The organism is Klebsiella sp. CN_Kp097 (genome assembly GCF_040064495.1).
Classification (GTDB): Bacteria; Pseudomonadota; Gammaproteobacteria; order Enterobacterales; family Enterobacteriaceae; genus Klebsiella; species Klebsiella aerogenes.
On sequence record NZ_JBEAIL010000002.1, the window covers coordinates 1 to 57671 of the forward strand.

Below are 57671 nucleotides of genomic sequence, written 5' to 3' on the forward strand. Positions count from 1 at the left end.
TGAAACGCCGTAGCGCCGATGGTAGTGTGGGGTCTCCCCATGTGAGAGTAGGGAATTGCCAGGCATCAAATAAAACAAAAGGCTCAGTCGAAAGACTGGGCCTTTTGTTTTTGTGTTTTGCGGCCAGACGCGCCGCCATCTTCCCTGGTGGCGCTGCGCTTACCGGGGCTACAGACCCGTAGCCCGGGAAAGGCGCATCGCGCCGCCCCCGGGAAAATGACCATATCAATATAAATGAAAGGCCCAGTCGTGAGACTGGGCCTTTTGTCTTTCTGGCGGCTAAGCCAAAGGGAACGCATCCCGGCTGTAGCGTTTGTGGAGAGGTATCACTAACGCGTAAGCGCCACGATTCCTAACGTGAGACCGGCAACCGCTGCGGCCCCACCGGCGATTGCGCCAGCGGTTTCCCAGTTATCCTGAGTTGTGCCTTTTACACAGGTATTGGTATGCACCAGTCGGCCCTGCGAGTCATAGACCGGCACGCACGGGGAATCATGGGCACAGCCAGCAAGCAACGTTGCTAACAATGTCACTAATATTAATTTTTTCATGGTATTACCTCTAAATAACCGTTTGCAGTCAACGATGTCAACACATAACGGAATAGCTTATTTTACCACCGCAATGACCCAGGTCCGGAAGGGGAAATAATCTCAAATTATGAGCAGAGTAAATATCGTGAAGAGAAATGAGAAATAATGAAGAAAATATGTAGAAAGGGATATTTCAATGCGTCAGGCGGGGATGGGAATTAATATTTCTACTAACTTGTTGTTCTGATAGAAATAAAAAAAAGGCGCCGGTTGGCGCCTTGATAATGGCAGTCGATTATTCTACGTGGCGGGTAAAGCGACGCCTTACAACCACAAAGAACACCGGCACGAAGAAGATGGCCAGCAGCGTTGCGGTAAGCATACCGCCCATCACGCCGGTACCGACAGCGTTTTGCGCGCCGCTACCAGCGCCATGGCTAATTACTAACGGCATGACCCCGAGAATAAAGGCTAATGAAGTCATTAATATAGGGCGCAGACGCATACGGGATGCTTCCAGGGTCGCCTCGATAATACCTTTGCCTTCTTTATCCATAAGGTCTTTGGCGAACTCAACAATAAGAATGGCGTTCTTCGCAGATAAACCAATAGTTGTTAACAGGCCAACCTGGAAATAAACGTCATTATTCAATCCTCTAACTGAGGCTGCTAATAATGCGCCGATAACTCCTAATGGCACAACCAGCATAACGGAGAATGGAATAGACCAGCTTTCATAGAGTGCTGCCAGACAGAGGAAGACGACTATCAGCGAAATAGCATATAGCGCTGGCGCCTGGTTACCTGATAAACGTTCCTGATAAGACAAGCCCGTCCAGTCATAACCGATACCTGCTGGCAGTTTACTGGCCAGTTGCTCCATCAAGGCCATGGCTTCCCCGGTACTCTTACCCGGAGCCGCTTCGCCGAGGATTTCCATCGAAGGCAGGCCGTTGTAACGTTCGAGACGCGGAGAACCATATACCCAACGTGAAGTAACAAATGCCGAGAACGGCACCATTTCACCGTTAGAGCTGCGGACATACATGTTATTGATATCACCGGGTAGCATACGGAAACTGGCATCGGCCTGAACATAGACTTTCTTCACGCGGCCGCGGTCAATAAAGTCATTCACATAATAGCCGCCCAGTGCAGCTGATATCGTTTCGTTAATGTCGGATAACGAGACGCCCAGCGCCTGCGCTTTCTCTTGATCGACGTCGAGTTTAAACTGCGGTGTATCTTCAAGGCCATTAGGGCGAACGCGTACCAGCTGTTCCGGATGCTGTTTTACCATCCCCAGAAGCTGGTTTCGTGCCTGAGTTAGCTGTGTGTGTCCTAAGCCACCCTGGTCAATCAGCTCAAAGTCGAAACCGGTCGCGGTACCTAACTCGATGATGGCCGGCATGTTGAACGGGAAGACCATTGCATCTTTAATCTGGCTAAATGCGGCGGTGGCACGCTTAATAATGGCTTCAACGCCGTTTTCCGAACCGCTGCGCTCTTCCCATGGTTTCAGACTGACAAACGCCATACCGGAGTTTTGTCCTTGTCCGCTGAAGCTAAAGCCGTTAACGGTGAACACGCTCTCAACATTAGCTTTCTCTTTCTGTAGATAGTAGTCGCTGACGGAGTCGAGCACCTTTTGCGTACGCTCTTGCGTAGCGCCAGCAGGTAACTGAACCATGGTCAGGAACACGCCCTGGTCTTCATCAGGCAGGAAGGATGTAGGCAAGCGGACAAACAGCATTGCCATGCCGATAACGATCAGCAGATAGATAACCAGGTAGCGCCCGGTGCCGCGCAGGATCCCGCTTACGCTGTTGGTGTAGTGGTTAACGCTTTGGTCGAACCTGGCATTAAACCAGCCGAAGAACCCCTTTTTGCCATGATGGTCTGCGGATGCTGGCTTTAACATGGTTGCGCATAGCGCCGGGGTCAGTACCAGCGCGACCAGTACAGACAGCGCCATCGCGGAAACGATAGTGATGGAGAACTGACGATAAATCGCCCCGGTCGAGCCGCCAAAGAAGGCCATCGGGACGAATACCGCCGAGAGCACCATGGCGATACCAACCAGCGCCCCCTGAATCTGCTCCATTGATTTCTCTGTGGCTTCAACGGGGGAAAGCTTGTCCTCGACCATGACGCGCTCAACGTTCTCTACCACCACGATGGCATCGTCGACCAGTAGCCCTATCGCCAGCACCATGCCAAACATGGTTAGCGTGTTGATGGAGTAGCCGAACATCGCCAGCACCGCAAAGGTACCCAGCAAGACGACCGGCACAGCGATCGTCGGGATAAGCGTTGCGCGAATGTTCTGCAGGAACAGATACATCACGAGGAAGACGAGGATAATGGCTTCAAACAGCGTTTTGACCACTTCGTGAATGGAGATTTTAACGAACGGCGTGGTGTCGTAGGGATAAACAACTTTCATCCCTTGCGGGAAGAAGGGCTGCAGCTCGGCAAGTTTCGCTTTGATCGCCGTAGCGGTATCTAACGCATTGGCGCCGGTCGCCAGCTTGATCCCCAAACCAGAGGCGGGTTTGCCATTAATGCGCGCGACAACGTTATAGTTCTCGCCGCCCAGTTCAATGCGCGCGACATCCTTCAGGCGAACCACGGAACCATCGGCGTTAACCCGCAGCGTGACTTTACCGAATTCCTCAGGATCTTTCAGGCGAGTCTGAGCAATGATCGAGGCATTAAGCTGTTGACCTTTAACCGATGGTGTACCGCCAAGCTGTCCGGCGGCGATCTGATCGTTTTGCACCTTCAACTGGTTGATAACATCAACCGGCGTGAGGTTATATTTATTCAGTAGGTTGCCGTCGAGCCAGATACGCATGGCATATTGCGCACCGAACAACTGTACATCGCCCACGCCGTTAAGGCGGCTGATAGGGTCTTTGATGTTGGAGGCAACGTAGTCGGAAATATCATCCTGGGTAGTGCTTGGATTATCAGAGATAAATCCGGCAACCAGCAGGAAGCTGCTACTGGATTTCTCAACGCTAATACCTTGCTGCTGTACTTCCTGTGGCAGCAGCGGCGTCGCCAGTTGCAGTTTGTTCTGCACCTGCACCTGGGCGATATCCGGATCGGTGCCGGATTGAAAAGTGAGCGTGATGGTGACGCTACCGGATGAATCACTGGTAGAGGACATGTACATCAGATTATCGATACCATTCATGTTCTGTTCGATAACCTGAGTGACGGTGTCCTGCACGGTTTGCGCATCTGCACCCGGGTAGGTTGCCGAGATGGCTACCGCGGGCGGCGCAATCGTGGGATATTGCGCGATAGGAAGCTGCATGATGGCGAGGCCGCCGGCAATCATCATGATGATCGCCAGCACCCATGCAAACACCGGTCGATGAATGAAGAACTTAGACATAGCGATTCATACCTTATTGTGCGGCGGAGGCAGCGGTATCTTCCGTCGCCTTCACGGTGACGCCTGGGCGAACCTTCTGTAACCCACTAACGATGACTTTGTCGCCGTTTTGCAGGCCGCTGGTGATTAACCATTTATCGCCTATCGCCTGGGCGGCGGTGACTTCACGGTTTTCCACCTGGTTCTGCGCATTAACGATTAACACAGTGGCATCGCCGCGCGGCGTGCGGGTAACCCCCTGCTGCGGTACCAGAATCGCCTGCGGATTGACGCCTTCATCGATACGGGCGCGGACAAACATGCCCGGCAGAAGAGTGTGTTGCGGATTAGGGAATACCGCGCGCAGCGTAATGGATCCGGTGCTTTCATCGACGGTCACGTCAGAAAATTGCAGCGATCCCTTCAGGGAATAGGGTTGGCCATTTTCCATAATCAGCTGCACGCTTTTACTGTCATCACCGCGCTGCAGGCTTTCCTGTTTCAGGCGCATAAAATCGTTGCTGGATTCGGTTACGTCGACATAGATCGGATCGAGTTGCTGCACCGTCGCCATGGCGTCCGCCTGGCCGTTGGTCACCAGTGCGCCTTCGGTCACGCTGGATTTACCAATCCGCCCGTCGATGGGTGAAGTCACCTTGGTGTAAGCCAGATTGATACGGGCGTTTTCGACCGCGGCCTTAGCCGCCACGACATCGGCATCGGCCTGACGCGCGGTAGCGACGGCCTGATCGTATTCCTGCTGACTGATGTACTGAGTTCCAAGCAGAGGAACATAACGTTTCACCGTCAGATGGGCGATAGCCGCTGCGGCTTCGGCTTTTGCCTCGTCGCCTTTGGCGCTGTTCCAGGCCGCCTGGTAAGTGGCGGGGTCGATTTGATAGAGCGATTCACCGGCCTTGATATCGCTGCCCTCGACAAAGTTGCGTTTCAGGATAATACCGCTGACCTGAGGGCGAACTTCAGCGACACGGAAGGCCGACGTTCGCCCTGGGAGTTCAGTGGTGACGGAAAGCGGTTCGCTGTGCACTACATGTACGCTAACCTGTGGCGCCTGCGGTTGTGCCTGCTGGTTGCCTGAATTATCGCAACCGGTAAGCAATACGGCGGAGATAATTAGGCTGGATAAAAGAGAAACTCTGGCATGACTCGTCATTGCTGTTCCTTATAGATTACGGGCCGGATAGGGCGGCGAATCTGCGAAGAAATAATGAATTTTAAAGCGGTTCGTTATCCTACAAATAAACACCGGTGGATGTAAGGAATAGTTATTTTTGGGCAATGAACAAGGCACGCAAAAACAAAAAACAGGCGATTGATTTAGCTCCTCTTCCTTTAATATTTATTTTGTGAATGTATTCTTATTTTATATTTATCGCATGTATTAAATTCTCGTGTAATTAAATGTCAGTATCTGCATTTTTGCTAAATAATATTTTTTATGGAATGCTAAATTGGCTGGTGTATCAGTCAATTCTGTATTCACCGTTAGGTAGCGAGTGGGAAAAGGTTATGGCCAGAAAAACCAAAGAGGACGCCTTAAGAACGCGTCAACTCCTGATTGAGTCCGCCATTCAGCAGTTCGCGCAGCGCGGCGTTACCAATACCACGCTGACCGATATCGCTGACGCCGCGGGCGTCACGCGTGGAGCGGTGTACTGGCATTTTTCCAGCAAGGCGGAGTTATTTAATGAGATGTGGCAGCAGCAGCCGCCGCTCAGAGAGCTACTGCCCCATCAACAGTGGGAGCTGGATAACCAAAATCCGTTAACAGGGTTACGTAAAAAATTTATTACCGGATTACAATATATCGCTGAGAATTCCCGACAGCAGGCACTGCTACAAATTCTTTATCATAAATGCGAGTTTACCAGTGACATGCTGCCGGAAAGCGAAATCCGCAAACGAATTGGCTTCAATTACGCCATAATCCGTGACGTCCTGCAGTGTTGCGTAAGAAATAGATTATTGCCGGCGGAAACAAATATCGAAATTACGTTGATAATATTACACGGCGCTTTTACAGGAATTATCAAAAACTGGTTAATGGATCCTGAACAATTCAATCTCTATCAGCAGGCGCCCGTGCTGGTAGACAATATTATGTCGGCGTTATCGCTGCAACAACCTGACCATAGCGTGTGGTCAATGGCTGCCGTGGGGCAGTAGTTCAGTATAAAAATCAGGTATAAAAAAAGGCGCTTCCCCATGCCGAAGAGCGCCTTTTTAATTCAGCAATTTACTGATTAATATCAGTTCATGCCGTATTTTTTCAGTTTCTTACGCAGAGTACCGCGGTTGATACCCATCATCAGGGCAGCGCGGGTCTGGTTACCACGGGTGTATTGCATCACCATGTCCAACAGTGGCTGTTCAACTTCAGCCAATACCAGCTCATACAGATCATTAACATCCTGACCATTCAGTTGAGCAAAATAGTTCTTCAGTGCCTGTTTAACCGAGTCACGCAGGGGCTTTTGAGTTACCTGATCCTGAGAGTTAACGGTAGAAACGGTCAGTACGTCAGAATTTACGCGTTGTTCGAACATAGTTCTGTCAGCTCTTTATTTCTATTACGCAAAATTTTCGAAGTATGCCTCCAACGCCTCCAGCTGTTCGCTGGCATCCTCAATGGCGTTGAATGTGCGCCGAAACTGGTCATTTGGAGCATGCTCCTGGAGATACCAGGAGACGTGTTTACGCGCGATTCGGTACCCTTTTGCCTGACCGTAAAAGTCATGCAGTTCCCGAACGTGCGCGCAAAGCAAGCGCTTAACCTCTGCCAACGGCAGGGGGGGCAGCAACTCCCCAGTGTCCAGATAATGCTGGATTTCCCGAAAGATCCAGGGTCTTCCCTGAGCCGCACGGCCTATCATGAGAGCGTCAGCCCCCGTGTAGTCGAGCACGGCTCTGGCTTTAAGCGGGTCAGTAATGTCGCCATTCGCGATAATCGGAATGGAAACTTTCTGCTTAACTGCCCGAATACTGTCGTATTCAGCTTCTCCGTTAAACAAGCAGGCGCGAGTGCGTCCGTGAATAGTCAGAGCCTGAATGCCACATTCTTCAGCCAGTTGGGCAATCTCTACACAGTTACGGTGTTCCGGTTCCCAACCGGTGCGAATCTTGAGAGTCACCGGAACGTCCACTGCCTTGACGACCGCGGTCAGGATTGATTTCACCTGATCGGGATACTGCAAGAGGGCTGAACCAGCGAGCTTACGATTCACCTTTTTAGCCGGGCACCCCATATTGATATCAATAATCTGGGCGCCGCTTTCCACGTTAATACGGGCGGCCGCGGCCATCTCTTCCGGTACGCTACCGGCGATTTGCACGGTACGAATACCGGGCTCATCAATGTGCACCATCCGTAACCGGGACTTGTCACTCTCCCATACCTGCGGGTTGGAGGACATCATCTCGGAGACGGTTAAACCTGCTCCCATCTCGTAACACAGCGTCCTGAATGGTCTGTCAGTGATGCCAGCCATAGGTGCTGCGATCAGGCGATTTCTGAGCTGGTGGTGTCCGATGCGCATGAGTTAAGAAATGACCATACTGTGACTGCAAGGCGGCGTATATTACGCATTTTTTGCGCGAGATGAAAGGCCAAACTTTGACCAATCCTCTGTTACAGATCAATGAATCCAGGAGTAACGTAATAGCCATGAATAAATTATCATATTAATCATTGTGTTATTAGCAATGGGATAATTTGTGTCCAATTATAAAATCACAAAACTTCTCGATTTTTCTGAGACGAAGGCGATACGAGACGGGATAAAACGCTGTTTTTGTAGCCAAAAAAGGGCATCGTAATGCGATCCGGCTCTCATTTCCTGGCAATATTCGGCGGTTACTGGAAACAAAAATGCGGCCCGTAGGCCGCAGCTTACTTAGTTCTTCTGTCCGGTAATTCGGCACCACTCCTCTTTCTCCACCACCGGGTCGAGGGTGAAGAGCGGGGCGTAGGCTTCGCAGACGCTTTCCGCCTGGCTTGCCAGGATTCCGGAAAGGCCAAGCAGGCCGCCTGTAACCGGCAGGACGCTGATTAAAGGGGCCAGCTCACGCAACGGGCCTGCCAGGATGTTTGCGACCACCACATCGGCTTTCATGGCTTCTGGCTGATCCTGCGGCAAATACAGTTCAAGGCGTTCGGAGACGCCGTTACGCTGGGCGTTATCACGGCTGGCCTGAATGGCCTGCGGATCGATATCAATACCGATAGCTTTGGCGGCGCCCAGCTTCAGCGCGGCGATCGCCAGGATGCCGGAACCGCAGCCAAAATCGATAACCGTTTTGCCCTGCAGGTCAAGGCCGTCGAGCCATTGCAGACACATCGCGGTCGTTGGGTGAGTGCCGGTACCAAAGGCCAGTCCTGGATCAAGCATCACATTGACTGCATTCTCATCAGGAACATCGCGCCAGCTCGGGCAAATCCACAGGCGTTCGCCGAAACGCATCGGGTGGAAGTTATCCATCCACTCGCGTTCCCAGTCTTTATCTTCCAGTTGTTCAATTTTATGCGCGAAGCCGGCGCCGAGCAGCGGATGCTGCTCAAGGATAGCAACCGCTTCGTTCATGTCGCTTTCTGCGTCGAACAGACCGATAACGTCGGTATCGCCCCACAAACGGGTTTCACCCGGCAGCGGTTCGAACACCGGCGTGTCGTGGGTGTCCTGGAAGGTAATCGAGACCGCGCCGGCCTCCATCAGCGCGTCGCTCAGTTCTTCCGCGTGAGCGCCGGTCGTATTCAGTTTTAGTTGGATCCAAGGCATGGCAAAACTCTTTATTTATCAGTAGTCATAATAGGGGCTGGTGGTACGGGTTGACCGAAGCGGTTCCCGACGACAAAAGCCAACAAACTTAGCAGCAGCGAGGGCACGATAGGGTGGAAGCCCAGGTACTGAATGTTAAACGTCGCGAGCACGGCATACAGTATGCCGCCCACTAACATCGCGCTGAGCGCGCCGGCAGCGTTTGCCCGCTCCCAGTAAAGGCCCAATACCAGCGGCCATAAGAACACGGCTTCCAGGCCGCCAAAGGCCAGCAGATTAAGCCAGATAATCATTTCCGGCGGCCGCCAGGCGGCCAGCATCATAAGTATGCCGAGCACTAAGGTGGCGATCGTTGAGATCCGCTTCAGCTTCTGCTCGTTACGCTTTTTCGTCGGCTGAGCGCTGAGCCACAGATCTTTAATGATCGTAGCCGATGCCTGCAGTAAATGGGCGTTAACGTTAGACATAATCGCGGCCATCGGCGCCGCTAAAAACAGCCCTGCGGCCCACGGCGGCAGCACCTGAACCATCAACGTCGGGATCACCTGATCGGGCACGGTGAGGCCCGGCAGGACGGCGCGGCCAAGAGCGCCGGCGAGATGCATACCGAACATCAGAATCGCCACGACGATGGTGCCAATAACGATCCCGCGGTGTACGGCCTTGCTGTCTTTATAGGAGATACAGCGTACGGCGGTATGCGGCAAGCCGATGACGCCGAAACAGACCAGCACCCAGAACGAGGTCATAAAGGTTGGCGTGAGGATATCATCGGCGCCGTGGGGCGACACCAGCTGCGGGTCGATTTGCTGCAGTGTTTCTACCGCCTGATGCAGGCCGCCGGCTGCATGCACTACACCAACCAGCAGGACGATCGTTCCGATCAACATCACCATCCCTTGCATGGTATCGTTGAGTACGCTGGCGCGGAAACCGCCAAAAGCGGTGTAGAGCGCAATTGTGATACCAAATATCAATAGTCCTGTTTCGTACTTGATCCCGGCGGCGGTTTCCAGCAGGCGCGCGCCGCCGATAAACTGCACCGCGATGGCCCCAACAAAGGCCACCAGCAAGCTGACGCTGGCAATCCATACTACCGCGCGGCTTTGGTAGCGCGCCTGCAGCATATCGTTAAGGGTAATGGCATTGTAGCGGCGCGCCAGGATCGCGAACTTCTTGCCGAGGATCCCGAGAGAGAGCCAGATCGTCGGTACCTGGATCATCGCCAGCAGAACCCAGCCCAGCCCATATTTGTAGGCGGCGCCAGGGCCGCCGATAAACGAGCTGGCGCTAATATAGGTGGCGGTGAGGGTCATGGCTAATACAAAGCCGCCCATCGATCGGCTGCCGAGGAAATACTCGCTCAGAAAGTTCCCGGTACTGCGTTTACGCATCGCGTAAAGAGACAGCCCGAAAACGACAAACAGATAAGCGATCAGCACCACGATAATCTCAAGCTGCATCGTTATCCTCCAGAGAGATATCGCGGAAGATAAAGCGCACCATCGCCCAGCACAGCAGGACGAACAGCAGCGGCACCAGCAGGCAGGCCAGTTCGAACCAGTGCGGCAGGCCGGTAAAGCCGATACCGACGCCAGGTAGATACGCCGCAGCCAGCCAGGCGGCAAGATAGAGAAGGGTCAGCCACAGCGCCCAGCGCGCTTCTTTATGGGCCTGAACAAATCTTTTGTCCATTTTTTGTCCCTTGAGGATGAAGAAAGCGGGGATTGTACCGCATGGAAAAGTCGAGGGGAGAGAAAAAGAAAAAAGGCCGGATTATCCGGCCTTTTGCAGCGAGTACAGGATTATTTTTCCTGCAGTCCGAGTTTTTTCTCCAGATAGTGGATATTGGTGCCACCATGCTGGAAGTTCTCGTCGCTCATAATGCGCATCTGCAGCTCAACGTTGGTTTTGATGCCATCGATGATCAATTCCTGCAGCGCGTTCTTCATGCGGGCAATCGCCACATCACGGCTTTCGCCGTAGCAGATCAGTTTACCGATCATTGAGTCATAGTACGGCGGTACGGTGTAACCGGCGTAGATATGAGACTCCCAGCGCACGCCAAAACCGCCCGGCGCGTGGAAGCGGGTAATTTTACCCGGGCTCGGCAGGAAGGTATTCGGGTCTTCAGCGTTGATACGGCATTCCACCGCATGACCGCGAACCTGCACTTCTTCTTGCTTGATAGACAGCGGCTGACCCGCCGCGATGCGCAGCTGTTCTTTGATCAGGTCAACGCCGGTGATCATTTCGGTAACCGGATGTTCTACCTGAATACGGGTGTTCATCTCAATGAAGTAGAACTCGCCGTTTTCAAACAGGAACTCAAAGGTACCCGCTCCGCGATAGCCGATATCCACACAGGCTTTCGCGCAACGTTCGCCGATGTAGCGACGCAGTTCCGGGGTAATGCCTGGCGCCGGCGCTTCTTCGACGACTTTCTGGTGACGACGCTGCATGGAGCAGTCGCGTTCCGCCAGATAGATAGCGTTGCCCTGGCCGTCCGCCAGCACCTGAATCTCGATGTGACGAGGATTTTCCAGGTACTTCTCCATATAGACCATGTCGTTGTTGAAAGCCGCTTTCGCTTCCGCTTTGGTCATGGAGATGGATTGCGCCAGTTCAGCGTCGCTGCGCACGACGCGCATGCCGCGACCGCCGCCGCCGCCGGAGGCTTTGATGATAACCGGGTAGCCGATGCGTTTGGCATGCGCGCGGTTAGCGTCCATGTCGTCGCCCAGCGGGCCATCAGAACCTGGAACGGTCGGAACGCCAGCTTTCTTCATTGCGGTGATGGCGGACACTTTGTCGCCCATCAGGCGGATAGTGTCGGCTTTCGGGCCGATGAAGATGAAACCGGAGCGCTCAACCTGCTCGGCAAAGTTAGCGTTCTCGGAAAGGAAACCGTAACCCGGGTGAATCGCTACCGCGCCGGTGATTTCCGCCGCGCTGATGATAGCCGGGATGTTCAGATAGCTTTTTACGGACGGAGCCGGGCCGATGCAGACCGTCTCATCCGCTAATAATACGTGTTTTAAATCGCGATCCGCGGTGGAGTGCACAGCAACGGTCTTGATGCCCAGTTCTTTACAGGCACGCAGGATGCGCAGTGCGATCTCGCCACGGTTAGCGATGACAATTTTATCCAGCATGTTCGCCTCGTTACTCGATGACAACCAGCGGCTCGTCGAATTCTACAGGTTGGCCGCTTTCGATCAGAATGGCTTTAACCACGCCGGCTTTGTCGGCTTCGATCTGGTTCATCATTTTCATCGCTTCTACGATGCACAGGGTGTCGCCCACGTTAACTTTCTGACCGACTTCCACAAAGGCTTTCGCGTCCGGGCTCGGGGTGCGGTAGAAAGTACCGACCATCGGGGAACGTACGATGTGACCACTGATTTCCGCTTTCGCTTCAGCGGCAGGTGCTGCTGCCGGCGCTGCGGCGGCTGGCGCCTGAGGCTGGGCGATTGGCGCAGCATAGGCTTGCTGCATTACCGGATAGCTAGCAGCCGGCGCTGCACGGCTGATGCGTACAGACTCTTCGCCTTCAGAAATTTCCAGTTCGGAGATGCCTGATTCTTCAACCAGCTCGATCAGTTTTTTAATCTTACGAATATCCATGAGTGGGTTCCGTACTCTTTGTTTAGTGTGTTTGTGACAGGCGTTTTACCGCCGTCTGTAAAGCGTATGAATAGCCGTCCGCACCTAATCCGCAGATCACGCCCGAGGCGACATCAGACAGATACGAGTGGTGACGGAACGGCTCGCGCGCATGCACGTTGCTCAGGTGGATCTCGATAAACGGGATACTCACGGCAAGCAGCGCGTCGCGGATGGCCACGCTGGTATGCGTAAACGCGGCCGGATTGATCAGGATATAGTCCACAGAGTCTTTAGCCTGATGAATTCGGTCGATGAGCGCGAACTCCGCATTGGATTGCAGGTGGTCGAGCGTCACGTTTAGCGCTTCCGCTTCTGCGGTTAAACGGTTAACAATTTCTGCCAGCGTTAGCGAACCATACTTCTCGGGTTCACGGCTGCCGAGCATATTAAGGTTTGGTCCGTTCAAAAGCAAAATGCGAAACTTGTCAGCCATTGTGCAGCTATCTCCTGCTAACCTCGGGTAAAAAACAAAATATACCTTCGATACGCGCTTGTCACCTTTTCAGGGTTCGAAAACCCCTTCAGGAAAACCAAAGTCGCACATTATAACGATTTCGTAGCAATTGGCAGCTAAATACTGGTCTTATCAGGGAAGATTATCAACCGCTATCGTAAAAAGAGTCGCGGTTGATAAACGTTATGCGGGGAACTGCACATATCCGGAGATTAGCGCCACCACTGGCGAAACTTCTTGTAGCGGCTGGCTAAAAGTACCGTTGCCAGCCCGGCATAAATCAGCGGCTGCGGCGATATAATCTTCACCGACCACAGATAATGTATAGGGGCGAGGATCGCCACCAGATAGACGAAGTTGTGCAATGTTTGCCAACGACGGCCTAATTTTCGTTGCATGTACTGGGTTGACGTCGCCGCCAGCGCCAGTAAAACCAACCAACTGATTAAACCAAGCGTGAGATACGGACGGTTGATTATCTCGGAACCGAGTAGCGCCAGATTGTTAATGCCGAGCTCCAGCAGCGTATAGCTGGTGAGGTGCAACGTGGCCCAGGCAAAGCACCATAACCCTAATAACCGGCGGGTGCGTATCAATAATGGCTGTTTAGCGTAGCGCGCCAGCGGCGTAATAAGCAAGGTGGCGAGCAAAAACTTCAGCGCCATCCGTCCGGTAAAATGCTGGATATCCTTTGCCGGATCGGCGCTGAAATAGCCCTGATGTCCGGCCCAGAACAGCCAGACAAGCGGTAAAAAACCGGCTAAATGCAGCGCAACTTTCAGCCAACCTATCTGTTTAACGCTCAGACGCACTAGAAATTCTCCCGTAAGTTAAGCCCGCGATACAGCGAGGCGACTTCCTCGGCATAGCCATTAAACAGCAACGTTGGCTGGCGTTTTACGTCAAGTACGCCGCCGGCGCCGATAAACCGCTCGCTGGCCTGCGACCAGCGCGGATGATCGACGTGCGGGTTCACATTGGCATAGAAACCGTATTCATCCGGCGCCGCCAGATTCCAGGTGGTCGGCGGCCGCTCGCGGGTTAATTCGATGCTCACGATAGATTTAATCCCTTTAAAGCCGTACTTCCACGGCACGGTCAGGCGGATGGGGGCGCCGTTTTGCGGCGGCAACGCTTTCCCATAGACGCCAACGCTCATCAGCGTGAGCGGGTGCATCGCTTCATCAAGGCGCAACCCTTCGACATAGGGATAGGCCAGGCCGCCGCCGATGAAGCGATCTTTTTGTCCCGGCATCTGTTCCGGCGCATACAGCGTTTTGAAAGCGACGTAGCGGGCGTTGCTGGTGGGCTCCACCAGCGCGAGTAGTTTATGCAGCGGGAAGCCGACCCACGGCACGACCATCGACCAGGCCTCCACGCAGCGCATCCGATAAATACGCTCTTCCAGCGGGAAACGACGGGTCAGGTCGTCGTGATCGAGCGTCAGGGGTTTGGCGACTTCGCCGCCGATGGTAAGCGTCCAGGGGTCAGTGCGCAGGCTGCCTGCGTTAGCGGCCGGATCGGCTTTATCGAGGCCGAATTCATAAAAGTTGTTGTAGCCGGCGACTTTATCTTCCGGGGTGAGGGCGAGCTTACTTTGCCATGCTGCGGGTTTATCAAAGGTCAGCGCCTTTCCGGCAGGCGCCGGCGGGCGATCGTGGCCTTTAAACCAATCGAGCAGGTCGGCATGGGCCTTCGTTGAGAGCGACATCGCCGTCGCGCCGATACCGAGCATTTTCAGCACCTGGCGGCGCTGTAGGTTAAATACCGATTCCGCCGTTACGTCGGCTTCCGTCAGTTTTCTGGTTTTCATGGCGTCCTCCGTCATACTTTTTCCTAAGCATGACGGAGGCGCAGCGCGATCGCGAATATGTCACGAAAAATTGCAGATTAGCCGATTTTGACCAGCGTACGCCCCTGGATCTGGTTGTTCATGATTTTGTCGGCGAAGGCCGGGGCATCGGCCAGGGTGATTTCGGTCGCGCTTTGCGCGTAAAAAGACTCCGGCAGATCGCGCACCAGCCGACGCCAGGCTTCTGCGCGGCGCGCGGGCGGGGTCATTACCGAATCGACGCCCTGCAGGCGTACGTTGCGCAGGATAAACGGCATCACGGTGGTCGGCAGCGCGAAACCGCCCGCCAGGCCGCAGGCCGCGACGCAGCCGCCGTAGTTCATTTGTGCCAGTACTTTAGCCAGCACTTTATCGCCGACGGTATCGATAGCACCCGCCCAGATTTGTTTTTCCAGCGGACGGCTCTCAGCGAACTCGTCGCGGCCCAAAATACGCTGCGCGCCGAGGCTTTTCAGATAGTCATGGGTACTTTCGCGCCCGGAAACCGCCGCCACCTGATAACCCAGATGATGCAGCAGAGCGACTGCCGTGCTGCCGACGCCGCCGCTGGCGCCTGTTACGACGATCTCGCCATCCTGCGGACGCACGCCGGCGTCTTCCAGCGCCATCACGCATAGCATGGCGGTAAAACCTGCGGTACCGATCGCCATCGCTTTGCGTCCGTCGAGACCTTCAGGCATGGCCACCAGCCATTCGCCTTTGACGCGGGCGCGCTCGGCCAGGCCGCCCCAGTGATTTTCTCCCACGCCCCAACCGGTGAGTAATACCTGCTGGCCAACGTGAAAACGCGGATCTTCGCTGGCGTGGACGGTACCGGCAAAATCGATACCAGGAATCATCGGAAAGTTGCGGATAATTTTTCCTTTGCCGGTAATGGCCAACGCATCTTTATAATTGAGGCTCGACCAGTGAATATCGACAGTCACATCGCCTGGCGGCAACAGGTTGGCATCGATGTTTTGCACCGAGGAAAGGGTTTTGCCATCCTGCTGTTCTAAAATTAATGCCTGCATATGTGGTTCCTCGCGGTTTGAAGATTGGAAAAATAATTCTGCAGACTATACTCGCTAACGGCATTATTACGTGGATGTAACGCAATAAATTGCCAGATACGCCAGCTTTGGTAGTATGCGTCGCTTCAGAAAGTTAGTACTTACTTAAGAAAAAGTCTCAAAAGGGGCCCGAATGCCCATCGGGTAGTTATTCACACGCGGAGTTAACACAGGGATGCGATTAACGACGAAATTCTCAGCATTTGTTACGCTGCTCACCAGCCTGACGATTTTTGTCACGCTGATCGGCGCGTCGCTGAGCTTTTACAACGGCATTCAGATTAAGGTTGAGAATCGCGTACAGGCGGTGGCGACGATGCTGGATAGCCGCCTGGTGACCACCTCTTTTGAGAAGCTCGAACCGCAAATGGATGAGCTGCTCACGCCGGTAGAAGTCGAACATATTGATTTTCTGCTCAACGGCAAATCGCTTTACAGCCATACCCGCGGTGATAGTTACCGTCCGCTGGGCAGTAACAATCAGTATCGTGAAATGACGGTACCCTCGCTCAAACATCCCGGAATCTCGATTCGTCTGGTCTACATGGACCCGATGGTCAATTACTTCCGCTCGCTTCACGTCACCGCGCCGCTCTCTTTCGCCATCGGCTTCATGGTGCTGATTATCTTCTTTTCGATTCGCTGGATCCGCCGCCAGCTGGCGGGGCAAGAACTACTGGAGCTGCGCGCGCGGCGCATTCTCAGCGGCGAGCGCGGGCCGCAGGTGCGCGGTTCGGTTCATGAATGGCCGGCCAGTACCAGCAGCGCGCTGGATATGCTGCTCTCGGAGCTGCAGTTCGCCAGCGATCAGCGCAGCCGCATGGATACCCTGATTCGCTCCTACGCCGCCCAGGATTCCAAAACCGGTCTTAACAACCGCCTGTTCTTTGATAATCAACTGGCGACGCTGCTGGACGATCAGGAAAAGGTGGGGGCGCACGGTATTGTGATGATGATTCGCCTGCCGGAGTTTGATCTGCTGCGCGACAACTGGGGACGGGCGGCGGCGGAAGAGCATTACTTCACGCTAATTAATCTGCTGTCTACTTTTATTATGCGTTATCCCGGCTCGCTACTGGCGCGCTATCACCGTAGCGATTTCGCCGTCTTATTGCCGCATCGCACTCTTAAAGAGGCCGATAGTATCGCCGGGCAGTTACTGAAGGCGATGGATGCGCTGCCGTCAACGCGGGTGCTGGATAAAGACGACACGATGCATATCGGCATCTGCGCCTTCCGCAGCGGCCAGTCCACTTCTCAAGTGATGGAACACGCCGAAGCCGCCACCCGCAACGCCGTGCTGCAGGGGAGTAATAGCTGGGCGGTTTACGATGATTCGCTGCCGGAAAAGGGGCGCGGCAACGTGCGCTGGCGGACGCTTATCGAGCAGATGCTCAGCCGCGGCGGCCCGCGCTTGTATCAGAAACCGGCGGTCATGCGCGATGGGCGGGTACATCACCGCGAGCTAATGTGCCGCATCTATGACGGTAAAGAAGAGGTGATTGCCGCCGAGTATATGCCAATGGTGCAGCAGTTTGGTTTAGCGGAAGAGTACGATCGCCTACAGATTACGCGTTTGCTGCCGTTATTAAGTTATTGGCCTGATCAAACGCTGGCCCTGCAGGTGACCGTGGAGTCGCTGATTCGCCCGCGTTTCCAGCGCTGGCTGCGCGATACCATGATGCAGTGCGAAAAATCACAACGTCGGCGGATTATTTTTGAACTTGCAGAGGCGGATGTTTGTCAATATATCGGCCGTTTACACCCCGTTATGCGGTTGATAAACGCGCTGGGCATTCGCGTCGCCGTGGTTCAGGCCGGGTTGACGCTGGTTGGCACCAGTTGGATCAAGCAGCTGGACGTAGAAGTGATCAAGCTGCATCAAGGGCTATCGCGCAATATTGAAAAACGCAGCGAGAACCAGTTACTGGTTCAAAGTCTGGTGGAAGCCTGTAAAGGGATGCCGGTACAGGTTTTTGCGACGGGAGTACGCAGTCGCAGCGAGTGGCAGGTGCTGTCGCAATGCGGCGTGACCGGCGGTCAGGGGGAATTTTTTGCCGCCTCACAGCCACTTGACACAAATGTGAAAAAATATTCGCAAAGATACTCGGTTTGATCTGCCGTTTGGCGTGATTTCACGTAGAATAACGCGCGCCATAGTAAAGGGGGTGTGCTTGTCTACCCGCCGGAATGTCGCAACTTACGCAAGACTGACCTTTGACAGGTACAAACAGAGCACGGAGCGCAGCTGATTTATTCAGCGCCGAAGGGACTTCGTAAATGTTTGTAACAAAGGAAATGAACTGCACTAATTTTCACCGTAGCAGATGATTTTTGCGCCTTGTCGCTGCTGCGTGTGGTTGGTAAAGTAAGCGGATTTTGTTTTCCGCCCCAGCTTTCAGGATTATCCCTTAGTATGTTAAAAAAATTTCGTGGCATGTTTTCCAATGACCTGTCCATTGACCTGGGTACCGCGAATACCCTTATTTATGTAAAAGGACAAGGCATCGTATTGAATGAGCCTTCCGTTGTGGCCATTCGTCAGGATCGTGCCGGTTCGCCGAAAAGCGTTGCCGCTGTAGGTCATGAAGCGAAGCAGATGCTGGGCCGTACGCCGGGCAATATCGCGGCGATTCGCCCGATGAAAGACGGCGTTATCGCCGACTTCTTCGTGACTGAAAAGATGCTGCAACACTTTATTAAACAGGTGCATAGCAACAGCTTTATGCGTCCGAGCCCACGCGTGCTGGTGTGCGTGCCGGTTGGCGCGACCCAGGTTGAGCGTCGTGCTATCCGCGAATCCGCGCAGGGCGCTGGCGCTCGTGAAGTCTTCCTGATCGAAGAGCCGATGGCGGCCGCGATCGGCGCAGGCTTGCCGGTTTCTGAAGCGACCGGTTCTATGGTTGTTGATATCGGCGGCGGTACTACCGAAGTCGCAGTTATCTCCCTGAACGGCGTGGTCTACTCTTCTTCCGTACGTATCGGCGGCGACCGTTTCGACGAAGCCGTGATCAATTACGTGCGCCGTAACTACGGTTCCCTGATCGGCGAAGCAACCGCTGAGCGTATCAAACACGAAATCGGTTCCGCTTACCCGGGTGATGAAGTACGCGAAATCGAAGTGCGCGGCCGTAACCTGGCTGAAGGCGTTCCACGCGGCTTCACCCTCAATTCCAACGAAATCCTCGAAGCGCTGCAGGAGCCGCTGACCGGCATCGTCAGCGCCGTTATGGTCGCGCTGGAACAGTGCCCGCCGGAGCTGGCATCCGATATCTCCGAGCGCGGTATGGTCCTGACCGGCGGCGGCGCGCTGCTGCGTAACCTTGACCGTCTGTTAATGGAAGAGACAGGGATCCCTGTCGTAGTTGCAGAAGATCCACTGACCTGCGTCGCTCGTGGCGGCGGTAAGGCGCTGGAAATGATCGATATGCACGGCGGCGACTTGTTCAGCGAAGAGTAGTCAGCCTGAAGGTCTGGGGCAGCTTAAGGGCTGCCTCTGGTCTTTACTGACACGAGAATACGCATAGCCTATGAAGCCAATTTTTAGCCGTGGCCCGTCGCTACAGATTCGCCTTATTCTGGCGGTTTTGGTGGCGCTTGGCGTCATTATCGCCGACAGCCGCTTGGGTACGTTCAGCCAGATTCGAACGTACATGGATACAGCCGTCAGTCCTTTCTACTTTATCTCAAATGGTCCCCGGGAACTGCTCGACAGCGTATCGCAATCGCTGGCGACCCGCGATCAGCTCGAACTGGAAAACCGCGCGCTGCGTCAGGAACTGCTGTTGAAAAACAGCGATCTGCTGATGCTGGGTCAATACAAACAAGAAAACGCCCGTCTACGTGAGCTGTTAGGCTCGCCGCTGCGTCAGGATGAGCAGAAGATGGTGACCCAGGTTATCTCGACGGTTAACGATCCCTACAGCGATCAGGTCGTTATCGACAAGGGCAGCGTCAATGGCGTTTATGAAGGCCAACCGGTCATTAGCGACAAGGGCGTTGTCGGCCAGGTGGTGGCGGTAGCGAAAATGACCAGCCGCGTGCTGCTCATTTGCGATGCGACCCATGCCTTGCCGATCCAGGTGCTGCGTAATGATATCCGCGTCATTGCTGCCGGTAACGGTTGTACTGATGATTTACAGCTTGAACATCTGCCGGCGAATACCGATATTCGCGTCGGCGATGTGCTGGTGACCTCCGGGCTCGGCGGACGCTTCCCGGAAGGGTATCCGGTTGGGGTAGTCTCCTCGGTACGTCTGGATACTCAGCGTGCATACACGGTGATCCAGGCCCGTCCAACCGCCGGACTGCAGCGTTTGCGTTATCTGCTGCTGCTGTGGGGCGCCGATCGCAACGGCGCTAACCCGATGACTCCGGAAGAGGTGCACCGCGTTGCCAATGAGCGCCTGATGCAAATGATGCCGCAGGTGCTGCCTGCGCCTGATGCGATGGGGCCGCAGATGCCGGCGCCGGCGACAGGCCTGACGCCGCCGCCGTCTGCGCAACCTCTGCCAGCAGGGGGGCAATAGTGGCAAGTTATCGTAGCCAGGGACGCTGGGTTATCTGGCTCTCGTTTCTTATTGCGCTATTGCTGCAGATTATGCCCTGGCCGCAGGACATCACCGTCTTCCGGCCAAACTGGGTGTTGTTGATTCTGTTGTACTGGATCCTCGCGCTGCCGCACCGGGTTAACGTCGGTACCGGATTTGTGATGGGGGCGATTCTCGACCTCATCAGCGGTTCGACCCTCGGCGTACGCGCGCTGTCGTTAAGTATTGTTGCCTATCTGGTCGCTTTAAAATATCAGCTGTTCCGTAATCTGGCGCTCTGGCAACAGGCGCTGGTGGTCATGCTGTTGTCTCTTGCCGTTGATATCATTGTTTTCTGGGCAGAGTTTTTAGTGATCAACGTCTCTTTCCGTCCGGAAGTGTTCTGGAGTAGTGTAGTAAACGGTGTGCTCTGGCCGTGGCTATTCCTGCTAATGCGTAAAGTGCGTCAGCAATTTGCGGTTCAATAAAGGTTGATATGACAACTCTGTATCTGGCTTCTGGTTCCCCGCGTCGGCAGGAACTGTTAACTCAGCTTGGTCTCTCTTTCGAACGTCTGGTTCCGGGTATTGAGGAACGACGCGGCCCGCAGGAGAGCGCTGCGCATTACGTTGCGCGTCTGGCGCGCGAAAAAGCGCTGGCGGGCGTGGCGATGGCGCCGCGCGATCTGCCGGTGTTGGGCGCGGATACGATTGTCATTCTTAACGGCGAAGTGCTGGAAAAGCCGCGCGACGCCGGGCACGCCGCAGAAATGCTTCGCATGCTTTCCGGAAAAACCCACCAGGTGATGACCGCGGTGGCGTTGGCGGATAAGCAGCAAACGCTGGATTGCCTGGTGGTGACGGAAGTGACCTTCCGTCTGCTCTCCGAGCGGGATATCGCTACCTACGTAGCCAGTAGCGAACCTTTAGATAAAGCAGGCGCATACGGTATTCAAGGGTTGGGTGGTTGTTTTGTCAGGAAGATAAATGGCAGCTATCACGCCGTAGTCGGCTTACCGCTGGTGGAAACGTATGAGTTGCTGAGTAACTTTAACTCACTGCGTGAAGAAAAGGGATAAAGATGACGGCTGAATTATTAGTTAACGTAACGCCATCCGAGACGCGCGTCGCGTATATCGATGGCGGGATCCTGCAGGAAATTCATATTGAGAGAGAAGCGCGGCGCGGAATCGTAGGCAATATCTACAAAGGTCGTGTCAGTCGTGTGTTGCCTGGAATGCAGGCGGCTTTTGTAGATATTGGCCTGGATAAGGCCGCCTTTCTGCATGCTTCCGATATCATGCCGCACACCGAGTGCGTGGCGGGTGAAGAGCAGAAGCAGTTTACCGTTCGCGATATTTCCGAGCTGGTGCGCCAGGGCCAGGACCTGATGGTGCAGGTGGTGAAAGACCCGCTGGGTACCAAAGGCGCGCGTCTGACCACCGACATTACCATACCTTCCCGCTATCTGGTCTTTATGCCGGGCGCTTCGCACGTCGGCGTATCGCAGCGTATTGAAAGCGAGGCCGAGCGCGAACGTCTGAAAAGCGTGGTTACCGAATATTGCGACGAGCAGGGCGGGTTTATTATCCGCACCGCGGCGGAAGGCGTGCATGAGCAAGAGATGGCGGCGGATGCGGCCTACCTTAAGCGCGTCTGGACCAAAGTCATGGAGCGCAAAAAGCGCAACCAGACCCGCTATCAGATGTACGGCGAGCTGGCGCTGGCCCAGCGCGTGCTGCGCGATTTCGCCGACGCTCAGCTTGACCGCATTCGCGTGGATTCGCGCCTGACCTACGAGGCGCTGCTGGAGTTCACCGCGGAATACATCCCGGAAATGACCAGCAAGCTGGAACATTACAGCGGCCGCCAGCCGATTTTCGATCTCTTTGACGTTGAGAACGAAATCCAACGCGCGCTGGAGCGCAAAGTCGAGCTGAAGTCAGGCGGCTATCTGATCATCGATCAGACCGAAGCGATGACCACCATCGATATCAATACCGGGGCGTTTGTCGGCCACCGTAATCTCGACGACACCATCTTCAATACCAATATTGAAGCCACGCAGGCAATCGCGCGCCAGCTGCGTCTGCGTAACCTGGGCGGCATTATCATCATTGATTTTATCGATATGAATAATGAAGATCATCGTCGTCGGGTACTGCATTCCCTGGAGCAGGCGCTGAGTAAAGACCGGGTGAAAACCAGCATTAACGGCTTCTCGCAACTGGGGCTGGTCGAGATGACCCGTAAACGCACCCGCGAAAGCGTGGAACATGTGCTGTGTAACGAGTGTCCTACCTGTCATGGGCGCGGCACGGTAAAGTCGGTCGAAACGGTCTGCTATGAGATCATGCGCGAAATAGTTCGCGTGCATCATGCGTATGACTCAGACCGCTTCCTGGTCTATGCTTCACCTGCCGTCGCGGAAGCGCTGAAAGGGGAAGAGTCCCACGCGCTGGCGGAAGTCGAAATCTTTGTCGGCAAGCAGGTCAAAGTGCAAATTGAGCCGCTCTATAATCAAGAGCAGTTCGATGTGGTAATGATGTAATCATTCAGCCTGTCGCTCCCGATGGCGTCGGGGGCGGTAAACAGGCGGGCTGAAGGATAAAGCGTAACAGGCTGACAAGGAGAGATGCGTTGAGGCGATGGCCCGGGATATTACTGCTCACCGTGGCAACCGTGGTGGTGATTGTTGCGCTACTGGTGAGTGGCCTGCGTCTGGCATTGCCGCAGCTAAATAACTGGCGTCCCCAACTGCTGGAGAAAATTACCGCGGTATCCGGGGTCGCGGTTGATGCCTCACAGATCAACGCCAACTGGGAAAACTTCGGCCCGACGCTGGACGTTCGCGATATTAAAGCTACCTTGAAAGACGGTGGCGAAATGACGATCAAACGGGTTACCCTTGCCCTCGACGTCTGGCAAAGCCTTTTACATATGCGCTGGCAGTTCCGCGACCTGACCTTCTGGCAACTGCAAATTCACACCAATACCCCCATCCAGACTAACGACGACGGCGCCAGCCTGAAGACCGATCGCATCAGCGATCTGTTCCTGCGCCAGTTTGACCACTTTATTCTCCGTGATAGCCATTTGAGCTTCCTGACGATTTCCGGCCAGCGTGCTGAACTGGCGATCCCACAGCTGACCTGGCTTAACGGTAAAAATCGCCACCGCGCCGAGGGGCAGCTGAGCCTTTCGAGCCTCACCGGCCAGCACGGCGTCATGCAGGTGCGGATGGATTTACGTGATGAGAACGGCCTGCTCAACAAGGGGCGCCTCTGGTTACAGGCCGACGACATCGACGTTAAACCCTGGCTCGGGCGCTGGATGCAGGACAACATCGCCCTGCAGAGCGCGCGCTTTAGTCTCGAAGGCTGGATGACCATCGATAAAGGCGATGTCGCCAGCGGCGATGTGTGGCTGAAAAAAGGCGGCGCCAGCTGGCAGGGCGATAAGCATCTGCATCAGCTGTCGGTGGATAACCTGACGGGGCATATCACGCGTGAAAATCAAAGCTGGGCATTTCACATCCCCGATACGCGGATCTCGATAGACGGCAAAGCCTGGCCGCGCGGCGAGCTGGCGATGGCGTGGATTCCGGCGCAGGAAGTGGGTGGCAATAACAATCAGCGCAGCGATGAGCTACGCATCCGCGCCAGCAATCTCGAGCTTGGCGGGCTAACTGGTCTGCAACCGATGGCCGATAAGCTGGCGCCGAGCTTTGGCGAAGTGTGGCGAACCACCCAGCCGAGCGGCAAAATCAACCTGTTGGCATTGGATATCCCGCTGCAGGCAACGGAAAAGACCCGTTTCCAGGCCGACTGGAGCGATCTGGCGTGGAAGCAGTGGAAGCTGTTGCCGGGAGCCGAGCACTTCTCCGGCAGCCTGAGCGGCAGCGTGGAAAACGGCGAACTGCGCGCGCATATGACCCAGGCGAAAATGCCTTATGAAACGGTATTTCGCGCACCGCTGGAGATAGCCCAGGGCGATGCAACTCTAAGCTGGGAGAAGAACAGCAAGGGCTTTATGCTGGATGGCCGCGATATCGACGTGCAGGCGACCGGCGTTCGCGCGCGCGGCGGCTTCCGCTATCTGCAGCCAGCAGGCGATGAGCCGTGGTTAGGCATCCTGGCGGGTATCAGTACCAACGATGGTGGCCAGGCGTGGCGCTATTTCCCGGAAAATCTGATGGGCAAAGCGCTGGTGGATTACCTGAGCGGCGCAATTAAGGGCGGCCAGGCAAGCAATGCCACCCTGGTTTACGGCGGCAACCCACATCAGTTCCCCTATGAGCATAACGAAGGCCAATTCCAGGTCTCGGTACCGCTGAAGAACGCGACTTTCGCCTTCCAGCCGGACTGGCCGGCGCTGACCGGACTGGATATCAACCTTAACTTCGTCAATAACGGCCTGTGGATGAAGGCGGATAAAGCGATGCTGGGCAACGTTACTGCCAGCAACCTTGACGCGGTGATCCCCAACTATTCCCATGAAAAACTGTTTATCGATGCCGATGTTAACGGCCCTGGTAAAGAGGTCGGCCCTTATTTCAAACAGACCCCGCTGAAGGATACGCTCGGCTCAGCGCTGGATGAACTGCAGCTTGATGGTAATGTGAGCGCTCGCTTACATCTTGCTATCCCGCTTGATGGCGAGATGACCACCGCCAAAGGCGATGTACGGCTGAAAAATAACGATCTGTTTATCAAGCCGATTGACGCGACGCTGAAGAATCTCAATGGTCAGTTCAGCTTTGAGAACGGAGATTTAAAAAGCGGGCCGCTAAGCGCGACCTGGTTTAATCAACCGCTGAACCTCAATTTCACCACCACTGAAGGGGCGAAAGCCTTCCTTGTTGACGTCGGCATGAACGCTAACTGGCAGCCGACGCGTACCGGCCTGCTGCCGAAAGCGGTCAACGATGAACTCAGCGGCAGCGTCCCCTGGGATGGCAAAGTGGCCATTGAGTTACCCTATCGCGGTAGCGCGAGCTACAAAGTCGATATCAACGGCGATCTGAAAAATGTGAGTAGTCACTTACCTGCGCCGGTGAATAAATCGGCGGGTGAGCCGTTGCCGGTGAAAATCAACGTGACCGGCGGCTTAAGCAGCTTCGATTTGACCGGCAACATCGGCAGCAAGAACCACGTCAATAGCCGCTGGTTACTGAATAACAAGCTGACGCTCGATCGGGCGATTCTGACCTCCGACAGCAAAGCGATTCCGTCGCTGCCTGAAGCATCAGGCGTCGAGCTCAACATGCCGGCGATGGATGGCGCGCAATGGCTGGCGTTGTTCCAGCAAGGCGCCGTCAACGAAGTGAGCAGTAATATGGCCTTCCCGGAGCGCGTGACGCTGCGTACACCGTCGCTGGCCTTCGCCGGGCAGAACTGGAATAACGTCAGTCTGGTCTCTCAGCCTGACGGTAGCGGCTCGAAGGTGGAGGCGCAGGGGCGTGAAATCAATGCCACGTTGACGATGCATAAGAATGCCCCCTGGCTGGCGGCTATTCGCTACCTCTATTACAACCCTTCCAGCGATAACAGCGGTACGGCGAAAAAAGAGAGCGGCCCGCTGGCTGATACCCGTCTGGATTTCCGCGGCTGGCCGGATTTACAGCTGCGCTGTAAAGAGTGCTGGCTGTGGGGGCAAAAATATGGACGAATCGACGGTGACTTCGATATCAAGGGCGATACGCTCACTCTCAGTAATGGCCTGGTGGATACCGGCTTTGGCCGACTCACTACCGATGGCGTCTGGGTAAATGCGCCGGGCGGCGTACGTACCTCGCTGAAAGGCAAGCTTCACGGCAATAAAACGGACGACTTCGTCAACTTCTTCGGTGTCTCGACGCCGGTGAAAGGGTCGTCGTTTGATGTCGATTACGATCTGCACTGGCGCGCGCCGCCATGGCAGCCTGATGTCGCTTCGCTGAACGGGATCCTCAAAAGCCGCCTCGGCAAAGGCGAGTTTACTGACCTGAGCACCGGTCATGCCGGTCAGTTGTTAAGGCTATTGAGCGTTGACGCGCTGCTGCGTAAGCTACGCTTCGATTTCAGCGACACCTTCCAGGAAGGGTTCTGGTTTGATTCGATTCGCAGTACGGCGTGGATTAAAGACGGCGTGCTGAATACGGATGATACGCTGGTGGATGGGCTCGAAGCCGACATCGCGATGAAAGGTTCGGTCGATCTGGTGCGTCGTCGTTTAGATTTACAAGCGGTGGTGGCGCCGGAAATATCGGCCACCGTCGGCGTAGCGGCGGCATTCGCCGTCAACCCGATCGTCGGCGCGGCGGTGTTTGCCGCCAGCAAGGTGCTTGGGCCGCTGTGGAACAAAGTGTCGATTCTGCGCTATCGCATTACGGGTCCAATCGATCAGCCGGAAATCAATGAAGTGCTGCGCCAGGCGCGCAGCAACAAAAAGCAATGATTTGACGAGTACGGGGAATTATCGCACTCTCAATAGAGGGCATTTTCTCCCCGTCATCTTTTTCGCCGCATGGCATTCCCCTGTGTCAGGCGGCAACAAACGAGTAGCGTAACGATGAGTTTGAACCTGGTAAGTGAACAATTACTGTCGGCAAATGGCCTGAACCATCAGGACCTGTTTGCCATTCTTGGCCAACTGGCTGAGCGCCGTCTCGATTACGGCGATCTTTATTTTCAGTCGAGCTATCACGAATCCTGGGTTCTGGAAGACAGCATCATTAAAGATGGGTCGTACAATATTGACCAGGGCGTAGGCGTCCGGGCGGTAAGCGGCGAGAAAACCGGTTTTGCCTATGCGGACCAAATCAGCAAACTGGCGCTTGAACAGAGTGCCCAGGCGGCGCGTACTATCGTCCGCGACCATGGCGACGGCAAAGTGCAGACGCTCGGCGCGGTGGAATACAGCACTCTCTATACCAGCGTCGATCCGCTACAGAGCATGAGCCGCGAAGAGAAACTGGATATCCTGCGCCGCGTTGATAAGGTGGCGCGTGCTGCCGATAAGCGCGTGCAGGAAGTTTCCGCCAGCCTGAGCGGCGTCTACGAGCTTATCCTGGTGGCGGCAACGGACGGGACGCTGGCCGCTGATGTCCGTCCTCTGGTTCGCCTCTCCGTAAGCGTGCTGGTGGAGGAAGACGGCAAACGCGAGCGCGGCGCCAGCGGTGGCGGCGGGCGATTTGGCTATGATTATTTCCTTGCGCCGCTGGATGGCGACGTACGGGCGGATGTTTGGGCGCGTGAAGCGGTACGTATGGCATTAGTCAATCTGTCCGCGGTTGCCGCGCCAGCCGGAATGCTGCCGGTGGTTCTTGGCGCGGGCTGGCCTGGCGTGCTGCTGCATGAAGCCGTTGGCCACGGTCTGGAAGGTGACTTTAACCGTCGCGGCACCTCGGTCTTCAGCGGTCACATGGGCGAATTAGTCGCCTCTGAACTGTGCACCGTCGTGGATGACGGCACCATGGCCGATCGCCGTGGTTCGGTCGCGATTGATGACGAAGGTACGCCGGGTCAATACAATGTGCTTATCGAAAACGGTGTCCTGAAAGGTTATATGCAGGATAAGCTCAACGCGCGTTTAATGGGCGTTGCGCCGACCGGTAATGGTCGCCGTGAATCCTATGCGCATCTGCCGATGCCGCGGATGACCAACACCTATATGCTGGCCGGTAAGTCGACGCCGCAGGAGATTATCGAATCGGTCGATTACGGTATCTACGCGCCGAACTTCGGCGGCGGCCAGGTGGATATCACCTCCGGTAAATTTGTCTTCTCGACCTCGGAAGCTTACCTGATTGAAAAAGGCAAAGTGACCAAGGCAGTCAAAGGCGCGACGCTAATCGGTTCCGGTATCGAAGCGATGCAGCAGATTTCTATGGTTGGTAACGACCTGAAGCTGGATAGCGGCGTTGGCGTGTGCGGTAAAGAAGGGCAGAGCGTGCCGGTCGGCGTCGGCCAGCCGACGCTGAAAGTCGACAACCTTACCGTTGGCGGCACCGCCTGATAACGGCTGGTCCCGGCGGCGCGAAGCCGCTGCCGGGATGTCAATTAACGGGTCATCCCGCGCCCGTGCATTCCCTGATAGATCTTCGCCACCTCGACAAAATAATCCGTCAGATAGTTAATACATACCTGCACCTTCAGCGGCAGTTTGTCTTTTTCGGTATACAGCGCATAGACCGGCCGCGGATCCGATTGATAGCTCGGCAGCAGGATCTCCAGTTCACCGCGATTGATCTCGTCGATCGCCCACATCAGCGGAACGTAGGCCACGCCAACGCCGGCAGTCAGCCAGCGGATCAGCGTCATCGGATCGTTAGTGACGAAACGCCCTTGTGGGATCAGGCGCGTTGAGATCCCTTCCGGGGCGATAATTTCGAACTCATTATCTGGCCGTACGCTATATTCCAGCCACGAGTGGCTGGCGAGATCCGCCGGTTTTTCCGGGCATCCCGCGTGCTGAAGATAGCTTTTCGCCGCGCAGAGCACCATCGGCATCGAGCCCAGCCGCCGTGAGAAGAGGCTGGAATCCTGCAATGCGCCGACGCGTATTACCACGTCGAGGCCATCGGCAATCAGGTCTGGCGCAGGGATGCCGGTCACCAGATTAATCGATAAACCCGGATATTCTTTGAGCATTTCGGCGGTTATGCGCGCCAGCACATTCTGTGCCATAGTTGAAGAGCTACCGATGCGCAGCGTGCCGATTGGAGTATTGTTGAAGGCATACAGCTGTTCATGGACGTCCTGCGCTTCAAAGAGCATTCTTCGGCAGCCCTGGTAATAAATTTTACCCGCTTCTGTTAAGCCCAGGCTGCGGGTGCTGCGGTTGAGCAGCTTTACCTGTAGCTCGTCTTCCAGTTTAGCAACGGTCTGGCTGATAGATGAAACGCTCATCTGGAGCTGGCGTGCGGCGGCGGTGAAAGAGCCCAGCTCAACCACTTTGGCGAACACCGACATGCGTTTTAGTCGTTCCATTATTCACTCTGGCTTAAAAGTGATTTAGATCACATATTATAGATAAGGCTGCAATTGTTACGTTAATATATAGTTAGCTACATAATAAACGCATCACGCTACCACCTGTACGCTTCTTATCAAGGTCATCATGAGTCTGTTTCCTGTCATAGTGATTTTCGGCTTATCGTTTCCGCCGATCTTCTTTGAGCTGCTATTGTCGCTAGCTATCTTCTGGCTGGTGCACCGTTTGCTGGTTCCGACCGGTATTTATGATTTTGTCTGGCACCCTGCACTGTTTAATACTGCGCTGTATTGCTGTCTGTTTTATCTGATATCGCGCTTGTTCGTTTGAGGTCGATGTGAAAACACTAACAAGAAATATCCTGCGTACTGCCATCACTGTGATACTGGTTATTCTGGCGTTTATCGCTATTTTTCGCGCATGGGTGTACTACACCGCGTCGCCGTGGACGCGCGATGCGCGCTTTAGTGCCGATATCGTCGCCATCGCCCCGGATGTGTCTGGGCTCATTTCACAGGTGAATGTCAAGGATAACCAACTGGTTAAGAAAGACCAGGTATTGTTCGTTATTGACCAACCTCGTTACCAAAAAGCGCTGGCGGAGGCGCAAGCCGATGTCTCCTATTACCAGACGCTGGCTCAGGAAAAACGCGTTGAAGCCGGGCGCCGTAACAAGCTCGGCGTGCAGGCGATGTCGCGCGAAGAGATTGACCAGGCCAACAACGTGCTGCAAACCGTAGAGCATCAGCTGGCAAAAGCGGTGGCCAGCCGCGATTTAGCCAAACTGGATCTCGAACGCACGGTGATTCGTGCGCCGGCCGACGGCTGGGTGACCAACCTGAACGTCTACGCCGGCGAATTCATCACCCGCGGTTCGACCGCGGTCGCTTTGGTGAAACAAAATACCTTCTACGTGATGGCATACCTGGAAGAGACTAAGCTGGAAGGCGTGCGTCCGGGCTATCGCGCCGAAATCACTCCGCTCGGCAGTAGTAAGGTGATAAAAGGTACCGTTGACAGCGTTGCCGCGGGCGTGACTAACGCCAGCAGCAGCAGCGATACAAAAGGGATGGCCTCTGTTGACTCCAACCTTGAGTGGGTGCGTCTGGCGCAGCGCGTGCCGGTACGTATTCGTCTTGACCAGCAGCAGGGCAACCTCTGGCCGTCGGGCACCACCGCAACCGTCGTCATTACCGGTAAAGAAGATCGCGACGCTAGCCAGGCCAACTTCTTCCAGAAAGTCGCCATGCGCTTACGTGAGTTTGGTTAATCGCCATGGGGACCTATACCATTGCTCCCCGGCATCTCCGCTTTGCCATTAAGCTTGCATGCGCGGTGGTGCTGGCGCTGTTTGTCGGCTTTCATTTTCAGCTTGAGACGCCGCGCTGGGCCGTACTGACCGCGGCTATCGTGACCGCCGGCCCGGCATTTGCCGCCGGCGGTGAACCCTATTCCGGGGCGATTCGTTACCGTGGAATGTTGCGTATTGCCGGGACGTTTATCGGCTGTATTGCCGCGCTGGCGATCATTATCCTCATGATCCGCGCGCCGCTGTTGATGATGCTGGTCTGCTGTCTCTGGGCCGGTTTCTGCACCTGGATCTCCTCGCTGGTGAAGGTGGAAAACTCCTACGCCTGGGGGCTGGCGGGTTATACGGCGCTGATTATCATCATCACCATTCATACCGACCCGATGCTGGCGCCGCAGTTTGCGGTTGAGCGCTGTAGCGAAATCGTCATCGGGATCGTCAGCGCCATCGTTGCTGATCTGCTATTTTCCCCGCGCTCCATCAAAAAAGAGATCGACCTCGAACTGGATAACCTGCTATTGGATCAGTATCGCCTGATGCAGCTTTGTGTCGCCCATGGCGATAGCGAGGTGGTGGACAAAGCCTGGGGAGCGCTGGTGCGCCGTACTGCCGCGCTGGAAGGAATGCGCGGCAATCTGATCATGGAATCTTCGCGCTGGTCGAAGGTAAACCAGCGGCTAAAGGCGATCAACACGCTATCGCTGACGCTGATTACTCAGGCCTGCGAAACCTATCTGATTCAGAACTCACGCCCGGAGATGGTGACTGACGACTACCGCGAGCTGTTCGCTGAGCCAGTGGAAACGGTACAGGATGTGCATCAACAGCTTAAGCGTATGCGCCGCTTCCTGACCTGGAAAGGTGAACACAATACGCCGGTCACTATTTATAGCTGGGTCGGCGCGGCGACGCGTTACCTGCTGCTCAAGCGCGGCGTGGTTGGCAACACCAAAATCAGCCGTATTGAAGATGAAGTTCTACGCGGCGAGACGGTGGTGAAGGTTGAGTCCGCCGAACGTCACCACGCGATGGTTAACTTCTGGCGAACCTCCATTTCCTGTATTCTCGGCACCCTGTTCTGGCTATGGACCGGCTGGACATCCGGTAGCGGGGCGATGGTCATGATTGCCGTGGTGACCGCGCTGGCGATGCGTCTGCCTAACCCGCGGATGGTGGCCTTAGACTTCCTCTATGGCACCCTTGCCGCTTTACCCCTTGGCGCGCTGTTCTTCCTTGTCGTCATGCCTGCGACGCAACAGAGCATGCTGCTATTGTGTATCAGCCTTGCCGCGATGGCGTTCTTTATCGGCATTGAGGTACAAAAGCGGCGGTTGGGATCGCTGGGGGCTTTAGCGAGCACCATCAACATTTTGGTGCTGGATAACCCGATGCAGTTCCAGTTTAGCCAGTTCCTCGATAGCGCCCTGGGGCAGATTGTCGGCTGTTTCCTCGCGCTGATGGTGATTCTGTTAGTGCGTGATAACTCGCAGGCACGCACCGGACGGGTGTTATTGAACCAGTTCGTCTCGGCGGCGGTCTCTTCGCTCACTACTAACAGCGCAAGGCGAAAAGAGAACCATTTGCCGGCGCTGTATCAACAGCTGTTTTTACTGCTGAACAAGTTTCCCGGCGATATCGCCCGCTTTCGGTTAGCGTTGACGCTGATTATCGCGCACCAGCGTCTACGCGATGCCCCGGTACCGGTAAACGAGGATCTGTCGGCCTTCCACCGCCAGCTGCGGCGAACCGCCGATCACGTTATCTCTGCCGGCAGCGACGATAAGCGCCGCCGTTACTTTACCCGTCTGCTGGAAGAGCTTGATGTTTATCAGGAAAAACTCCTTCACTGGCAGGCGTCGCCCCAGGTTACTGAGCCGGTGCGACGGTTGGTGGATATGCTGAAAAAATATCAACACGTGCTCACCAATAGCTAACCTGCGAACCGGCGCCCCGGCGTCGGTTTTTTTATCGCTATACTTATTTGGTGTAGAGGGACAGAGCGGAAGGGGCGGCGGGCAATGACTATTTATACCTTTGATTTTGATGAAATAGCTGAGCAACAGGATTTCTATCGTGAGTTTTCCCGCGCCTTCGCGCTACCGGATAAGCAGGTGGATAACCTTGACGCGCTGTGGAGCGCGGTGACGGGAGGGCGCTTACCGTTCCCGCTGGAGATTGAATTTGTCCATCTGGATGAAAAACAGCGTCGTCGCTTTGGCGCGTTAATTTTGCTGTTCGATGAAGCGGAAGAGGAGCTGGAAGGACAACTACGTTTCAATGCCCGTTGGGCATAAAAAAGCCCCCGGCAGGCGGGGGCAAGTCGTCGGATAAGACGACGAGGGTTTATTTGTACAACTCAGCAGTCGCGTGCCAGCTGTCGCCGGTACGAGCTTCAATAATGCGGTAGCTGCTGGCGCCTTCTTTCTCGGCTTTAGCCGCGAGTTCCTGGCGCATATCCATTGGCGCGCTACCTACTTGCGATACAGAGATAGTGCCCATTGGTTGCAGGTTTTGTGCTTGATCGGCATTCACTTGCTGTACGGCTGCGCTTGCGCCGAAAGAGAGAACTGATGCCAGACCCAGGGATGCGATGATAATTGCGCTTTTCATAATCTTGACTCCAACCTTATGTGCAGCGGCGGGAGATTTCGTATGAACCCAGGCCGCTGAAGAGATACTGTTTCAGTTAATGACCGACAATCGTTAAAGCTTATTTATAAAGTTCAGCAGTGGCGTGCCAATGGTCGCCGGTGCGAGCTTCGATAATGCGATAAGAAGAAGCTCCTTCTTCTTGTGCTTTTTTGTTCAGCATTTCATGCATATCCATCGGGGAAGAACCTACCGCGCCGATAGATACGGTGCCCAGTGACTGGCGGCTTTCCGCTTGAGTGCTGTTGATTGAATCAGCGGCGAAAGCGCCAAAGGACAGTACGGATAGCATGCTGAGTGCGGCTACAGTGGTTTTGATTTTCATGATGTTCACCTCGTCGAATTTTATTATTAGGGGGCTTTGTTTCGTGACCCTTATCACAAAATCAAGTATACACTAATCACCAAAAATATTAATACCATGCTAATTGTTTTCAGTGTAAATAATTTCCAAGAAATGTCGTTTTTATAACGTATAAGAATTAGAAATGTCATTCATGGGGTGAATGTCATGATTATTTATATTTAAATCAAATAGATATTGCGCTTTGATCTTTTGTGCGCTTTAGCCGTTATCATTCGGTAAAGGAATGTATAGAGGTGGAAAACCACACTAAATGTTAAAAAAATGCTGCTTTATTTGAAGGTTTGGGGGATAGCATTTTGCGGGGAAGAACCCTCTGGCAGGAACCAGAGGGGGAGCGCTTAGAGTTCCTGTTCGAACAGGACCAGAATCGCGTCGTAGAGATCTTTAACGGAAAAACCGCGGGCAGGGGTGGTAAAGATAGTGTCATCCCCCGCGATACTACCCAGAATACCTTCGGCTTTGCCTAAGGAATCCAGCAGGCGTGCGATCAGCTGCGCCGCGCCGGGGCTGGTGTGAATCACCACCACCGCATCGTTATAATCGATGTCCAGCACCAGATTTTTCAGCGGGCTGGAGGTTGTCGGCACGCCGAGTTCGGCAGGCAAACAGTAGACCATTTCCATTTTGGCGTTACGCGTGCGAACGGCGCCAAACTTTGTCAACATGCGGGAAACTTTCGATTGGTTGATGTTCTCGAAACCTTCTTCCTGCAGCGCCTGAACGATTTCGCCTTGCGAGCTGAATTTTTCTTCTTTAAGCAGCGATTTAAACGCTTTAACCAGTTCTTCTTGTTTTGCCGAACTACGCATAAGTCACCCAGATTATGGTGGTAAAAACAACATCATTATGCATACAAGTGCATTTTTATGCAAATAATCCGCAAAGGAATAGCGTAAATAATGTTATGAAAGGCGCATATTTTAGCAAATAACCCTGATGAGGAACATGCCTGCATCACAGCGGGTAAATTGCTGTAAAAGTGAAATAAATGTTATGAAATTGATATTGTTTTGCCGAGCGAGCTGGGTGTATTGTAACCAATAGTCGATCCGGTACTACGGCTTTGCTGGATGGCCAGTCTCAGGAAGAAAAATGCGAATTTGCTGCATCATTGCGCGTACCCCGCATTCTTCAGCCATAATTATTGTAATTGTTCATCTTGTGAATTAAGGTCCAGGCGACGGAATAACGAAAGACTATATTAACCATAATAAGGAGTTTAGGATGAAAGTTGCAGTCCTCGGCGCCGCTGGTGGAATCGGCCAGGCGCTTGCCCTACTACTTAAGACCCAACTGCCTTCAGGTTCAGAGCTCTCGTTGTACGACATCGCTCCGGTTACGCCGGGCGTGGCGGTAGATCTAAGTCATATTCCCACAGATGTAAAAATCAAAGGTTTCTCCGGTGAAGATGCCACCCCGGCGCTGGAAGGCGCTGATGTGGTGCTGATTTCCGCCGGCGTCGCGCGTAAGCCCGGCATGGATCGTTCCGACTTATTTAATGTTAATGCCGGTATCGTTAAAAACCTGGTGCAGCAGATCGCAAAAACCTGTCCGCAGGCCTGCATCGGTATTATCACCAACCCGGTAAATACCACCGTCGCTATCGCCGCCGAAGTGCTGAAAAAAGCCGGTGTGTACGATAAAAACAAACTGTTTGGCGTTACCACCCTCGATATCATTCGTTCTAATACTTTTGTCGCCGAACTTAAAGGTAAATCGGCAACAGAGGTTGAAGTTCCGGTCATTGGCGGCCACTCTGGCGTCACTATCCTGCCTTTACTGTCGCAGATCCCTGGCGTCAGCTTTAGCGAGCAGGAAGTCGCGGATCTCACCAAACGTATTCAAAACGCCGGGACGGAAGTCGTGGAAGCGAAAGCGGGCGGCGGATCGGCGACGCTGTCGATGGGCCAGGCCGCTGCGCGTTTCGGGCTCTCTCTGGTGCGTGCAATGCAGGGTGAAAAAGGCGTTGTTGAATGTGCCTATGTCGAAGGTGACGGGCAGTATGCTCGTTTCTTCTCGCAGCCGCTGCTGCTGGGCAAAAATGGCGTGGAAGAGCGCCAGTCCATCGGTAAACTCAGCGCTTTTGAACAGCAGGCGCTGGAAGGCATGCTGGATACGCTGAAGAAAGATATCGCCCTCGGCGAAGATTTCGTGAATAAGTAATGTCTACTTAGCAGAAAAGCCGGAACCGTCGTTCCGGCTTTTTTATCGCCTCATATCCCTGCCGAATGCGCCGCCTGGCGGCTAAATCAGTAAACACAAGATCAACCCGCTGATTGGTTCCGCCGGGGTATCGGCGTTGCCGATGGCGGCGCGCGTGTCCAATAAGGTGGGTCTGGAAGCGGACGGGCAGAACTTCCTGCTGATGCACGCGATGGGGCGAACGTGGCCGGGGTGATCGGCTCGGCGATCGCCGCCGGGGTGATGCTCAAGTACGTGCTGGCGATGTAAACCGGCATCCTTCCCGGATGGCGACTGGCGCCTTATCCGGGCTACCAGTCCGCTCCGGTTTGTAGCCCCGGTAAGCGCAGCGCCACCGGGGAGAGGTTCCCGGATAGCGGCTTGCGCCTTATCCGGGCTACCGGTGATCCCGTAGCCCGGCTGGGCGCCGCGCGAACCGGGAATTTTCCCTGAGGAGGCTTTGATGAATGAAACGGTAGCATTACGTCCTGGCAGCAGGTCATCGGCAAAAGAGGAAGTCATTGATGACACTCTGGCGTCGCTGGAGGAGCTTGAACAACTGCATCCGGCGCTGAATCTGCTGGCGCGCCCGCCAGTCGTCCGTGGCAGCCATGATTTCTTTGTCTGTTGTTATGACGCAGGTATTCAGCATGCGCAGACCGGGGAGTCTGAAACGGTAGCGGCGTTACTGGGTTCGCTGACGCATGAGCGGCAAAGGAGCGGCCTGCTTTGCGCCGCCGCCGGGCATCTGGATGCGCTGCGCCAGCCGCTGACGCATAATCGTTTAAGCGATCTCGCCGGGCAGATGTGCGCCAGCGTGGCGCAGGCTGATAGTGAATCGCGCAGCGGTTTCTACAGCGTACGCAGTATCTCGCTGCCGGTGTATCGACGATTGCTGCGGGACAACCATTCGCACAGCGTTTGCTTACAGCAGTCGCTGCTGCATTTGCTGGCCTGGAAGAGTGAATCGCCGTGGGCGCGGCAGCAGGCGCAACGGCTGCTGTGGCAGGGCGGGGTTCTCGGCGAGAGAGGGGAATTCGCGTTACTGACGCTGGATGATGAACTGCGGGAGCGGCAGGTCCGCTGGCCATCGATGTGGTCGTTACTGGCGGTGACCGGGTTTCTGGCCAGATTCCCGGCCGGACCTCTGTTTGCCGATTAATCGCGCTCCGATAACGGAGCGCTAATCGTTAATTTGTCGCCGGATATTCCTGTACCGCCACGTGCAGGGTGATTTTCTTATCATCACGCATGATGACTACCGGAATTTCTGAACCCGGGCGAATTTCCGCGACCTGATCCATGGTTTCCAGCGCCGAGATCGCCGGTTTATCGTTCACCGAGATGATCACATCATTGGCGCGGATCCCCGCCTGCGCCGCCGGGCCGTCAGGTGCGACGTCATTAACGACGATCCCCTGGATCTGATCCATGCCGCCGCTCTGCGCATGCATCGGCGCGATCTCGCGGCCGCTGATCCCGATGTAACCGCGGATCACCCGGCCGTCGCGGATCAGTTTATCCATGATTTTGGTCGCCAGCTGGAACGGGATGGCAAAGCCGATCCCTTCCGGCGTTTCGCCGTCATTGCTCTTATCAAACGACAGGGTGTTAATACCCATCAATTCACCCAGCGAGTTGACCAGCGCGCCGCCGGAGTTGCCGTGGTTGATAGAGGCGTCGGTTTGCAGGAAATTCTGTCGCCCGGTGGGGTTCAGGCCGATACGACCGGTCGCGCTGATGATACCCTGGGTGATGGTTTGCCCAAGGTTATACGGGTTGCCTATCGCCAGTACCACATCGCCGATATGTGGAACGCGTTTCGGGTTAATCGGGATAACCGGCAGGCCGCCGCTGGCGTTTATTTTGAGCACCGCCAGGTCAGTCAGGGTATCGGAACCGACCAACAGGGCTTCAAATACCCGTCCATCCTGCAAGGCGATGATTATCTGATCGGCATCGTTGATGACGTGCTTGTTGGTGAGGATATATCCGCGTTGGTCCATGATAACGCCGGAGCCGAGCGTCAGCTGGTTATGGCTGGTGCTGTTCAGCGCGCGGTTATAGACGTTGACCACCGCCGGCGCGGCGCGTCTTACCGCAGCATTATAGCTGGCGGGCGATTCGTCAGCGGTATCGCCCGGCGTCGCCGACGAGAGCTGCCACTGGCGCAGCGAAGGCATCGCCGCCAGCAGGATGCCGCCGACGATTAAACCGATAAGGACTGAACGTAAAAGCTTTCCTGGCATGATGCGAATATCGTTAATTAATGGGCAGGCGCAGCATAGCATGACTTATCCGGACATCGCACGACGTGCGATGTCCGGATGCAGCCGTCAGCGTAGCAGCAGATAAATGCTTTCGTTACCGCGCAGCACATTCAGCGCGATGACGGCCGGTTTGGTTTCCAGCACTTTACGTAGCTCGGCGATGGAACGCACGCGCTGGCGGTTGAGGCCGATAATGAGATCGTCTTTATGCAGGCCAACCTGAGCCGCCGCGCTGCCTTTATCGACGTTATCGATGTTCACGCCCTTAGTGCCGTCTTTTAACTGGCCATCGCTTAGCGCCGCTCCCTGCAGGGCCGGGATAATCAGCTCGGCGCTGGCGGTGGAGGAGGTGCTCTTATCCAGCGTGACCTCGACGTCCAACGGTTTGCCGTCGCGCAGTAGCCCCAGTTTTACTTTTGTGCCAGGGGCGGTAGTGGCGATACGCGAGCGCAGCTCGGCGAAGCTGCTTAGCGGCTTGCCGTTCATGCTGACGATAACATCACCGGATTTAATCCCAGCTTTTGCGGAGCCTGAATTGGCCAGGACTTCGCTTACAAAGGCGCCACGCTGAGCGTTGATATTCATCGCTTTGGCGATATCCGCGCTCATTTCCATGCCTTTAATGCCCAGCAGGCCGCGTTTGATTTCGCCGTATTGAATAAGCTGATCGGCGAGGGTCTTCGCCATGTTGCTCGGGATGGCGAAGCCGATACCGATGCTGCCGCCGCCCGGCGCCAGAATGGCGGTATTGATGCCGATAAGCTCGCCGTTGAGATTCAGCAACGCGCCGCCGGAGTTGCCGCGGTTAATTGAGGCATCGGTCTGAATAAAGTTTTCCAGCCCTTCGAGATTAAGGCCGCTACGACCCAGCGCGGAGATGATGCCGGAAGTAGCGGTTTGCCCGAGGCCGAAGGGGTTGCCGACGGCAACGGCGAAATCGCCGACGCGCAGCTTGTCGGAATCCGCGATGGCGATTTGCGTTAAATTGCTGGGTTTTAAAACCTGCAGCAGGGCTATATCGCTCTGTTCATCGCTGCCGACCAGTTTGGCATCGAACTCGCGGCCATCGTTCAACTGAATGCTGATTTTCTGCGCCTGGCTTATTACGTGGTTGTTGGTCAGCACATAGCCTTTGGCGGCGTCGATAATCACCCCTGAACCGAGGCCTTCAAACGGCTGCGCCTGCTCTTGCGGCGCGTTGTCGCCGAAGTATTTTTTCAGCTCTTCCGGCATATTCTGCACCGGCGAGGCGGTGCCTTCTACCTGCACGCTGACCACCGCAGGCAATACTTTTTCCAGCATCGGCGCGAGGCTCGGTAGCGCGCCCTGGCCTGGAACCTGGGTCGGCAGCGATGCCGCCGCCGGAGGCAGGACCGACAACGATAATCCAATGCTTAACGCTAACGCACTCAACAGCAAAGTCTGTTTCTTCATTAGATGCTGGCTCTCGTAACCTGAGGTGTATGGAAAATACGTCTGAATGGTTTGATGTTATTGAATTTTCGACCGGCTAACAATGCGGTCCGTGCTTAAATTGTAGCTGGGATGCAGGGGGAAGACGGGCGCGGAAGGCGCGCCCGGTAAATATTTTTACGCAGACAGCGGGATCAGTCGCGTTTCGCGCCACCGCGCAGTAGGCCGGATGCACCTTCAGAATAATCGCGCGGCATCTGTACCGGCGCCTGATCGTTGCTGGCTTCGGACTCCGCCAGGCGATTGCGGAACGGATTGGCTTCCGCCATCGCGTCCGGCAGCAGGCTGCTGGAGCTTTTTGCCATGTGCTGATACAGCTGACGGTAGTCATCCGCCATGTTGTCCAGCAGTTCTGCGCTGCGCGCAAAATGGCTGACCAGCTCTTCGCGATACTCTTCAAGCTCTGCTTTATTCTTTTCCAGTTCGAACTGCAGCGCTTGTTGCTGACGCAATTTGCGGTTACCAAAACGCATGGCGACGGCACCGATGATGATACCGACGACTAATCCAATTAGCGCGTATTCCCAGGTCATGAACATCTCCCGTTGTTTTGTGGTTCCGTAGGGTGGCTGTTAGGCTCTCCGCCTGCGCCCGATAGTGCCACTATAACCGCTAATTCCACAGAAGTGGAATCCTGGCGTATCATCGCGTACTGTAGAACCGCCTTTTTTTCGTCAATCGTGGGCCACGGCGCCACGGTTTTCAAGGAATAACAATAAGATCATGCAAAGCCTGTCCCCAACATCGCGTTACCTTTTAGCTCTCAAAGAGGGCAGCCATCAACCCGACGACGTGCAACAAGAAGCGGTCAGTCGCCTCGATACCATCTATCGTGAACTGCAGGAAAAACCTGTAGCCGCAGCGCCTGCTGGCGGCGGGCTGCGGGCGAAATTCAGCAAACTGCTCGGCAAACGCGAACCGGCGGCGGAAGCGACCGCCGTACGCGGCCTGTATATGTGGGGCGGCGTTGGGCGCGGCAAAACCTGGCTGATGGATATGTTTTATCAAAGCCTGCCGGGCGAGCGTAAACAGCGCCTGCATTTCCATCGCTTTATGCTGCGCGTACACGAAGAGTTAACTACCTTGCAGGGGCATAGCGACCCGCTGGAGATCGTTGCCGATCGCTTTAAAGCGCAAACCGATGTGTTGTGCTTTGACGAGTTTTTTGTCTCCGACATCACCGATGCCATGCTGCTCGGCGGCTTAATGAAAGCGCTGTTCTCGCGTGGGATTACGCTGGTTGCTACCTCAAACATCCCGCCGGACGAGCTCTACCGCAATGGTCTGCAGCGTGCGCGTTTCCTGCCGGCGATAGACGCCATCAAACAGCATTGCGACATTATGAACGTCGATGCGGGGATTGATTACCGCCTGCGCACATTAACCCAGGCGCATCTGTGGCTGTCGCCGCTCAATGGCGAGACCAGCCAGCAAATGGATAAACTCTGGCTGGCGCTGGCGGGAGCCAAACGCGAGCAGATGCCGACGCTGGAAATTAACCACCGGCCGCTGCCGACGTTAGGCGTGGAAAACCAGACTTTGGCGGCGTCGTTCGACACGCTGTGCGTGGATGCGCGCAGCCAGCATGATTACATCGCGCTGTCACGCCTGTTCCATACCGTGATGTTGTTCGATGTGCCGGTGATGACGACGCATCTTGAGAGCGAAGCGCGGCGCTTTATCGCGCTGGTGGATGAATTCTACGAACGTCACGTAAAACTGGTGGTTAGCGCGGCGGTGCCGCTGTATGAGATCTATCAGGGCGAACGCTTGAAGTTTGAGTTCCAGCGCTGTTTATCGCGCCTGCAGGAAATGCAAAGCGAAGAGTATCTGAAACAACCGCACATGCCCTGAATCCAGCCTTCTTCTCACATTGAGAAAAACCTGCTGCAAATCACATAAAGGGGTCGATCTTTGGCCCCTACTTCTCTATAATCTTGCGACCCCACGTTACGAGAAGGTTTTTTTTCCCGAAATCTTCTATGTGCTGGCATAGGCTATTCGAAGGGGTAGGTTTGCCGGACTTTGTCGTGTGAACCTCAACTGACTAAACGTTTGGGTGTTCACCAACGTGTAACTTATTTATTTGGGTAAGCTTTTAATGAAAACTTTTACAGCTAAACCAGAAACCGTAAAACGCGACTGGTATGTTGTTGACGCGACCGGTAAAACTCTGGGCCGTCTGGCTACTGAACTGGCTCGTCGCCTGCGCGGTAAGCACAAAGCGGAATACACTCCGCACGTTGATACTGGTGATTACATCATCGTTCTGAACGCAGAAAAAGTTGCTGTAACCGGCAACAAGCGCGAAGACAAAATGTACTACCACCACACCGGCCACATCGGTGGTATCAAAGAAGCGACCTTTGAAGAGATGATTGCCCGCCGTCCTGAGCGTGTGATTGAAATCGCGGTTAAAGGCATGCTGCCAAAAGGCCCGCTGGGTCGTGCTATGTACCGTAAACTGAAAGTTTACGCTGGTAACGAGCACAACCACGCGGCACAGCAACCGCAAGTTCTTGACATCTAATCGGGATTATAGGCAATGGCTGAAAATCAATACTACGGCACTGGTCGCCGCAAAAGTTCCGCAGCTCGCGTTTTCATCAAACCGGGCAACGGCAAAATCGTAATCAACCAGCGTTCGCTGGAACAGTACTTCGGTCGTGAAACTGCCCGCATGGTAGTTCGTCAGCCGCTGGAACTGGTCGACATGGTTGAGAAACTGGATCTGTACATCACTGTTAAAGGTGGTGGTATCTCTGGTCAGGCTGGTGCGATCCGTCACGGTATCACCCGCGCTCTGATGGAGTACGACGAGTCCCTGCGTTCTGAACTGCGTAAAGCTGGCTTCGTTACTCGTGACGCTCGTCAGGTTGAACGTAAGAAAGTCGGTCTGCGTAAAGCACGTCGTCGTCCGCAGTTCTCCAAACGTTAATTGTTTTCTGCTCACGCAGAACAATTTGCGAAAAAACCCGCTTCGGCGGGTTTTTTTATGGATAAAACGGCTGTTATCCACAAAGAAATGGTCTGTTCTTACCACTTTTTCAGCATTTCCAGAATACCCTCACCACAACGTCCGCAAAATCTGGTAAACTATCATCCAATTTTCTGCCCAAATGCTGGTGGTTGTTCATTTTTTAGTTAATCAATGAACATATCGTCGCCGTGCGAATGGGGTTTATACATCTGGCTGGCCATGCGTGGTCGGCAGCAGTAAAAATTCTGAATATACCTGGAGGTTTTCATGGCTGTCGCTGCCAACAAACGTTCGGTAATGACGCTGTTTTCTGGTCCTACTGACATCTATAGCCATCAGGTCCGCATCGTGCTGGCCGAAAAAGGTGTCAGTTTTGAGATAGAGCACGTGGAGAAGGATAACCCGCCTCAGGATCTGATTGACCTCAACCCGAATCAAAGCGTCCCGACGCTGGTGGATCGTGAGCTCACTCTGTGGGAATCCCGCATCATTATGGAATACCTGGATGAGCGTTTCCCGCATCCGCCGCTAATGCCGGTTTACCCGGTGGCGCGTGGTGAAAGCCGTCTGTACATGCAACGTATCGAGAAAGACTGGTATTCGCTGATGAATACCATCCAGACCGGTACCGCGGCCCAGGCTGATGCCGCTCGTAAGCAACTGCGTGAAGAACTGCAGGCGATTGCGCCGGTCTTTACTCAGAAGCCTTACTTCCTGAGCGACGAATTCAGCCTGGTCGATTGCTACCTGGCTCCGCTGCTGTGGCGTTTGCCGGTTCTCGGCGTAGAACTGGTGGGTGCTGGCGCGAAAGAGCTTAAGGGCTATATGACTCGCGTCTTCGAACGTGATTCTTTCCTCGCTTCTTTAACTGAAGCCGAGCGTGAAATGCGCCTCGGCCGGGGCTAAATAATGGATGTCTCACAGCTGACGCCGCGTCGCCCGTACCTGCTGCGGGCGTTCTATGAGTGGCTGCTGGATAACCAGCTGACTCCGCACCTGGTCGTCGATGTGACGCTGCCAGGCGTTCTCGTGCCGATGGAGTACGCTCGCGACGGCCAAATCGTTCTGAATATTGCGCCGCGTGCGGTGGGCAATCTGGAACTGGCGAATGACGAAGTGCGCTTTAATGCTCGCTTCGGCGGCGTACCGCGCAACGTTTCCGTGCCGCTGGCTGCGGTACTCGCTATCTATGCCCGTGAGAACGGCGCAGGAACGATGTTTGAACCTGAAGCGGCCTATGACGAAGATGTCAGCAGCCTCAACGATGATGACGTCGTGTCTGAGAGCGAAAACGAAACGGTGATGTCGGTGATTGATGGCGATAAGCCGGATAATCACGATGACGATCCTGACGACACGCCGCCGCCGCCGCGCGGTGGTCGTCCGGCGCTGCGCGTTGTGAAGTAATGCCTGACAGGCCCTCCGGGGCCTGTTTTTTTTGCTCCTGCTTAACCACGATCAAGCATAAAAAAAGCCCGATAGCGTTAACCATCGGGCTTTTCTGCGTTGAGACTCAGGGTCTAATCAGACTTCAAGATAGTTGAGGATCCCGTCCGCCGCTTTACGGCCTTCGGCAATCGCCGTTACCACCAGGTCTGAGCCGCGAACGATATCGCCGCCGGCAAAGATTTTCGGGTTGCTGGTCTGGAACGCGTTGTCGCTGCCTTCCGGGGCGATGATGCGGCCCTGAGAATCCAGCTCGACGCTATGTTTCGCCAGCCATTCCATGCTGTGTGGACGGAAACCAAACGCCATCACCACCGCGTCTGCCGGCACCACGTGCTCGGAACCGGCGACGATTTCCGCGCGACGGCGGCCTTTCGCATCCGGCTGGCCCATTTCGGTACGCGCCATTTTCACGCCGCACACTTTGCCGTTGGCATTCACTTCCACGCCCAGCGGCTGGACGTTGAACTGGAATTCGACACCCTCTTCACGCGCGTTTTTCACTTCGCGTTTGGAACCCGGCATGTTTTCTTCGTCACGACGATAGGCGCAGATAACGTGCGCCGCCCCCTGACGAACCGAGGTCCGCACGCAGTCCATCGCGGTGTCGCCGCCGCCGAGAACCACCACGCGTTTGCCTTCCATACTGACGAACGGTTCGTGCGCCGTTTCGCCAAAGCCCATGATCTGTTTGGTGTTGGCGATAAGGAACGGCAGTGCGTCATACACGCCGTTGGCATCTTCGTTTTCCAGTCCGCCGCGCATGGACTGGTAGGTGCCCACGCCCAGAAATACGGCATCGTACTCTTTCAGCAGATCGTCGAGTTGGACGTCACGGCCCACTTCGGTATTGAGCCGGAACTCAATCCCCATGCCGGTGAAGATCTCACGGCGGCGGGTCATCACCTCTTTTTCCAGCTTAAACGCCGGGATGCCGAAGGTCAGCAGACCGCCGATTTCCGGATGACGATCGAAAACGATCGCCTTTACGCCGTTACGGGTCAGCACATCCGCGCAGGCCAGGCCTGCCGGACCGGCGCCGATAATGGCGACGGTTTTACCGGTTTGCTTCACGCCGGACAAGTCCGGACGCCAGCCCATCTCAAACGCCTTATCATTGATATAGCGCTCAATGTTGCCGATGGTTACCGCGCCGAACTCATCGTTCAGGGTACAGGAACCTTCGCACAGCCGGTCCTGCGGGCAGACACGTCCGCAGACTTCCGGCAGGGTGTTGGTCTGATGCGACAGTTCGGCCGCTTCAAAAATACGCCCCTCGTTGGCCAGTTTCAGCCAGTTAGGGATGTAGTTGTGCACCGGACATTTCCATTCGCAGTACGGGTTGCCGCAGGAGAGGCAGCGATCTGCCTGCGCCTTGGCCTGGCCTTCTGAAAACGGCTCGTAAATTTCTACAAATTCAATTTTACGGATCTTCAGCGGTTTCTTTGGCGGATCAACGCGCTGCAGGTCGATAAATTGGTATACGTTCTGACTCATCTTAACCCCTTACTGCGCCTGCACCCGCAGCTCAGCTGCGGAACGACTACGGTGACCCAACAGTGCTTTAACATCGCTGGACTTCGGTTTAACCAGCGCAAACTTCGCCGCGAAGGCCGGCCAGTTGGCGAGGATCTCTTCGCCGCGCTGCGAACCGGTAAGCTGAACGTGTTCGGTAATTAAGCCACGCAGGTGCTCCTCATGGATAGCCAGCGTGTCCACGTCCAGAACTTCCACCAGTTCAGGGTTAACGCGTTTACGGAAGTCGCCATCTTCATCCAGGACGTAAGCAAAGCCGCCGGTCATACCTGCGCCGAAGTTCACGCCGGTTTTCCCCAGGATACAGACGATGCCGCCGGTCATGTATTCACAGCCGTTGTCGCCGATGCCTTCCACCACGGTGATGGCGCCGGAGTTACGTACCGCAAAGCGTTCGCCCGCGCGTCCTGCCGCGTACAGACGACCGCCGGTCGCGCCATACAGACAGGTGTTGCCAATGATACTTGCTTCATGGCTACGGAAGGCGGAGCCGACCGGAGGACGAATCGACAGCAGACCGCCCGCCATCCCTTTCCCCACGTAGTCGTTGGCGTCGCCGGTCAGGTGCAGCTCAACGCCGCCGGCGTTCCAGACGCCGAAGCTCTGGCCCGCGGTACCGCTAAAGTGGGCGGTAATCGGGTCGGCGGCCAGCCCCTGGTCGCCGTGAGTCTGGGCGATATAACCGGACAACGACGCGCCAACGGAACGGTCGGTGTTGCGAATATCGAACCAGAACGTTTTGCTCTGTTTGTTATCCACATACGGCTTCGCCTGCTGCAGCAGCTGCGCGTTGAGCACGCCGTTATCGAACGGCGGGTTGCTCTCGGTGCAGTACAGCGCTTTGCCCGGCAGCGGCTCAGCGGTTTCCAGCAGTTTGCCGAGCTCCAGTTTCTGCTGTTTCGCCGTAAAGCCTTCCAGTTCTTTCAGCAGGTCGGTGCGGCCGATCAGGTCCACCAGACGCTTCACGCCCAGCTGCGCCATCAGCTCGCGGGTTTCGCGGGCGATGAATTCAAAGTAGTTGGTCACTTTGAATGGCAGGCCGTGGTAGTGGTTCTTACGCAGTTTGTCATCCTGGGTCGCCACGCCGGTGGCGCAGTTGTTCAGGTGACAGATACGCAGGTATTTACAGCCCAGCGCGACCATCGGGCCGGTGCCGAAGCCGAAGCTTTCCGCGCCAAGGATCGCCGCTTTGATGATATCGAGGCCGGTTTTCAGGCCGCCGTCTACCTGCAGGCGAATTTTATGACGCAGGCCGTTGGCGACCAGCGCCTGCTGGGTTTCCACCAGGCCAAGTTCCCACGGACAGCCGGCATATTTCACCGATGAAAGCGGGCTCGCCCCGGTACCGCCATCGTAGCCGGCGATAGTGATTAGGTCTGCGTAGGCTTTCGCCACGCCGGTGGCGATGGTGCCGACACCCGGCTCGGAAACCAGTTTGACGGAAATCATCGCCTTCGGATTGACCTGCTTGAGGTCGAAAATCAGCTGCGCCAGATCCTCGATAGAGTAAATATCGTGGTGCGGCGGCGGGGAGATCAGCGTCACGCCAGGTACCGAATAACGCAGTTTGGCGATATAAGGCGTCACTTTGTCACCCGGCAACTGTCCGCCTTCACCGGGTTTCGCGCCCTGGGCGACTTTAATCTGGATTACGTCGGCATTCACCAGGTAGGCTGGGGTAACGCCGAACCGACCTGAAGCCACCTGCTTAATACGCGAGACTTTGTTGGTGCCGTAGCGCGCCGGGTCTTCACCGCCTTCACCGGAGTTGGAGAAGCCGCCGATGCTGTTCATCGCTTCCGCCAGTGATTCGTGCGCTTCCGGGCTCAGCGCGCCGATCGACATGGCCGCGGTATCGAAGCGTTTAAACAGCTCTTTCGCTGATTCCACTTCATTGATGCTTATGGCTTCATCGCCTGGGTTGAGCGCCAGCAGATCGCGCAGCGTGGCTGCCGGGCGTTCGTTAACCAGCTTCGCGTATTCCTGATAATCACGGTATTCGCCGCTCTGAACCGCCTGCTGCAGGGTGCGAACGACGTCCGGGTTGTAGGCGTGATATTCGCCGCCGTGGACATATTTCAGCAAACCGCCCTGAGCCAGCGGTTTACGCGCCAGCCATGCGCGTTTCGACAGATTCAGCAGGTCCTGCTGGAAGTCATCGAAACCGGCGCCGCCGATGCGGCTCACTACGCCCTGGAAGCAGAGGTCGGCCACGTCGCGATGCAGACCGACCGCTTCGAACAGCTTCGAGCAGCGGTAGGAGGCGATGGTCGAGATCCCCATCTTCGACATGATTTTGTACAGGCCTTTGTTGATGCCGTTACGGTAGTTCAGCATCACCGTACGGTATTCTTTATCGATAGCTTTGCTATCCACCAGCTTCGCCAGGGTTTCATAGGCAAGATATGGATAGATAGCCGTCGCGCCAAAGCCCAGCAGCACCGCAAAGTGGTGCGGATCGCGGGCGCTGGCGGTTTCGACGATGATGTTAGCGTCGCAGCGCAGGCTCTTATCGACGAGGCGCGTCTGGATGGCGCCAACGGCCATCGGCGCCGGTACCGGCAGACGGTCTTTCGCGATGTTGCGGTCGGACAGCACCAGCAGTACGGTGCCGTTACGTACCATCTGTTCCGCTTTATCGCACAGCGCTTTTACCGTCTCGGCCAGCGTGGTTTCGTTGGCATCAAAGGTAATATCCAGGGTGTCGGCGCGATAATGCTCCTCTTCCATGGTGGTCAGCTGTTTAAAGTCGGAGTACAGCAGGATCGGCGATTTGAAGCTCAGGCGGTGCGCCTGGCCTTCCGCTTCGCAGAAGACGTTCATTTCACGGCCGATGCTGGTGGCCAGCGACATCACGTGCGCTTCACGCAGCGGATCGATCGGCGGGTTTGTCACCTGGGCGAACTGCTGGCGGAAATAATCATAAATGATACGCGGCTGGCTGGAGAGCACGGCGAATGGGGTATCATCGCCCATCGAACCGACCGCTTCCTGGCCGTTTTCCCCCAGGACGCGCAGTACGGAGTCCAGCTCTTCGGCGCTGTAGTTAAACTGTTTCTGGTAGCTGGCGAGCGTGTCATCATCCAACTGACGGCTGCCGACTTCTTCTTCCGGCAGGTCTTCGAACGGCACCAGACGGCGGACGTTTTTCTCCATCCACTCTTTGTACGGATGGCGGCTTTTTAGATCGTTATCGGTTTCCGCCGAGTGCAGAATGCGCCCGCTGCGGGTATCGATGACCATCAGCTCGCCAGGCCCAACGCGGCCTTTTTCCATCACCTCATCAGGCTGGTAGTCCCAGATACCGACTTCAGACGCGCAGGTGATGAGTTTGTCTTTGGTGATGACGTAGCGCGCCGGACGCAGACCGTTACGGTCGAGGTTACAGGCGGCGTAGCGACCGTCGGACATGACGATGCCCGCCGGGCCGTCCCACGGCTCCATATGCATGGAGTTAAAATCGAAGAACGCGCGCAATTCCGGATCCATGTCCGGGTTATTCTGCCAGGCTGGCGGTACCAGCAGGCGCATCGCGCGGACGATATCCATCCCGCCTGCCAGCAGCAGTTCCAGCATATTATCCATCGAGCTTGAATCAGAGCCGGTTTCGTTGACGAACGGCGCGGCGTCATGCAGATCGGGGATCAGCGGAGTCTGGAATTTATAGGTACGGGCGCGGGCCCACTGGCGGTTACCGGTGATGGTATTGATTTCACCATTGTGCGCCAGATAGCGGAAAGGCTGCGCCAGCGGCCAGCGCGGCACGGTATTGGTGGAGAAGCGCTGGTGGAACAGGCAGATGGCGGATTCCAGACGCAGGTCCGCGAGGTCCAGGTAGAAGCGCGGCAAATCCGCCGGCATACATAGACCTTTATAGATATTAACCAGGTTCGACAGGCTACAAACGTAGAAATCTTTGTCTTCCTGCAGGCGCTTTTCAATGCGGCGGCGCGCGATGAACAGACGGCGTTCCATATCGCGCGGACGCCAGCCTGCCGGCGCGTTAACAAAAATTTGTTCAATACGAGGCAGCGAGGAGAGGGCGATTTCACCGAGCACGCCTTCATTGGTTGGCACATCGCGCCAGCCAACGATAGACAATGTTTCGCGTTGCAGCTCTTCTTCAACGATACGGCGCGCAGCGCTTGCCAGCTCGGGGTCTTTATTCAGGAACAGCATCCCGACGGCGTAGTTTTTGGCTAAGCGCCAGCCGCGCTCTTCCGCCACAATCCGGAAGAAACGATCGGGTTTTTGTAACAGCAGGCCGCAACCGTCGCCGGTTTTACCATCGGCCAGGATCGCGCCGCGGTGCTGCATTCGGGCCAGTGCGTGTATAGCGGTGCGCACTACCTTGTGGCTAGGTTCGCCTTCTATGTGGGCGATCAGGCCGAAACCACAGTTATCCCGCTCAAGGGATTTGTCGTACAACATATCAGTGAACCTCCCCAGGCTCTACGGGACGCCCCCTTAATCGATTGCGCGCAAGGCACAGCAAGAGCATGGCGACGGGGTAAGGGCATCTTTGCCTACCTCGCATTCGCCCTCTTTAAATCCTTTTCGCATCGGTACACAAGTTTGAGGACTTGCTATTAAGAGGGAATCTCAATTACTGCATAAATATGATGAGCAGAGCGCTCATCCAGAAAGCTTCCAGCGGATTCCCAACTTAGCGAGAATCCACACTTACGTCAAATGGCAATCTTATTTATACAAAAGTGTGCTAAGAGGTGTTTAATTTTATGATTTTAAAAAGAATTGTTGTTTTTTTAAAGGCATATAAACTCTCAGGGATGCGTAATCTAGTGTGATCTGTCTCACTATATCCGTAGCCTAAGATTACCTTTCTGTGCTGAATTGTATTTTTATGGCGGAATATTTGACTGCTGGTTGTCTTAATGGCAGGAAATAAAACTGTTTTTTGCTGCGACAAAGATAATTGAAACTCAGCATTGAAGTATAAGTAAATGTTATTACCGCGGGTGTGAATGAAACCGCGTTTATTTTGATTTAATATGCAATGAGGTAAGCGGCCGCGCTGACGATTGATCCAGGTCATCGCCGTCGGAGGCTAAAAATGGCAGGCTTGGCCCCTTTCTTGAGGCCGGTCTATCAGATTATGCAGTTACAAAAATTAGTCAACATGTTTGGTGGGGATCTTACGCGCCGCTACGGCGAAAAGGTTCATAAACTGACGCTGCATGGTGGATTTAGCTGCCCGAACCGGGATGGCACAATTGGCCGCGGCGGCTGCACATTTTGTAATGTCGCCTCCTTCGCCGACGAGGCCCAGCAGTACCGTTCGATTGCCGATCAGCTGGCGCACCAGGCGCAGTTGGTCAACCGCGCGAAACGTTATCTCGCCTATTTTCAGGCTTATACCAGCACCTTTGCCGAAGTACAGTTGCTGCGTTCAATGTATCAGCAGGCGGTGAACCAGGCGAATATCGTGGGGCTGTGCGTCGGCACCCGCCCCGACTGCGTTCCCGATGCGGTGCTGGACCTGCTCAGCGAATATCGGGAGCAGGGCTATGAAATCTGGCTGGAGCTGGGATTGCAGACCGCGCATGATAAAACGCTGCATCGTATCAATCGCGGCCATGACTTTGCCTGCTACCAGCGCACCACCCGACTGGCGCGCGAGCGCGGATTAAAGGTCTGCGCGCATCTTATCGTCGGCCTGCCGGGTGAAACCCAGCAGCAGTGCCTGCACACCCTGCAACGGGTGGTCGACACCGGCGTCGATGGCATCAAACTGCACCCGCTGCACATCGTGACCGGCAGCATCATGGCGAAAGCCTGGCAGGCGGGTCGCCTGAACGGTATTGCGCTGGATGATTATACGATCACCGCCGGTGAGATGATTCGCCATACCCCGCCGGAGGTGATTTACCATCGCATCTCGGCCAGCGCCCGCCGCCCGACGCTACTGGCGCCGCTGTGGTGCGAAAACCGCTGGACCGGTATGGTCGAGTTGGACAAATACCTTAATACCCATGGCGTTCAGGGGTCGGCATTGGGGACGCCGTGGATCCAGCCTGCCTGATGTTCCACTTCCTTAACGGCTGATTACCTCCGCATTTTTTGCACAACTTACAGCGTAATGTTCAGAATTGGGTATTATTGTGCGGAGTTGGCGATAAGGAATCCCTCATGAAGCAAATTCGTATGCTGGCGCAGTACTATGTCGACCTGATGATGAAGTTAGGTCTGGTGCGCTTTTCAATGCTGTTGGCTCTGGCGCTGGTGGTGCTGGCTATCGTGGTGCAGATGGCCGTCACGATGGTGCTGCATGGACAGGTGGAGAGTATTGATGTCATCCGCTCTATCTTCTTCGGGCTGCTGATTACCCCCTGGGCGGTCTATTTTCTGTCAGTGGTGGTCGAACAGCTGGAAGAGTCGCGTCAGCGCCTCTCGCGGCTGGTGGAAAAGCTGGAAGAGATGCGCGAGCGCGATCTTAAGCTTAACGTACAGCTCAAGGATAATATCGCCCAGTTGAACCAGGAAATTGGCGAACGTGAAAAAGCGGAAGCGGAGCGCGAAACCACGCTGGAACAGCTGAAAATAGAGATGAAAGAGCGCGAAGAGACGCAAATTCAGCTAGAGCAACAATCCTCTTTCCTGCGCTCTTTCCTTGATGCCTCACCGGATCTGGTTTTCTATCGTAACGAAGATAAAGAGTTCTCCGGCTGTAACCGGGCGATGGAGCTGTTGACCGGTAAAAGCGAAAAGCAGTTGATTCACCTCAAGCCGCAGGATGTCTATAGCGAAGAAGCCGCGGTGAAAGTGCTGGAGACCGATGAGAAAGTCTTCCGCCATAATGTCTCGCTGACCTACGAACAATGGCTCGATTATCCCGATGGGCGTAAAGCCTGCTTTGAGATCCGCAAGGTCCCCTACTATGACCGCGTGGGCAAGCGCCGTGGCCTGATGGGCTTTGGCCGCGATATTACCGAGCGTAAGCGCTATCAGGACGCGTTGGAGCGCGCCAGCCGGGACAAGACCACCTTTATCTCAACCATCAGCCACGAGCTGCGTACGCCGCTCAATGGCATCGTTGGGCTCAGCCGCATCCTGCTGGATACTGAATTGACCAACGAGCAGGAAAAATATCTGAAAACTATCCATGTTTCAGCGGTGACGCTGGGGAATATCTTCAACGATATTATCGATATGGATAAGATGGAGCGGCGCAAAGTTCAGCTTGATAATCAGGAGGTGGATTTTACCAGCTTCCTTGCCGATCTGGAGAACCTCTCAGGCCTGCAGGCGCAGCAGAAAGGTTTGCGCTTTGTGATGGAGCCAACCCAGCCGCTGCCGCATAAGGTGATAACCGATGGCACGCGTCTGCGGCAGATCCTGTGGAACCTGATCAGCAATGCGGTGAAGTTTACCCAACAGGGCAATGTCACCGTGCGCGTCCGCTATGACGAAGGCGATATGCTGCACTTCGAAGTCGAGGACTCCGGTATCGGTATCCCGCAGGCGGAGCAGGACAAAATTTTCGCCATGTATTATCAGGTGAAAGACAGCCACGGCGGTAAACCGGCAACCGGTACCGGTATCGGGCTGGCGGTATCGCGCCGGCTGGCGCGCAATATGGGTGGCGATATCAGCGTGACCAGCCAGCCGGGGCAGGGGGCGACGTTTACCTTGACCGTACACGCGCAGGCGGTAGCTGATGAAGTTGAAGATACGCTGGCCGAAGACGATATGCCGCTGCCGGCGCTGAATGTGCTGCTGGTGGAAGATATCGAACTGAACGTGATTGTCGCCCGTTCGGTGCTGGAAAAATTGGGCAACAGCGTGGACGTGGCGATGACAGGTAAAGCCGCGCTGGAGATGTTCGAACCCGGCGAATACGACCTGGTGCTGCTGGACATTCAGCTACCGGACATGACCGGCCTCGATATCTCGCGACAGCTAAAACAACGCTATGCCGCCGATGAGTTGCCGCCGCTGGTGGCGCTGACCGCCAACGTCCTGAAGGACAAAAAAGAGTACCTTGATGCCGGCATGGATGATGTACTGAGCAAGCCGCTGTCGGTACCGGCGTTAACCGCGATCATCAAGAAATTCTGGGATGCGCCGGAAGACGATGGCCATGAGGCGCCTGCGGTGGATGTGGCGAAATCGGCATCGGTACTGGATACCGACATGCTGGAACAATATATTGAGCTGGTGGGACCGAAGCTGATTACCGACGGGCTGGCGGTGTTCGAGAAGATGATGCCGGGCTACATGTCCGTGCTGGAATCGAATCTCACCGCGCGCGACCAGAAAGGTATCGTCGATGAAGGCCATAAAATTAAGGGCGCGGCGGGGTCGATAGGCTTGCGCCATATCCAGCAATTAGGGCAGCAGATCCAAACGCCAGATTTACCCGCCTGGGAAGACAACGTCGGCGAGTGGGTAGAAGAGATGAAATCCGAGTGGCAAAACGATGTTGCGGTACTGAAGGCCTGGATTGCGGCGGCGGATAAAAAATGACCCCGGATAAACCGGGGTGCGCGAATACTGCGCCAACACCAGGGAACTGGTTGTTGAGCCAGGATTGTTCGAGTGATTTTTTTACACGGCGCAACCTGAGGATTTGGCTTGCTCGCTCATTAAGATAGCAAACCATAAATATTTTGTTACGTGAATCGGTAAAATATGTGAAGCATAGCGAGTAAATCAAAATTATTTACTTGTTTCATAGAGTTGCGCTAAGGGGTTAGCAAGATGAAGAAGATTGGCGTGGTACTAAGCGGCTGTGGTGTTTACGACGGCGCAGAAATCCATGAAGCGGTCATTACCCTGTTGGCCATTGCGCGTCGCGGCGCGCAGGCGGTTTGCTTTGCGCCGGATAAGGCGCAAACCGACGTGATCAACCATCTGACCGGCGAAACGATGGCGGAAAGCCGCAATGTGCTGATTGAAGCGGCGCGCCTGGCGCGCGGCGCTATTCAGCCTTTGGCCAGCGCCCGCGCGGACGAGCTGGATGCGCTGGTTGTGCCAGGTGGCTTTGGCGCGGCGAAAAACCTGAGTAATTTTGCCGCCCAGGGAAGTGAATGCGTTGTTGATCGCGATCTGCAGGCGTTAACGCTGGCGATGCACGAAGCGGGTAAGCCGCTGGGCTTTATGTGTATCGCGCCGGCGCTGTTGCCGAAGATTTTCCCGACGCCGCTGCGGATAACCATCGGTACCGATCCGGATACTGCCGAGGTGCTGGAAGAGATGGGCGCGGAGCACGTGCCGTGCCCGGTTGACGACATCGTGGTCGATGAAGACAACAAAGTGGTGACCACGCCTGCTTATATGCTGGCGCAGAATATTGCCGAGGCCGCCAGCGGTATTGAGAAACTGGTCGATCGCGTACTGGTTCTCGCTGAATGAGTAAGCGTGTTGCGCCGCTGGCGATGATTAAGCGCCTGCTGTTACGCCTGCTGCTGGTCTGTGTGGTGTTCTGGGGCGGCGGTATCGCCGTATTCAGCGTCCTGCCGGTGCCGTTCTCAGCGGTGATGCTGGAGCGCCAGGTTAGCGCCTGGTTCTCCGGTGATTTCCATTATGTCGCCCATTCTGACTGGGTTGGCATGGACGAGATTTCCCCCTGGATGGGGCTGGCGGTGATTGCTGCTGAAGATCAGAAATTCCCCGACCACTGGGGTTTTGACGTGCCGGCAATCGAAAAAGCGCTGGCGCACAACGAACGGAATGAAAATCGAATTCGCGGCGCGTCGACGCTGTCGCAGCAGACGGCAAAAAACCTGTTTTTATGGGATGGCCGTAGCTGGTTGCGCAAGGGGCTGGAAGTGGGGCTGACGGTCGGCATTGAAACGGTCTGGAGCAAGAAGCGCATTCTTACCGTGTACTTGAATATTGCCGAGTTTGGCGACGGTATTTTCGGCGTAGAAGCGGCGGCTCAGCGCTATTTTCATAAGCCGGCCAGCCGTTTAACCCCTGCAGAGGCCGCGCTGCTGGCGGCGGTATTACCGAACCCGATTCGGTTTCGCGCCGATGCGCCATCAGGTTATGTTCGCAGCCGACAGGCATGGATCCTGCGCCAGATGCGTCAGTTAGGCGGCGAAGGCTTTATGCAGGCCAATAAGCTGCATTAACCGCAATCCCGCCGGGAGATGCTTAGTCTTCATCAAACCCGGCGTTGAACAGCGCAATCACCGCCGCCAGCGCTTCGACTTCCTGCGGGCCGCTGGCCTCAACTTCAATTTGGCGTCCTTTGGCGGAATCCAGCATCAGCAGGGCGATAACGCTGTTGGCTTCCGCTTCGGTGCCTTCGTCGTTGCGTAGCAACACTTCCGCATCGAAATTCTGCATCAGCTCGAAAAGCTTCATTGCCGGGCGCGCGTGCATGCCCAGCTTGTTGGTGATTTCAACGGTTTGCTTGACGGTCATGATTTACGTTTTTCCAGCGTCCGGTGACGAGATTGCACGTTCTTACCGCGCGAACGGAAGTAGTCAGCCAGCTGTTCGGCAATATAGACCGAGCGATGCTTACCGCCGGTACAACCAATGGCCACCGTCAGATAGCTGCGGTTATTGGTTTCCAGCATCGGCAACCATAGCTCCAGATAGCTACGCGTCTGGTAAATAAAGTTATGCACTTCCGTATGGCGATCGAGGAAGGCGGCGACCGGTTTATCGAGGCCGGTCATGGGGCGCAGCTTCGGATCCCAGTGCGGGTTTGGCAGGAAGCGGACGTCAAATACGTAATCGGCATCGATAGGGATACCGTGTTTGAAGCCGAATGATTCAAAGACCATCGTCAATTCACGCTCGCGTTTACCTAACAGGCGGGTACGCAGCATCTCGGCCAGTTCATGCACCGACATTTCGGAAGTATCGACGATCAGATCCGCACGGGAGCGCAGCGGCTCAAGCAGATCGCTCTCTTCGTCGATCGCGCTTTCAAGCGACAGATTCTTGCTGGAGAGCGGATGTAAGCGACGGGTATCGCTGTAGCGGCGGATCAGGGTGTTACGGTCGGCATCAAGGAACAGCAGCTGCGGGGAGAAGGATTCCGGCAGATTCTGCATCGCTTGTTCAAAGATTTCCGGTGATTCCGGCATATTGCGCACGTCAATGCTGACGGCCGCGGAGATATCGCGGTCGGCCAGCGTTCGCGCCAGCTCAGGCAACAGCACTACCGGCAGGTTATCCACACAGTAGAAGCCCATATCTTCCAGCGCTCGCAGGGCGACGGATTTCCCCGAGCCAGAGCGGCCGCTGACGATCATCAGTACCATGTACCGTTTCTCCTCAGTACGATAAAGGTTAAAACGCGACTCACGTTAAGCGTCATCGCTGCTTCCTGCTTCGGTGATGATCTCATACAACTCTTCATCGCTCACCGCAGCGCGCAGGCGGCGGCAGATGGTTTTGTCCGCCAGACGTTTGGCGACCAGCGAGAGCGTATGCAGATGGGTTTTGGTTTGATCGGCCGGCACCAGTAGCGCAAACAGCAGATCGACCGGCTGATTGTCGATCGCATCGAAGGCGATCGGCGTTTCCAACTGCACAAATACGCCAACGGCGCGCAGGGTATCCTCTTCAAGCTTGCCGTGAGGGATCGCAATGCCGTTGCCGATCCCGGTACTGCCCATTTTTTCACGGGTCAGGATCGCTTCAAAGACCACCTGCGGCGGTAAACCTAGCTGCTTCGCCGCCAGTTCGCTGATGATTTCCAGCGCGCGTTTCTTGCTCTGGCAGTGAACCTGGCTACGGGTACAATCCTGGTTAAGGACATTGCTCAGTTGTAGAGCGGAATCGTTGTTCATCATAATTTCACCTGAGCTGCCCTTATCCGCGGGCTGCGGATAAGGGCGATCGCCCGGACAATTAGTGTTGTTTCAGTTTATCTTTATGTTTTGTTAACTGTCTTGCCAGCTTATCGATAAGACCATCGATAGCAGCATACATATCCTGCCCTTCCGCACTGGCATGGATTTCGCCACCGTTGACATGCAAATTGGCGTCCGCGATTTGCGTCACCTTCTCTACTTTTAACACAATATAGACCTGGTTGATCCTATCGAAAAACTGCTCCAGTTTGCTGAACTTCGTAGTGACGAAGTCGCGCATGGCGGGAGTGATCTCGACGTTGTGTCCTGTAATGTTGAGCTGCATAGTGTCTTCCTTATCGGTTGTGTCAGACCAGTTGTTTGCGCTGGTTTGACGGCGGAATGGATAAAGACTCTCGGTACTTAGCAACAGTGCGC

Annotated in this window: 51 protein-coding genes and 2 pseudogenes (1 of these 53 running past the window's edge); 25 read left to right on the forward strand and 28 right to left on the reverse strand. The window is 55.2% G+C overall.

Annotated features, from left to right (window positions below):
• Positions 1-329: 329 nt before the first annotated feature.
• The 3 genes from ABLV07_RS02160 to ABLV07_RS02170 form a co-directional block, all read right to left on the reverse strand.
• A complete protein-coding gene (locus ABLV07_RS02160; RefSeq protein ID WP_015369447.1) occupies positions 330-551 on the reverse strand; it encodes a hypothetical protein in 222 nt (73 codons plus the stop codon).
• A 277-nt stretch (positions 552-828) separates the two neighbouring features.
• The gene (locus ABLV07_RS02165) at positions 829-3939 is read right to left on the reverse strand and encodes an efflux RND transporter permease subunit (protein ID WP_042895766.1); all 3111 of its coding nucleotides are present in this window, start codon (positions 3937-3939) and stop codon (positions 829-831) included.
• Between the two features lie 13 nt (positions 3940-3952).
• Positions 3953-5092, reverse strand: coding sequence for an efflux RND transporter periplasmic adaptor subunit (locus ABLV07_RS02170; protein ID WP_015369449.1), 1140 nt, complete (start codon positions 5090-5092; stop codon positions 3953-3955).
• A 356-nt stretch (positions 5093-5448) separates the two neighbouring features.
• Between ABLV07_RS02170 and envR the strand changes: the two genes are divergently transcribed.
• Positions 5449-6105, forward strand: a complete 657-nt coding sequence (gene envR / locus ABLV07_RS02175) for an acrEF/envCD operon transcriptional regulator (RefSeq protein ID WP_032709256.1) — start codon at positions 5449-5451, stop codon at positions 6103-6105.
• 83 nt (positions 6106-6188) lie between these two features.
• Here the strand turns inward: envR and fis are convergent, their stop codons facing one another.
• From fis to ABLV07_RS02230, 11 genes and pseudogenes are all read right to left on the reverse strand, one after another.
• Positions 6189-6485, reverse strand: coding sequence for a DNA-binding transcriptional regulator Fis (fis, locus tag ABLV07_RS02180; protein WP_000462905.1), 297 nt, complete (start codon positions 6483-6485; stop codon positions 6189-6191).
• Positions 6467-7475: pseudogene (gene dusB, locus ABLV07_RS02185) on the reverse strand (tRNA dihydrouridine synthase DusB). The gene fis and the pseudogene dusB overlap by 19 nt, the downstream one beginning before the upstream one ends.
• Positions 7476-7832: 357 nt before the next feature.
• Positions 7833-8714 carry a 50S ribosomal protein L11 methyltransferase gene (gene prmA / locus ABLV07_RS02190; RefSeq protein ID WP_015703628.1) on the reverse strand — a complete coding sequence of 294 codons (882 nt, stop codon included), beginning with the start codon at positions 8712-8714 and terminating at the stop codon, positions 7833-7835.
• A gap of 11 nt (positions 8715-8725) precedes the next feature.
• Positions 8726-10177 carry a sodium/pantothenate symporter gene (gene panF, locus ABLV07_RS02195; RefSeq protein WP_015369453.1) on the reverse strand — a complete coding sequence of 484 codons (1452 nt, stop codon included), beginning with the start codon at positions 10175-10177 and terminating at the stop codon, positions 8726-8728.
• On the reverse strand, positions 10167-10409 hold the full coding sequence (locus tag ABLV07_RS02200; RefSeq protein ID WP_015369454.1) for a DUF997 family protein: 243 nt from the start codon (positions 10407-10409) through the stop codon (positions 10167-10169). The genes panF and ABLV07_RS02200 overlap by 11 nt, the downstream gene beginning before the upstream one ends.
• Positions 10410-10519: 110 nt before the next feature.
• A complete protein-coding gene (gene accC / locus ABLV07_RS02205; RefSeq protein ID WP_015369455.1) occupies positions 10520-11869 on the reverse strand; it encodes an acetyl-CoA carboxylase biotin carboxylase subunit in 1350 nt (449 codons plus the stop codon).
• Positions 11870-11879: 10 nt separating this feature from the next.
• The gene (accB, locus tag ABLV07_RS02210; RefSeq protein WP_015369456.1) at positions 11880-12341 is read right to left on the reverse strand and encodes an acetyl-CoA carboxylase biotin carboxyl carrier protein; all 462 of its coding nucleotides are present in this window, start codon (positions 12339-12341) and stop codon (positions 11880-11882) included.
• A gap of 22 nt (positions 12342-12363) precedes the next feature.
• A complete protein-coding gene (aroQ, locus tag ABLV07_RS02215; RefSeq protein WP_015369457.1) occupies positions 12364-12816 on the reverse strand; it encodes a type II 3-dehydroquinate dehydratase in 453 nt (150 codons plus the stop codon).
• A 233-nt stretch (positions 12817-13049) separates the two neighbouring features.
• Positions 13050-13649: a protein-methionine-sulfoxide reductase heme-binding subunit MsrQ gene (msrQ, locus tag ABLV07_RS02220; protein ID WP_015369458.1), complete on the reverse strand. Its 600-nt coding sequence runs from the start codon at positions 13647-13649 to the stop codon at positions 13050-13052.
• Positions 13649-14650, reverse strand: coding sequence for a protein-methionine-sulfoxide reductase catalytic subunit MsrP (gene msrP / locus ABLV07_RS02225; protein ID WP_015369459.1), 1002 nt, complete (start codon positions 14648-14650; stop codon positions 13649-13651). The genes msrQ and msrP overlap by 1 nt, the downstream gene beginning before the upstream one ends.
• 77 nt (positions 14651-14727) lie before the next feature.
• Positions 14728-15702: an MDR family oxidoreductase gene (locus ABLV07_RS02230; RefSeq protein ID WP_032709254.1), complete on the reverse strand. Its 975-nt coding sequence runs from the start codon at positions 15700-15702 to the stop codon at positions 14728-14730.
• Between the two features lie 214 nt (positions 15703-15916).
• On the opposite strand from ABLV07_RS02230, the gene csrD reads away from it, so the two are divergent.
• The 8 genes from csrD (at position 15917) to tldD (ending at position 28267) form a co-directional block, all read left to right on the forward strand.
• Positions 15917-17857 (forward strand): RNase E specificity factor CsrD, encoded by a 1941-nt coding sequence (gene csrD / locus ABLV07_RS02235; RefSeq protein WP_015369461.1) that lies wholly within the window; start codon positions 15917-15919, stop codon positions 17855-17857.
• A gap of 300 nt (positions 17858-18157) precedes the next feature.
• Positions 18158-19201: a rod shape-determining protein MreB gene (mreB, locus tag ABLV07_RS02240; RefSeq protein WP_002918653.1), complete on the forward strand. Its 1044-nt coding sequence runs from the start codon at positions 18158-18160 to the stop codon at positions 19199-19201.
• Positions 19202-19271: 70 nt separating this feature from the next.
• Positions 19272-20270: a rod shape-determining protein MreC gene (gene mreC, locus ABLV07_RS02245; RefSeq protein ID WP_015369462.1), complete on the forward strand. Its 999-nt coding sequence runs from the start codon at positions 19272-19274 to the stop codon at positions 20268-20270.
• Positions 20270-20758, forward strand: a complete 489-nt coding sequence (gene mreD / locus ABLV07_RS02250) for a rod shape-determining protein MreD (RefSeq protein ID WP_015369463.1) — start codon at positions 20270-20272, stop codon at positions 20756-20758. The genes mreC and mreD overlap by 1 nt, the downstream gene beginning before the upstream one ends.
• Before the next feature lie 8 nt (positions 20759-20766).
• Positions 20767-21348 (forward strand): nucleoside triphosphate pyrophosphatase, encoded by a 582-nt coding sequence (locus tag ABLV07_RS02255; RefSeq protein ID WP_032715908.1) that lies wholly within the window; start codon positions 20767-20769, stop codon positions 21346-21348.
• A 2-nt stretch (positions 21349-21350) separates the two neighbouring features.
• On the forward strand, positions 21351-22820 hold the full coding sequence (gene rng, locus ABLV07_RS02260) for a ribonuclease G (protein WP_015369465.1): 1470 nt from the start codon (positions 21351-21353) through the stop codon (positions 22818-22820).
• A gap of 89 nt (positions 22821-22909) precedes the next feature.
• Complete coding sequence (gene yhdP / locus ABLV07_RS02265; RefSeq protein ID WP_047042026.1) at positions 22910-26707, forward strand: AsmA2 domain-containing protein YhdP; 3798 nt, start codon at positions 22910-22912, stop codon at positions 26705-26707.
• Between the two features lie 114 nt (positions 26708-26821).
• Entirely contained in the window at positions 26822-28267 is a 1446-nt protein-coding gene (gene tldD / locus ABLV07_RS02270) for a metalloprotease TldD (RefSeq protein WP_032715906.1), read from the forward strand.
• A 44-nt stretch (positions 28268-28311) separates the two neighbouring features.
• On the opposite strand, the gene aaeR is transcribed toward tldD, so the two are convergent.
• Positions 28312-29241, reverse strand: a complete 930-nt coding sequence (gene aaeR / locus ABLV07_RS02275) for an HTH-type transcriptional activator AaeR (protein ID WP_015703623.1) — start codon at positions 29239-29241, stop codon at positions 28312-28314.
• Positions 29242-29371: 130 nt separating this feature from the next.
• On the opposite strand from aaeR, the gene aaeX reads away from it, so the two are divergent.
• The 4 genes from aaeX to ABLV07_RS02295 all read left to right on the forward strand — a co-directional run bounded on the left by aaeX (position 29372) and on the right by ABLV07_RS02295 (position 32848).
• Positions 29372-29575, forward strand: a complete 204-nt coding sequence (gene aaeX / locus ABLV07_RS02280) for a p-hydroxybenzoic acid efflux pump operon protein AaeX (RefSeq protein WP_002918640.1) — start codon at positions 29372-29374, stop codon at positions 29573-29575.
• Between the two features lie 7 nt (positions 29576-29582).
• Positions 29583-30515 (forward strand): p-hydroxybenzoic acid efflux pump subunit AaeA, encoded by a 933-nt coding sequence (gene aaeA / locus ABLV07_RS02285; RefSeq protein WP_015369469.1) that lies wholly within the window; start codon positions 29583-29585, stop codon positions 30513-30515.
• A gap of 5 nt (positions 30516-30520) precedes the next feature.
• A complete protein-coding gene (aaeB, locus tag ABLV07_RS02290; RefSeq protein WP_015369470.1) occupies positions 30521-32488 on the forward strand; it encodes a p-hydroxybenzoic acid efflux pump subunit AaeB in 1968 nt (655 codons plus the stop codon).
• A gap of 84 nt (positions 32489-32572) precedes the next feature.
• A complete protein-coding gene (locus ABLV07_RS02295; protein ID WP_015369471.1) occupies positions 32573-32848 on the forward strand; it encodes a barstar family protein in 276 nt (91 codons plus the stop codon).
• 49 nt (positions 32849-32897) lie between these two features.
• Here ABLV07_RS02295 and yhcN-B read toward each other — a convergent pair whose 3' ends face one another.
• From yhcN-B to argR, 3 genes are all read right to left on the reverse strand, one after another.
• Positions 32898-33164 (reverse strand): DUF1471 family stress response protein YhcN-B, encoded by a 267-nt coding sequence (gene yhcN-B / locus ABLV07_RS02300; RefSeq protein ID WP_015369472.1) that lies wholly within the window; start codon positions 33162-33164, stop codon positions 32898-32900.
• A gap of 100 nt (positions 33165-33264) precedes the next feature.
• Positions 33265-33528, reverse strand: coding sequence for a peroxide/acid stress response protein YhcN (gene yhcN, locus ABLV07_RS02305; RefSeq protein WP_015369473.1), 264 nt, complete (start codon positions 33526-33528; stop codon positions 33265-33267).
• Between the two features lie 380 nt (positions 33529-33908).
• Positions 33909-34379, reverse strand: a complete 471-nt coding sequence (argR, locus tag ABLV07_RS02310; protein ID WP_015369474.1) for a transcriptional regulator ArgR — start codon at positions 34377-34379, stop codon at positions 33909-33911.
• A 415-nt stretch (positions 34380-34794) separates the two neighbouring features.
• Between argR and mdh the strand changes: the two genes are divergently transcribed.
• The 3 genes and pseudogenes from mdh to ABLV07_RS02325 all read left to right on the forward strand — a co-directional run bounded on the left by mdh (position 34795) and on the right by ABLV07_RS02325 (position 36913).
• Positions 34795-35733, forward strand: coding sequence for a malate dehydrogenase (mdh, locus tag ABLV07_RS02315; RefSeq protein WP_015369475.1), 939 nt, complete (start codon positions 34795-34797; stop codon positions 35731-35733).
• Positions 35734-35821: 88 nt separating this feature from the next.
• Positions 35822-36021: pseudogene (locus ABLV07_RS02320) on the forward strand (sodium ion-translocating decarboxylase subunit beta); the annotation flags it as partial.
• A 193-nt stretch (positions 36022-36214) separates the two neighbouring features.
• On the forward strand, positions 36215-36913 hold the full coding sequence (locus ABLV07_RS02325) for a hypothetical protein (protein ID WP_063402120.1): 699 nt from the start codon (positions 36215-36217) through the stop codon (positions 36911-36913).
• Positions 36914-36941: 28 nt separating this feature from the next.
• On the opposite strand, the gene degS is transcribed toward ABLV07_RS02325, so the two are convergent.
• From degS to zapG, 3 genes are all read right to left on the reverse strand, one after another.
• Complete coding sequence (gene degS / locus ABLV07_RS02330) at positions 36942-38000, reverse strand: outer membrane-stress sensor serine endopeptidase DegS (RefSeq protein ID WP_046883742.1); 1059 nt, start codon at positions 37998-38000, stop codon at positions 36942-36944.
• An 87-nt stretch (positions 38001-38087) separates the two neighbouring features.
• Positions 38088-39455 carry a serine endoprotease DegQ gene (gene degQ, locus ABLV07_RS02335; RefSeq protein ID WP_042897946.1) on the reverse strand — a complete coding sequence of 456 codons (1368 nt, stop codon included), beginning with the start codon at positions 39453-39455 and terminating at the stop codon, positions 38088-38090.
• Between the two features lie 173 nt (positions 39456-39628).
• Positions 39629-40027: a Z-ring associated protein ZapG gene (gene zapG, locus ABLV07_RS02340; RefSeq protein WP_015703613.1), complete on the reverse strand. Its 399-nt coding sequence runs from the start codon at positions 40025-40027 to the stop codon at positions 39629-39631.
• A 190-nt stretch (positions 40028-40217) separates the two neighbouring features.
• Between zapG and zapE the strand changes: the two genes are divergently transcribed.
• From zapE to sspB, 5 genes are all read left to right on the forward strand, one after another.
• Positions 40218-41348 (forward strand): cell division protein ZapE, encoded by a 1131-nt coding sequence (gene zapE / locus ABLV07_RS02345; protein ID WP_015703612.1) that lies wholly within the window; start codon positions 40218-40220, stop codon positions 41346-41348.
• Positions 41349-41595: 247 nt separating this feature from the next.
• Positions 41596-42024, forward strand: coding sequence for a 50S ribosomal protein L13 (gene rplM, locus ABLV07_RS02350; RefSeq protein WP_002918559.1), 429 nt, complete (start codon positions 41596-41598; stop codon positions 42022-42024).
• A 15-nt stretch (positions 42025-42039) separates the two neighbouring features.
• On the forward strand, positions 42040-42432 hold the full coding sequence (gene rpsI, locus ABLV07_RS02355; protein ID WP_000829818.1) for a 30S ribosomal protein S9: 393 nt from the start codon (positions 42040-42042) through the stop codon (positions 42430-42432).
• A 309-nt stretch (positions 42433-42741) separates the two neighbouring features.
• Entirely contained in the window at positions 42742-43380 is a 639-nt protein-coding gene (sspA, locus tag ABLV07_RS02360) for a stringent starvation protein SspA (RefSeq protein WP_015369483.1), read from the forward strand.
• Between the two features lie 3 nt (positions 43381-43383).
• Positions 43384-43881 (forward strand): ClpXP protease specificity-enhancing factor, encoded by a 498-nt coding sequence (gene sspB / locus ABLV07_RS02365; RefSeq protein WP_015369484.1) that lies wholly within the window; start codon positions 43384-43386, stop codon positions 43879-43881.
• Positions 43882-43998: 117 nt separating this feature from the next.
• On the opposite strand, the gene gltD is transcribed toward sspB, so the two are convergent.
• Entirely contained in the window at positions 43999-45417 is a 1419-nt protein-coding gene (gene gltD, locus ABLV07_RS02370) for a glutamate synthase subunit GltD (RefSeq protein WP_015369485.1), read from the reverse strand.
• Positions 45418-45426: 9 nt separating this feature from the next.
• Positions 45427-49887, reverse strand: coding sequence for a glutamate synthase large subunit (gene gltB, locus ABLV07_RS02375; RefSeq protein WP_015703611.1), 4461 nt, complete (start codon positions 49885-49887; stop codon positions 45427-45429).
• Positions 49888-50572: 685 nt separating this feature from the next.
• Here gltB and ABLV07_RS02380 point away from each other — a divergent pair.
• From ABLV07_RS02380 to mtgA, 4 genes are all read left to right on the forward strand, one after another.
• On the forward strand, positions 50573-51499 hold the full coding sequence (locus ABLV07_RS02380; RefSeq protein WP_015703610.1) for a TIGR01212 family radical SAM protein: 927 nt from the start codon (positions 50573-50575) through the stop codon (positions 51497-51499).
• Between the two features lie 107 nt (positions 51500-51606).
• Positions 51607-53943 carry an aerobic respiration two-component sensor histidine kinase ArcB gene (gene arcB, locus ABLV07_RS02385; protein ID WP_015369488.1) on the forward strand — a complete coding sequence of 779 codons (2337 nt, stop codon included), beginning with the start codon at positions 51607-51609 and terminating at the stop codon, positions 53941-53943.
• A 234-nt stretch (positions 53944-54177) separates the two neighbouring features.
• Entirely contained in the window at positions 54178-54831 is a 654-nt protein-coding gene (gene elbB, locus ABLV07_RS02390; protein WP_020077831.1) for an isoprenoid biosynthesis glyoxalase ElbB, read from the forward strand.
• Entirely contained in the window at positions 54828-55553 is a 726-nt protein-coding gene (mtgA, locus tag ABLV07_RS02395; RefSeq protein WP_045377990.1) for a monofunctional biosynthetic peptidoglycan transglycosylase, read from the forward strand. The genes elbB and mtgA overlap by 4 nt, the downstream gene beginning before the upstream one ends.
• A 22-nt stretch (positions 55554-55575) precedes the next feature.
• Here mtgA and npr read toward each other — a convergent pair whose 3' ends face one another.
• The 5 genes in view from npr to rpoN are tightly spaced (at most 58 nt apart) and all read right to left on the reverse strand, a layout consistent with a single transcriptional unit that may run on beyond the window.
• Positions 55576-55848, reverse strand: coding sequence for a PTS phosphocarrier protein NPr (npr, locus tag ABLV07_RS02400; RefSeq protein ID WP_002918431.1), 273 nt, complete (start codon positions 55846-55848; stop codon positions 55576-55578).
• The gene (gene rapZ, locus ABLV07_RS02405) at positions 55845-56699 is read right to left on the reverse strand and encodes an RNase adapter RapZ (RefSeq protein ID WP_015369491.1); all 855 of its coding nucleotides are present in this window, start codon (positions 56697-56699) and stop codon (positions 55845-55847) included. Before rapZ ends, npr begins: the two co-directional genes overlap by 4 nt.
• A 45-nt stretch (positions 56700-56744) precedes the next feature.
• On the reverse strand, positions 56745-57233 hold the full coding sequence (gene ptsN / locus ABLV07_RS02410; protein WP_015369492.1) for a PTS IIA-like nitrogen regulatory protein PtsN: 489 nt from the start codon (positions 57231-57233) through the stop codon (positions 56745-56747).
• A 58-nt stretch (positions 57234-57291) separates the two neighbouring features.
• Positions 57292-57579 carry a ribosome hibernation promoting factor gene (gene hpf / locus ABLV07_RS02415; protein ID WP_004125711.1) on the reverse strand — a complete coding sequence of 96 codons (288 nt, stop codon included), beginning with the start codon at positions 57577-57579 and terminating at the stop codon, positions 57292-57294.
• 22 nt (positions 57580-57601) lie between these two features.
• Positions 57602-57671, reverse strand: partial view of an RNA polymerase factor sigma-54 gene (gene rpoN, locus ABLV07_RS02420; protein WP_086630562.1) — the final stretch only. 1364 nt of this gene lie beyond the right edge of the window; only the last 70 of its 1434 coding nucleotides appear in the window; its start codon lies off the right edge, out of view; its stop codon occupies positions 57602-57604.

Bases quoted from the DNA above. Each gene is read 5' to 3' on its own strand.
- envR (WP_032709256.1), top strand. From the start codon at position 5,449: ATGGCCAGAAAAACCAAAGAGGACGCCTTAAGAACGCGTCAACTCCTG.
- ABLV07_RS02165 (WP_042895766.1), bottom strand. From the start codon at position 3,939: ATGTCTAAGTTCTTCATTCATCGACCGGTGTTTGCATGGGTGCTGGCG.
- zapE (WP_015703612.1), top strand. From the start codon at position 40,218: ATGCAAAGCCTGTCCCCAACATCGCGTTACCTTTTAGCTCTCAAAGAG.
- fis (WP_000462905.1), bottom strand. From the start codon at position 6,485: ATGTTCGAACAACGCGTAAATTCTGACGTACTGACCGTTTCTACCGTT.
- gltD (WP_015369485.1), bottom strand. From the start codon at position 45,417: ATGAGTCAGAACGTATACCAATTTATCGACCTGCAGCGCGTTGATCCG.
- panF (WP_015369453.1), bottom strand. From the start codon at position 10,177: ATGCAGCTTGAGATTATCGTGGTGCTGATCGCTTATCTGTTTGTCGTT.
- arcB (WP_015369488.1), top strand. From the start codon at position 51,607: ATGAAGCAAATTCGTATGCTGGCGCAGTACTATGTCGACCTGATGATG.
- ABLV07_RS02295 (WP_015369471.1), top strand. From the start codon at position 32,573: ATGACTATTTATACCTTTGATTTTGATGAAATAGCTGAGCAACAGGAT.
- npr (WP_002918431.1), bottom strand. From the start codon at position 55,848: ATGACCGTCAAGCAAACCGTTGAAATCACCAACAAGCTGGGCATGCAC.
- tldD (WP_032715906.1), top strand. From the start codon at position 26,822: ATGAGTTTGAACCTGGTAAGTGAACAATTACTGTCGGCAAATGGCCTG.
- msrP (WP_015369459.1), bottom strand. From the start codon at position 14,650: ATGAAAACCAGAAAACTGACGGAAGCCGACGTAACGGCGGAATCGGTA.
- aaeR (WP_015703623.1), bottom strand. From the start codon at position 29,241: ATGGAACGACTAAAACGCATGTCGGTGTTCGCCAAAGTGGTTGAGCTG.
- gltB (WP_015703611.1), bottom strand. From the start codon at position 49,887: ATGTTGTACGACAAATCCCTTGAGCGGGATAACTGTGGTTTCGGCCTG.
- mtgA (WP_045377990.1), top strand. From the start codon at position 54,828: ATGAGTAAGCGTGTTGCGCCGCTGGCGATGATTAAGCGCCTGCTGTTA.
- rpsI (WP_000829818.1), top strand. From the start codon at position 42,040: ATGGCTGAAAATCAATACTACGGCACTGGTCGCCGCAAAAGTTCCGCA.
- mreB (WP_002918653.1), top strand. From the start codon at position 18,158: ATGTTAAAAAAATTTCGTGGCATGTTTTCCAATGACCTGTCCATTGAC.
- mdh (WP_015369475.1), top strand. From the start codon at position 34,795: ATGAAAGTTGCAGTCCTCGGCGCCGCTGGTGGAATCGGCCAGGCGCTT.
- degS (WP_046883742.1), bottom strand. From the start codon at position 38,000: ATGCCAGGAAAGCTTTTACGTTCAGTCCTTATCGGTTTAATCGTCGGC.
- prmA (WP_015703628.1), bottom strand. From the start codon at position 8,714: ATGCCTTGGATCCAACTAAAACTGAATACGACCGGCGCTCACGCGGAA.
- sspA (WP_015369483.1), top strand. From the start codon at position 42,742: ATGGCTGTCGCTGCCAACAAACGTTCGGTAATGACGCTGTTTTCTGGT.
- csrD (WP_015369461.1), top strand. From the start codon at position 15,917: ATGCGATTAACGACGAAATTCTCAGCATTTGTTACGCTGCTCACCAGC.
- ABLV07_RS02200 (WP_015369454.1), bottom strand. From the start codon at position 10,409: ATGGACAAAAGATTTGTTCAGGCCCATAAAGAAGCGCGCTGGGCGCTG.
- ptsN (WP_015369492.1), bottom strand. From the start codon at position 57,233: ATGATGAACAACGATTCCGCTCTACAACTGAGCAATGTCCTTAACCAG.
- ABLV07_RS02380 (WP_015703610.1), top strand. From the start codon at position 50,573: ATGCAGTTACAAAAATTAGTCAACATGTTTGGTGGGGATCTTACGCGC.
- rplM (WP_002918559.1), top strand. From the start codon at position 41,596: ATGAAAACTTTTACAGCTAAACCAGAAACCGTAAAACGCGACTGGTAT.
- elbB (WP_020077831.1), top strand. From the start codon at position 54,178: ATGAAGAAGATTGGCGTGGTACTAAGCGGCTGTGGTGTTTACGACGGC.
- ABLV07_RS02255 (WP_032715908.1), top strand. From the start codon at position 20,767: ATGACAACTCTGTATCTGGCTTCTGGTTCCCCGCGTCGGCAGGAACTG.
- zapG (WP_015703613.1), bottom strand. From the start codon at position 40,027: ATGACCTGGGAATACGCGCTAATTGGATTAGTCGTCGGTATCATCATC.
- mreC (WP_015369462.1), top strand. From the start codon at position 19,272: ATGAAGCCAATTTTTAGCCGTGGCCCGTCGCTACAGATTCGCCTTATT.
- yhcN-B (WP_015369472.1), bottom strand. From the start codon at position 33,164: ATGAAAAGCGCAATTATCATCGCATCCCTGGGTCTGGCATCAGTTCTC.
- degQ (WP_042897946.1), bottom strand. From the start codon at position 39,455: ATGAAGAAACAGACTTTGCTGTTGAGTGCGTTAGCGTTAAGCATTGGA.
- rapZ (WP_015369491.1), bottom strand. From the start codon at position 56,699: ATGGTACTGATGATCGTCAGCGGCCGCTCTGGCTCGGGGAAATCCGTC.
- rng (WP_015369465.1), top strand. From the start codon at position 21,351: ATGACGGCTGAATTATTAGTTAACGTAACGCCATCCGAGACGCGCGTC.
- aaeX (WP_002918640.1), top strand. From the start codon at position 29,372: ATGAGTCTGTTTCCTGTCATAGTGATTTTCGGCTTATCGTTTCCGCCG.
- ABLV07_RS02160 (WP_015369447.1), bottom strand. From the start codon at position 551: ATGAAAAAATTAATATTAGTGACATTGTTAGCAACGTTGCTTGCTGGC.
- argR (WP_015369474.1), bottom strand. From the start codon at position 34,379: ATGCGTAGTTCGGCAAAACAAGAAGAACTGGTTAAAGCGTTTAAATCG.
- ABLV07_RS02325 (WP_063402120.1), top strand. From the start codon at position 36,215: ATGAATGAAACGGTAGCATTACGTCCTGGCAGCAGGTCATCGGCAAAA.
- aroQ (WP_015369457.1), bottom strand. From the start codon at position 12,816: ATGGCTGACAAGTTTCGCATTTTGCTTTTGAACGGACCAAACCTTAAT.
- accB (WP_015369456.1), bottom strand. From the start codon at position 12,341: ATGGATATTCGTAAGATTAAAAAACTGATCGAGCTGGTTGAAGAATCA.
- hpf (WP_004125711.1), bottom strand. From the start codon at position 57,579: ATGCAGCTCAACATTACAGGACACAACGTCGAGATCACTCCCGCCATG.
- accC (WP_015369455.1), bottom strand. From the start codon at position 11,869: ATGCTGGATAAAATTGTCATCGCTAACCGTGGCGAGATCGCACTGCGC.
- yhcN (WP_015369473.1), bottom strand. From the start codon at position 33,528: ATGAAAATCAAAACCACTGTAGCCGCACTCAGCATGCTATCCGTACTG.
- aaeB (WP_015369470.1), top strand. From the start codon at position 30,521: ATGGGGACCTATACCATTGCTCCCCGGCATCTCCGCTTTGCCATTAAG.
- sspB (WP_015369484.1), top strand. From the start codon at position 43,384: ATGGATGTCTCACAGCTGACGCCGCGTCGCCCGTACCTGCTGCGGGCG.
- ABLV07_RS02230 (WP_032709254.1), bottom strand. From the start codon at position 15,702: ATGCAGGCATTAATTTTAGAACAGCAGGATGGCAAAACCCTTTCCTCG.
- ABLV07_RS02170 (WP_015369449.1), bottom strand. From the start codon at position 5,092: ATGACGAGTCATGCCAGAGTTTCTCTTTTATCCAGCCTAATTATCTCC.